The organism is Pseudomonas sp. MPDS, from assembly GCF_013283895.1.
In the GTDB taxonomy this organism is placed as follows: Bacteria; Pseudomonadota; Gammaproteobacteria; order Pseudomonadales; family Pseudomonadaceae; genus Aquipseudomonas; species Aquipseudomonas rhizophila.
Genome location: NZ_CP054128.1, coordinates 4,448,988 through 4,506,658 on the forward strand (window position 1 = coordinate 4,448,988; position 57,671 = coordinate 4,506,658).

Below are 57,671 nucleotides of genomic sequence, written 5' to 3' on the forward strand. Positions count from 1 at the left end.
CTGACTCAGGGCTTCCCCTGCGGCGCTACCGTTGGGCAGGGCCAGGGTCTTGCCCGACAGTTGCTCTACGCGGGTGTAGCGCCGCTGGCCCTTGGCTCCCACCAGAAGCAACGGCACGTCGGTGCGAATCGGATTGCTGGCGCTGACCGCAAGGCCAGCCAGGGGCTCGAGCAACTCGCCGGGCGCGACCAGATCGCCTTCTCCGCGTTGCAAGGCGCCCAGCAGTTGGTCCTTGGCCTTGGGAATGATTTTGAGGGTGATTTTCTGGTCATCCCGAGCGTGGCCGTTGAGGTATTGCTCGAAGGCACGTAAGCGATGATATTCGACGCCAATGGGTTGCCCCTTGACTTCGCCAGAGCTGTTGCGGCTCTGGTTGACCAAAACTTTCAGCACCCGGCTGCTGCGGATTTGCGCAAGGTCGCGCACCGTAGTCGGCGCTACCACCTGTACCGGGCCGGGCAGCCGCGCCTCGGCCGGCATCGGCAGCAACAGCGAACAACACAGCAGCAACAACACTTGGGGACGTGTCATCCACTCTCCGAAAGGATACCGCGGCCCGCAGCCTTGAAATATCGAAGCTGGGGTCGACAGAAACAGAGCACCTGGGGCGCTGAAAAGTGCGAAAGACTGGCACAGTGCTGGCGTTTATACCAACCCGACCGGTCTGGCGGCCTCAACAGACAACCTCAACTCGTTGTAGTTCTTGGCTTTTCTTATAAATCTACAGCTCTGATATGCTTTGCGGCCTTTGGGTCGAGGTAGCACCATGCAACTCATCGATATCGGCGTCAACCTGACCAACCCCAGTTTTGCCGACAAACACGAGGCCGTGCTTGAGCGCGCCTATGCGGCCGGTGTCTGCCAACTGGTCTTGACCGGTACCAGCGTCGACGGCAGCGAACAGGCGTTTGAGCTGTGCCAGCGCCTCGATGACACCGGGGAGCGGCTATTTTCCACCGCCGGTGTTCACCCCCATAGCGCCAGCGACTGGACCGCCGATAGCGCCAGGCACCTCAAAGACCTGCTGAAACAAGACCGCGTTCGCGCAGTGGGTGAATGCGGGCTGGATTTCAACCGGGACTTCTCCCCGCGCCCGCAGCAGGAAAAAGTCCTGGAAGAACACCTCGCCCTGGCGGTGGAGTTGCAATTGCCGGTCTTTCTTCACGAACGTGATGCCGATCAGCGACTGCTGGAAATCCTGCGGGATTTTCGCGACCAATTGCCCGCAGCGGTGGTGCACTGCTTTACCGGTGAAAAAAAGGCCCTGTTCAGCTATCTAGACCTGGACTTGCATATAGGCATCACAGGCTGGATCTGCGACGAGCGCCGGGGCACCCATTTGCATCCATTGGTACGGGAAATTCCTCGCACTCGCTTGATGCTTGAAAGCGATGCACCGTACCTGTTGCCTCGCACACTGCGCCCCAAACCCAAGAATGGTCGAAACGAACCGGCCTACCTGACGGAAACCTTGCGCGAAGTCGCCTTGCACCGGGGCGAAAGCCAGGAAGACCTCGCTGCCCATAGCACCGCCTGTGCCCGCGCGTTTTTTGGCTTGCCCACCCTCTCCTGACCCAATGAAAACCTGTAGGAGCGAGCTGCTCGCGATAGCAGTGGATCAGCTTTGCCCATAGGCCGACTGATACACCGCTATCGCGAGCTGGCTCGCTCCCACAGGGGATAGGCGTTGTCTGTTGACCCATATCAACACCCCGCACCTTGGATAGCGGCACAATAATGGCACCTTGCCAAAACTGTTTCCGCTATCAGAGAAGACCTTCCATGGGTGCCTGGCTTAGCAATATCTCACTGAAGTACAAATTCTGGGCGGTCAATGCGGTCGCCTTTGTCACGACCTTGCTGCTCGTACTCTACGCGGTGCAGCTCGAACAACAGGCGCGCAACCATGCGGCCCAGGCAAACGCCCAGGCCCAGGCACGCTTGCTCAGTGCCTGGCCTGCCGGGCAGCCATTGCCCAAGGCCGATCACCTGCTGGCATTCCAGCGCGGCCAGATTCCCACATTGAACGATCAATCATTGCCTTCAATAGCAGAGGCCAACGGCTGGGTAGCACTCTCGGCCAGCCCCCTGTTGGGCGACAACCCACTGCTGGGCGCCGAAGTAATCCGTGGCGGTGACGGCCAACAGTTGGCCGTGCTGGCCCAAGGCGCAAGCCTGAGCCAGGTGTTCAGGGAACGCTTCAGCCAATACGCCGTGGCGGTGTTCGTGTTGATGCTGGCCATGCTGGGCGCATCGCAGCTGCTAATCCGGTTTCTGCTCAGCCAGCTCAACACCCTGAAGGATGTGATGCTGCACGTGGAAAAAACCGGTGACCTGTCCGCCCGCGTCCCCTTGGCCTGCAAGGACGAAGTGGGCCAGATGGCGGCGGCGTTCAATGCCATGCAAGCCGGATATCAACGTGTGGTTGACACCGTTGCCAGCACTGCTCGGCAACTGGACAGCGGTGCAGCACGCCTGGCATCGAGCATGAACGATGTTCGCCACGGCATGCTCGGCCAGCAAAGCGAAACCGATCAGGCGGCGACGGCGATCAACGAGATGTCCGCTACGGTTTATCACATCGCCCAACATGCCGGCGCCACCCGCGACCTGTCGAAAAGCGCCGATACCTTGGCCGGCAATGGCCGCGAAGTAGTCAGCCGGGTGCAACAGTCGATCACCGGACTCTCCCGCGGCGTGCAGCAGACCGCCGAAATGATCCAGCGCCTGGCCGAGGACAGCCAGAAGATCAACAGCGTGGTCAGCGTGATCCACAGCATCGCCGAACAGACCAATCTACTGGCGCTCAACGCGGCCATTGAGGCGGCGCGAGCCGGGGAAATGGGTCGAGGGTTTGCAGTGGTGGCCGACGAAGTACGCAACCTGGCCAAGCGGGTACAGACCTCCACGGATGAAATCACCGCCATGGTGTCGGCCTTGCAGGCGGGAACCCGGGACGCGGTGGATTTCATGCAGGAAAGCTCCTACAAGGCCGACGATTGCGTGCAACAGGCCCGGGAAGCCGGTGAGGCTCTGGAGCAAATCACCGGGGCGGTGGCGCAGATGCGCGAGAGCAACACCCAGATCGCCGTGGCGGCCGAGCAGCAAAGCCAGGTTGCCGAGGAAATGAACCGGGCGGTCGTGAGTATTCGTGACGTGACTGAAAACACCGTGCGACAGACGGTGAACTCGGCCACCACCAGCCATGAGCTGGCGACGTTGGCCGGTGAGTTGAACAAGGCGATCGGGCAGCTCAGGCTCTAGGGCCCCGCTGCCAATTGACCTGGCCTGGGGGTTATCTGTGGGAGCAAGGCTTGCCCGCGATGAAGACAATATGGTCTCCCTGGGGAACGAGGCGCCTGCATCGCGGGCAAGCCTTGCTCCCACAACGGTGAAAGGCTATGGCCACCTATCACGTCGATAGCCAACCGCGATTCGTCGCGCTGCCCGGCCGGGCTTACGCTTGGGTTATTCGGTTTATCGAACTCAAGGATCAGCATCATGGGCAAACGTCACCCCCACTTCCCGGCCTGGCAATGGCGCACCTGCCTTGACCATCATGGTCACCCGAGCAATCCGGTGTTGCACCAGATTGCCGTGCCGCTGTTCATCGTCGCGTTTTTGCTGATGGTATCGGGGGTGTTCAGCCTCAGCCTGGCCAATGTCGCCATCGGCTCCCTCGGCATGATTGCCGCACTCGTGTTGCAGTGCCACGGTCATGAAGAGCCTTAGGCGAAAACTGTCACTGTCTGCCGGCTCAGGGCGATCAAGCGACCATCCGCGCTCCAGAACCTGGCGGCGACATGGCCATAGCCGTCCTGGGCATGCTCGATCTCGGCCAGGTATTTACACCAGTCCAGTGTCGTGAGTTCCAGCAGTGGCTGGACGAACTCAATGGTCCAGGTGAGCGTACTGCCCGGTGCCATTTGAGTGAGATGGGGTAGCAGCGCCGGAGGCCAGGCATCGACCAATGCCAGGATGTGCCCCTCGTTCAGCGGCTCCTCTTTGACATCACCACGCAGGCGCACCCAGCCCCCCATGCTGCGGGATTTGTTGCCCGTAAACGGCAGGCCACCAACACTCCAGCACAGCGCCAGGTGACGCATGAATTCCGGTGTAGCGCCCTTGATGTAGGGCAGCTCCTGGCATTGCTCCACGCTTTTGAACTCAGGCGCGGGGTCGGCCTGGACCGCCACCACGGAAGAGCGCGAGGCGCCGAAGCTGCCTTGTACCACGGTCACTACCTGACCGTTCTGTACCGCTCGCCCCAATACCTGGCTGACCGCCTTGCCTTCACGCAATACGTCGACTTCGAAACTGACGGGTACGTCGGCCTCTACCGGCCCGACGAAGGTGATCGCCAGCGAACGCACCGGGCGATCCGCAGGAACCCGCGCACGCATCGCTTCATATTGCAGCGCCGCCACCAGCCCGCCAAAACTGGCGCGTCCCTGACCCCATTCAGGCGCGATGATCACGCAGTCAGGCTGACGGCGCACGGCATCGATCAAATCGGAAAAGCGCATGACAACCTCGAAAACATGGGAAAAAGATGCAGGAATCTTAACCAGCCCAGACGGGTGGCACAGCGCTCATTCTGGCCAAAGAGACTGACAGATAGGCCGCGGCATCCCAACCCCGCCAATCTACTGTGGGAGCGAGCCTGCTCGCGATAGCGGTGAGTCAGCTTGAATAACTGGTGACTGACGCGGCGCTATCGCGAGCAGGCTCGCTCCCATAAGGGAATATCTGCAGGGCTCAGGATTTTTTGAAGCAACTGGCAACGAGTTTATCGAGCACTTTATCGGACTTGGCCTCGGCCTTTTCCATGGTGCTGAGCCAGACCGGCACGCAGGATTGCAAGTCACTTTCCTGCTTGGCCCTGGCCAGCCATTGCCAGCAATCGTGCCAGTCCCCCAAGGCGCCTTGGGCGGACTTGAGCCGTGGCATGGCCGCTTCGGGTAGGCGGTCAAGTTCGGGGTAGGCTTCGATGGCGTAGCGCACACGCTTGATCAGCAGCCGCAAACGGTGGCGATCATGGGCCGGATCGCCCAAGGCTTCGCCGAGTTTCTTCCATTGTTTGTCCAGGCGCTTTTCGATGCGCTTGCGCAGACCTTTAAGCAGGTCCTGACGTTGCGCCGCGCGAATGAAGCGCGGGAAAGCGTCAAGCACCATCAGCAATTGGGCCAGCTCCGGGCTGCCGGCAACGGCGGGATAAGCATCGGCCATTTGCACCTGGCGCTGCCGCGCGGCTTCGATCTTGCCGTGCTGCTCAAGGTAGGCGGCCAGCACTTCCCGGTCACGCAGGGGCGTGGTCAGCGCGCCGACCGCCGAAGCCGCCGTTTCCAGTTGCTCGACACCCGGCAAACCGCGCAACGGACGAAGCAAGCTGCGCAAACGGCGGACCGTGGTCCGCAGGTCATGCAGGGCTTCACTGTCGGTATGGGCATTGAGGCGGGCCTGACAGGCCAGCAGCCGGACTTCCAGGCCCAGTATCCGGGCCACCAGCCGATCAATCATGGGGACGTACTCCGTACGTAGCGTTGAGCGTCAAGCGGCAAGCTTCAAGTGAGGAGCAGAGTGCTCCCCTAACTTGTAGCTTGCCGCTGACAGCTTGTCGCTGCTATTAACGCCCTGCGCGGGATTCGCGGATGTAGAAACGGGCCTTCTCGGCCTTTTTGGTGCACCCCTCAAACGCTTCGAACTGCTGCTGGGTCTTGGCGCCGGTCAACAACGACAGGGCCTTGGAATAACTCACGGTGCCGGCAAAACCTTCGGCCTTGGCCAGGTCCAGTTCGCGCCAGGCACTGTCGAGCTGGCTGCCGCAGCTATCGCGGTAAGCGGTCTTGCCGGCACAACCGGCCAGGGCCAAAACCATCAAGGATGCCACCAGGGGCAGACAAATCCGGGCTTTCATCAATTACACCTCAAGTCAGGTCAACAGTCGTGCAAGTAAGACGGTCCAGCCCGCAAAAAGTGCCAATGCCCGACCGCGTAAATACAAGTGTGGGCGAGCATACGCAAATGCCGGCACGGCGTATCAAAAAACGACACCTGCGCCACAACGATTGAGCCCAGCCGTCGATAAGTGCATTGTTAAAGTCTGTTTTACGAGAGGCCGGGTCATGACAAAACGTGTCGCATTGGTACTGGGATCGGGTGGCGCCCGGGGCTACGCCCATATCGGGGTGATCGAAGAAATCGAACGACGTGGCTACGACATCGCTTGCATCGCCGGCTGCTCCATGGGTGCCGTGGTGGGCGGAATCTATGCTGCGGGCAAGCTCGACGATTACCGTAACTGGATTGAAAGCCTGGATTACCTGGATGTGCTGCGACTGGTGGACGTCAGCTTTCGCCTGGGGGCGATTCGCGGCGAGAAAGTCTTCGGGCAAATTCGCAAGATCGTCGGCGAACTCAATATCGAAGACCTGCGTATTCCCTACACTGCCGTGGCCACCGACCTGACCAATCAGCAGGAAATCTGGTTCCAGGAAGGTTGCCTGCATCAGGCAATGCGCGCCTCGGCGGCGATTCCCAGCCTGTTCACCCCCGTGATGCAAGGCAACCGCATGCTGGTGGATGGCGGCCTGCTCAATCCGTTACCCATCGTGCCGGTGGTGTCGAGCCATTGCGACCTGATCATCGCGGTCAACCTCAACGCCACCAACCAGAAACAGTACCGACTGCCGGTCATCCAGCGCCCGGCAGCGTTCAAGCGTCGCTTCGACACCCTCGTCAGTTCCCTGGGCTCGCGTCTACCGTTCCGTCGCAAGCAAGCCGAGCAGTTGCTGCTGCTGGAACAGGAGGCGCTAAAAGCCGAAGCCGCCGAGATCAATCCATGGCTGGAATCCGCCGAGCCCGAGGGCCAACAACCGGCCGCCGCGCCGGAATCCGAAGGTGCGCCAAAATCGGCGACCGGTTCGTTCATCATCGACAACGTTGGCCCGGCCTCGCTGCTGGATCTGATCAACCAGAGTTTCGAGGTGATGCAGACGTCCCTGGCCCAATACAAGATCGCCGGGTATCCACCGGATGTGCTGATCAACGTGCCTAAACGGGTGTGCCGGTTTTTCGAGTTCTACAAGGCGCCGGAGCTGATCGCCCTGGGGCGGGAGATTGCCAGCGATACGTTGGATCGCTATGAGAATGAGCAGAACTGATAGAGCGCTCGTGGCGGTGAGGGCCTCTTCGCGAGCAGGCTCGCTCCCACACTAGATCTGCGGATTCAAGAACATCACAACGCCTGTGGGAGCGAGCCTGCTCGCGATGACGGCAGCTCAGCCAACATCAAACTCAAAGTCCACCCTCCCCCAACAACCGATACCCAACCCCCGCCTCGGTCGCAATGAACCGGGGCCGGGTCGGGTCGTCAGCCAGTTTTTGCCGCAGATGACCGACCACGATCCGCAAGTAATGGGTGTCTTCGGTGTGGGTCGGGCCCCAAATGTCCTTGAGCAATTGCTGCTGGGTAATGACCCGCCCGGGATGGCGCGCCAATTGCGCCAGCACGGCGTATTCCTTGCGGGTCAGGGCCACTTCGGTGCCATCGAGCAGGACCCGGCGATAAGCCAGGTCCACCGTCAGCGGACCAAACGTCAGCGCCGCTTCCCGCGCCTCGCCTGCCGGGGCCTGACGCAACAAGGCACGAATGCGCGCCAGAAACTCCTGGATGCCGAACGGCTTGGTGACGTAATCATTGGCGCCGTTGTCCAGTGCCTCGACTTTCTGCGCTTCGCTGGCCCGCACCGAGAGCACCAGCACCGGCACCGTGGACCATTGGCGAAACTCGCGCAGTACCTGCTGGCCGTCCATGTCCGGCAGGCCCAGGTCGAGCACCAGCAGATCGGGCTTGTTCAGCGCCGCCTGGGCCAGGCCTTCGGCGCCGGTGCCGGCTTCGAGCACCTTGTAGCCTTGGGAAGTCAGGCTGATGCGCAGGAATTTGCGAATCTGCGGTTCGTCATCGATGACCAAAAGGGTCGCGGTCTGGCTCATGAGGTCCGTTCAATGCAATCAGGTGGAAAGAGAGTAACCCAGCGCCGCTCAGGCTTCATCGTCCAGGCCCGGTTGTGTCTGTAATGGCAGGTGCAGGGTGATGCAGGTACCGCGTCCGTCCAGGCCGGTGTCCACGCTGATCCGCCCGCCATGGGCACCGACCATGCCCTGACAGATCGCCAGCCCCAGCCCCGTGCCCTGCCCGCCGCGATCCCCGCGCGCAGCGGTATAGAACATGTCGAAGATTTTCTCGCGCTCTTCTTCAGGGATCCCGGGCCCCTCGTCGGCCACGGCGAAAAAAACTTCGCTGTCCGTCGCCCCTGCGCTGAGCAGCAATCGCCCGTGAGTCGGTGAAAATCGTGCGGCGTTCTCCAGCACGTTCACCAAGGCCTGTTCGATCAACGCCGCGTGAACATACAACAACGGCAACTCGGCCGGCACTTCGATGCCCACCGTCAACGGTGCCAGCACCGCCCGCAACCGGTTCAACGCGCTGCCGACGATATCGGCCGGCGACACCCAGTCCCGCGCCAGCTTCAGAGCCCCATGGCCGAGACGAGTCATGTCCAGCAAGTTCTGGATGTAGCGATCCAGGCGCTCAGCTTCATCACGGGTGCCTTCCAGCAGTTCGCGGCGATCGGCCAGCGGGATCGCCTCTCCCAACGCCAACAGGCTGTCGATACTACCGCGCATGGAGGTCAGCGGCGTGCGCAAATCGTGGGACACCGACGCCAACAACGCACTGCGCAGTTGCTCGGTTTCACCGTGCAGGCGCGCCGCTTCCAGATCCTGGGCCAGTTGCGCCCGAGCCAGGGCCTGCGCCAGCGGCTGACTGAGGGCCGCCAGCAGACGACGCCGCTGGCCGCTCAACGGCTTGCCTTCTTTCGGGCAAACGCCCAGCAACGCCAGCGGGCCCTCCTCTGTCGACAACGGCCACCACCACCAGCGCCCGGACGGCAGCGTCCCGGTGCCGGCGCCGGCCGGTTGGTCGTGTTGCCAGGCCCAATCGGCGGCCGCGCGCTCAGCTTCAGTGAAGGTCAATGGTTCAGCTGTCTCAACCTTCCAGCCGTCCTGGCCGTCACGGTTGAGCAGGCACAGTTGCAGGTCGTGCCAGCCGTTGAGGTGTTGCGCGGCGGCGCTGATCACCGCCTGGCGGTCGGTCGCGGCGGTGAGTTTGCGGGACAGATCAAGCAGCTCGCCGGTTTCCTGCTGGGTCTCGCGCAGCGCCTGCAACTGTCGTCGCTGGCGGGCCGCAAGGTTGCCGGTCAGGGCCGCCATGAGCAAGAAAAACACCAGGGTGAGTACATCTTCTTCACGCTGGATGGTGAAGGAAAAATTCGGTGGGATGAACAGAAAGTCATAGGCCAGGAACGACAGCGCCGCGCAGGCCAGCGCAGGGCCGAGGCTGCTGCGAACCGCCACCAGCAACACCGCCATCAGAAACACCAGGGAGATATTAGGCAAGGGAAGAAGCCCGGAGACCCCCCAAGCCAGCGCACTGGCCGCCGCCGTCGCCAACAGCGCCAGCACGTAGTCGAAACCAGCCAGGGCGGCGTTTGAACGCTCACGGGCCGCAGGGGGCTGTTCATCGCGATCCAGTACGTTGATTTCCAGCCCCCTGGCATCGCGCAGCAAACGCGAAGCCAAGCCACCACCGAACAGCCGCCGGCGCAGACGCCGCCTGGACTGTCCCACCAGCACCAGCGTGGCGCGACGTTCGGTGGCGTGCTGGATCAAGGTCCTGGCGACTTCACCGGCCCGTAGCAGCACCACTTCCCCACCCAGGCGTTCGGCCAATTGCTGGGCATTTTGCAGGCGCTGGCGCGATGGCTCGTCCCGCGTGCTGCCGTTGTCCACGTGTACCAGGCTCCAGGGAAGATGCCGACGCTGGGCGACGCGGCTGGCGTGGCGCACCAGACGTTCGGCCTGGGCATCACCGTCAACCCCCACCAACAATCGTCCCCGCACCGCCGGAGCCGCCTGGCCCAGTTGGCGATAGCCCTGGGCAAGATCGTTGTCCACCTGTGCAGCGGCAGTTTGCATGGCCAGCTCACGCAATGCGGTGAGGTTGGTCTGGCTGAAAAATGCATCGATCGCAGCGCGCGCCTGTTCCGGCACATAAACCTTGCCATCGCGCAGGCGCTCCAGCAGCTCGCGCGGTGGCAGGTCGATCAACAGCAGTTCATCGGCCTCCTGCAGGACCCAGTCGGGCAGCGTCTCGCGAACTTGCACGCCGGTGATACCGCGCACCTGATCGTTGAGACTTTCCAGGTGCTGGACATTGACGGTGGTGTAGACATCGATGCCGGCGGCCAGCAACTCCTGAATGTCTTGCCAGCGTTTGGCATGTCGGCTGCCGGGCGCGTTGCTGTGGGCCAGTTCGTCCACCAGCACCAAGGCCGGTCGAGCCGCGAGCAGACCATCAAGGTCCATTTCCTCGAGCATCACACCGCGATACTCCGAACGCACCAGCGGCTGCTGCACCAGACCACCGAGCAGCGCTTCAGTCTCACTGCGGCCGTGAGTCTCCACGACGCCGGCAACCACCCTGACACCTTGGCGCAGTTGCGTGTGGGCCGCCTGCAGCATGGCGTAGGTCTTGCCGACACCCGGCGACGCACCCAGGAAGACCTTGAGCCGGCCCCGGTCATTGCGGGGCAGCTTGGCTAACAGTGCATCGGCGCGGCCGGAGTCGCTCATGTGTTCGGGTTCTCTTTCAGATGTTGATCAAACGCCCTGTGGGAGCAAAGCTTTGCTCCCACAGGGGTCTACAGTTTTTCCAGCGCCAGGTTCAAGGCCAGCACATTCACCACCGGCGGCCCCACCAGCGGTTGCTCGATGTGAGCGTCGAGCAGTTGCTGCACGGACGATACCGGCAGATTGCGTGCGGCGGCGACACGCGCCAGTTGATAGGCAATCGCTGCCGGTGGCAAGTGGGGATCCAGTCCGCTGCCCGAGGTGGTCAGCAGCGCCAACGGCACTGGGCCTTGACCCGGCACTTGCAAGACCTGGGCGTCACCGATCACCCGTGCGGCCAGGGCCGGATTGCTCGGGGAAAAGTTGCTGGCGCCGCTGGCTACCGTGGCGAAAGCACCCGCCGATGGACGTGGATGGAACCAGGCATCGCCCTGGAAATCCTGGGCGATCAACAGAGAGCCGCGGACCTTGCCGTCGGCATCAACGATCAGGCTGCCGTTGGCCTGGGCGGGAAACGCGACTTGCGCCACGCCCGTAACCAGCAAGGGGTACGCAACGCCGGTGATCAGGGTCATCAGAAGCAATAGGCTCAAGGCCGGGCGTATCAGAGTGAACATCCAGAAATCCTCGAATTGAATGAAACAAGTACCTGTGGGAGCAATTGCTCCCACAAGGTGAAGGCGAGCGTTGGTTATCCGCTCAAACCAGCCCCAGCGCCGTCAGCAACATGTCAATCGCCTTGATCCCCACGAACGGCACCACGATCCCACCCAGGCCATAGATCAGCAGATTGCGCCGCAGCAGCGCAGCAGCGCTGGCGGCCTGCACCCGCACGCCACGCAACGCCAACGGGATCAGCACCACGATGATCAAGGCGTTGAACACAATGGCCGACAGAATCGCGCTTTGCGGGCTGCTCAGGTGCATCACGTTCAGCACACCCAGTTGTGGATAAATCGAGGCAAATAGCGCCGGCAGGATGGCGAAGTACTTGGCGATGTCGTTGGCGATGGAAAACGTCGTCAAGGCCCCACGGGTCACCAGCAGTTCTTTGCCGATTTGCACCACGTCCAGCAACTTGGTCGGATCGCTGTCCAGATCGACCATGTTGGCCGCCTCTCGCGCCGCCTGGGTGCCGTCGTTCATCGCCATGCCGACGTCAGCCTGGGCCAGGGCCGGCGCATCGTTGGCACCGTCACCACACATCGCCACCAGACGACCGTCATTCTGCTCATGACGGATGCGCGCCAGTTTTTTCTCCGGTGTGGCCTCGGCCAGCACGTCATCGACGCCGGCCTCGGCAGCAATGGCGGCGGCAGTCAGTGGGTTGTCGCCGGTGACCATCACCGTGCGAATCCCCAACTTGCGCAACTCGGCAAAGCGCTCGCGGATACCGGGCTTGACCACGTCCTTCAGATGAATCGCCCCCAGCAGCTTGCCGTCAACGCACACCAGCAAGGGGGTACCGCCGCTCTGGGCGATCTTGTCCACCTCCCGCGCCAGTGCAGGTGGCAGTTCGCTTTTCGACAGGCCGATAAAACTCAGCAACGAATCCACGGCCCCTTTGCGGTACACCCGGCCCTGATAGTCGACACCGGACAATCGGGTTTCAGCACTGAACGGCACAGCGGTCAGCAGTTCGGCGCCAGGCTCGGGTTGCGAATGCAAACCCCGCAGGTACTCGACGATGGACTTGCCCTCCGCCGTGTCGTCGGCCAACGAAGCGAATAACGCGCCTTCGGTCAGTTCCTTGACGCTCACGCCGGGCGCGGCGTGAACCGCGGCACAACGACGATTGCCGAAGGTGATGGTGCCGGTCTTGTCCAGCATCAGCACATGCACGTCCCCCGCCGCTTCCACGGCGCGGCCGGACTTGGCGATCACGTTCAGGCGTACCAGTCGATCCATCCCGGCGATGCCGATGGCCGACAACAGCCCGCCGATGGTGGTGGGAATCAACGTCACCAGCAGCGCCACCAGAAACACCAGCGGCAAATTACCGTTGGCGAAATGCGCGAACGGCTGCAGCGTCACCACCACCAGCAGGAAGATCAGCGTCAGGCCGATCAGCAGAATATCCAACGCCACTTCGTTGGGCGTCTTCTGCCGCTTGGCGCCTTCGACGAGGGCGATCATACGGTCCAGGGTGGATTCACCGGGGTTACTGGTGACGCGCATCAGCAGCCAGTCGGAGACCAGGCGCGTGTTGCCGGTGACGGCTGAACGGTCGCCGCCGGACTCGCGGATGACCGGGGCCGATTCGCCAGTAATCGCCGCCTCGTTCACTGCGGCGATGCCTTCGATCACTTCACCATCGCCAGGAATCATCTCCCCCGCCTCGACGCGTACCACGTCGCCTTTTCGCAGGCGGGTGGCGGCTATCACCTCAAAGCCGTTGGCCGTCTGGCGACGTGCGCTGAGGCCTTCGCTACCGGCCTTGAGACTGTCTGCCCGAGCCTTGCCACGACCTTCGGCCAGGGCTTCGGCAAAGTTGGCGAACAGCACCGTGAACCATAGCCACAGGGCAATTTGCGCGGCAACAAAAGTCGGCACGCTGCTGTCCGGAACGAAACACAACACCGTGGTGAGAATTGCGGTCAGCTCCACCACCAGCATCACCGGGGCGCGGTGCAACTGGCGCGGATCGAGCTTGACGAAAGCTTGCACCAGCGCTGGCCGCCACAAGGCCGAAATCGCGGTTTTCGGTTGCTCCGACGCCTTGGCGACGACGGTTTTGCTCATTGGCATATTCATCATCAGATCCTCAGAAACCCAGGCTCAGGTGTTCGGCAATCGGCCCCAGGGCCAGGGTCGGCAGGAAGGTCAGGCCGCCCACCAACAAAATGGTCACGGTGAGCAGGGTCACGAACAGCGGGCCGTGGGTCGGGAAGCTGTTCGGGCCGATAGGCGCGGTTTTCTTCAGCGCCAGGCTACCGGCCAAGGCCAGCACCGGCAGGATGTAGCCGAAACGACCGATCAACATGCCCAGGCCCAGCATCAGATTGTGAAAGGGTGTGTTGGCACCAAAACCGGCGAAGGCCGAACCGTTGTTCGCACCCGCCGAGGTGTAGGCATACAACAACTGGCTGAAACCATGGGCGCCAGGGTTGCTCACCGCTGCAGCAGGTCCGGGCAGGCTCGCAGCAATGGCCCCCAGCCCCAACACGCTCACCGGCATGACCAACAGGGTTATCACCAGCAGTTGCACTTCCCTGGCAGCGAGCTTTTTGCCCAGGTATTCCGGGGTACGGCCAATCATCAATCCAGCCAGGAACACCGCGATCAGCACGTTCAGCAGCATCCCGTAGAGCCCCGCGCCGACGCCGCCAAAAATGACTTCGCCAACCATCATGTTCACCAGCGAGACCATGCCGCTCAGAGGATTGAGGCTGTCATGCATGCCATTGACCGAGCCATTGGATGCCGCCGTGGTGGTGACGGACCACAGCACCGTGGCCGTGGTGCCAAAGCGCGCCTCCTTGCCTTCCAGTGGCGCGGTCTGCTCCACCGAAGCGTTATGCAGCGCCGGATTGGGTTGGGATTCGGCCCACAACGAGGTGGCGCCGCCGATCAGAAACAGTACTAGCATGCAGGCGATGATCGCCCGACTCTGGCGCAGGTCCTTGACGTAATGGCCGAAGGTGAACACCAGCGCGGCGGGAATCAGGATGATCGAGGCAACTTCGAACAGGTTGCTCCAGGCCGTCGGGTTTTCGAAGGGGTGTGCCGAATTGACGCCGAAGAAACCACCACCGTTGGTGCCCAGTTGCTTGATCGCGATCTGGCTCGCGGCCGGGCCCAATGGAATCACTTGATCCGCGCCTTGCATCGTCAACCCATGCACATAGTGCGCGAAGGTTTGCGGCACGCCCTGCCACACCAGGAACAGGGCCAGCAACAGGCACAGCGGTAACAGCCCGTAGAGGGTGGCGCGGGTCATGTCGACCCAGAAGTTACCCAGCGTTGCAGCGGATTTGCGCCCGATTCCGCGACACAGCGCCACCAGCACGGCCAGGCCGGTAGCAGCGCTGACAAAGTTCTGCACAGCCAGGCCAAGCATCTGGCTCAGGTAGCTCAACGACGCTTCACCGCTGTAGGACTGCCAATTGGTATTGGTGGTGAAACTCACCGCCGTATTGAATGCCTGGGTCCATTCCATACCCGGCACTTTTTCGGGGTTGAGTGGCAAATGCCCCTGTAACAACAGAATCGCGAACAACAGCGAAAAGCCGGCCAGGTTGAAAGCGAGCAAGGCCAGGGTGTACTTCTGCCAGCTCTGCTCAACGGTGTGATCGACGCCGGCCAAGCGATAGCAACCACGCTCCACCGGGCCAAGAACAGGTGAAAGCCAAGTGCGCTGGCCTTCCATCACCCGGTAGTAGAAACGCCCCAGAAACGGTGCAGGAATCAGCACCAGCGCAAAGAAGGCGAGGATCAGCCCGTAGTCATAACCGTGCATAGCCACTCCTAGTTCCGATCCGCGCGCAACAGCGCAATCAGTAGATAAATGAACAGCGCCGCTGCCAGCAGCAGCGACACCCCGTCCAGAAGGCTCATGGGATTTCTCCGTCGTACGGCGTCATGCCGTGTGTGGAATGATTGTCGGCAGGGAGGGCGTAAAGGAACGAGATCGAGAGAGGGGGCGAGGGATAAAGAATGTGTAAAAAAGGGGTTGGTGATTGGCTGGGTGGGCCTCATCGCGAGCAGGCTCGCTCCCACATTTGATCTGTTGTGAATAGAGAATTTGCCTCCACTGAAGATCCCCTGTGGGAGCGAGCCTGCTCGCGATGAGGCCCGCCCTGGCGCTGACGCTCCGAACTGGAGCACAAAATCGAGCCATCAGGCAGCGAACATCCCCGATACGACACAATTTCACCCATTACGACCACAACTGCCACACTGGCACGCCCACTGCACTGCCCCACCCCAGCGCTTTTGCTATGGATCGAGGGGGAGCCACCGATGAACACACAACTCAAACCCACCCTGGGCACCCTGCATTTATGGGGCATTGCCGTCGGGCTGGTGATCTCCGGCGAGTACTTCGGCTGGAGCTACGGCTGGGGCGTTGCCGGAACGCTGGGCTTTCTGGTGACATCATTCATGGTCGCGGCCATGTACACCTGCTTCATCTTCAGCTTCACCGAGCTGACCACCGCCATCCCCCACGCTGGCGGACCATTCGCCTACAGCCGCCGGGCCTTTGGAGAGAAAGGTGGGTTAATCGCCGGCCTGGCGACGCTGATCGAATTCGTCTTCGCCCCACCGGCCATCGCTCTGGCCATCGGTGCCTACCTGAACGTGCAATTCCCGGCCCTGGACCCGAAACACGCAGCGGTCGGTGCCTATATCGTGTTCATGGGCCTGAACATCCTCGGGGTGAAACTGGCGGCGACCTTCGAACTGATCGTCTGCGTGCTGGCGGTGGCCGAACTGCTGGTGTTCATGGGCGTAGTCGCCCCGGCGTTCAGCTTCAGTAGCTTCGCCTTGAACGGCTGGGCCGGTTCCGATGTGTTCGGCGCGCCGGCCATCGCCGGGATGTTCGCCGCAATCCCCTTCGCCATCTGGTTTTTCCTGGCCATCGAGGGAGCGGCCATGGCCGCCGAAGAAGCCAAGGACCCGAAACGCACAATTCCCAAGGCCTACATCAGCGGCATCCTGACCCTGGTGTTCCTGGCCATGGGCGTGATGTTCTTCGCCGGTGGCGTAGGCGACTGGCGCACCCTGTCCAACATCAACGACCCGCTGCCCCAAGCCATGAAAACCGTAGTCGGGGAGAGCTCCGGCTGGTTGCACATGCTGGTGTGGATCGGCCTGTTCGGCCTGGTGGCAAGCTTCCACGGCATCATCCTCGGCTACTCGCGCCAGTTCTTCGCCCTCGCCCGCGCCGGCTACCTGCCCGCCTCCCTGGCCAAACTCTCACGCTTCCAGACCCCGCACCGGGCCATCATCGCCGGCGGCCTGATCGGCATCGCGGCGATCTACAGCGACGGCATGATCAACCTCGGCGGCATGACCCTGACCGCCGCCATGATCACCATGGCGGTGTTCGGCGCGATCGTCATGTACATCATGAGCATGCTCAGCCTGTTCAAACTGCGTAAAACCGAACCCAACCTGGAACGCACCTTCCGCGCGCCGGGCTATCCGATCATCCCGGGTATCGCCCTGGTACTGGCAGTGGTGTGCCTGGTAGCGATGGCCTGGTTCAATGCCCTGATCGGGCTGATCTTCCTCGGTTTCATGGCGGTAGGCTTCCTGTACTTTGTGCTGACCGCACAACTGCGCGCCGATGCCCCGGCCGATGCGATGCTCACCGGGCTTTGAGGTGAACCCGGCACAACGGGCGTAATATGGAACCACTGCGAACAACCTTCGCTCATAAGTGGTAGGTGCGGTGGACAGGCGAAACGTTCGTCGTCCATCGCCCCCTCAAGGAGAACCCTATGCCCTGGTACGCCTGGTTAATTCTGATTGTTGCAATCGGCTCGATCGTGGGTGGCTTGATGATGCTGCGCGACACCGCCCACAAGGTCGAACTGACGGATGAACAACGCAAGCGTGTTGCCGAGCGCAATGCCGAGATGGATGCGAAGGAGGCCAAGGATCGTTGAGCCGCGACAGTGCTGATTGCATGACGCTTTGTGGCGAGGGAGCTTGCTCCCGCTGGGGCGCAAAGCGGCCCTGAATCTGCTGGCGCGGAGTGTCAGGCTAATCGGGTTTGGGCTATTGGGGCTGCTACGCAGCCCAGCGGGAGCAAGCTCCCTCGCCACAAAAAGCCAGCGCTTGCTACATCACTGCTCCCAATCAGCCTTGGCAATCTGCAAGCCATGCAGCCCCTTGTACGCCGCCCGCTCAGGCTGGCTCCAGCCCGCCAGCAATGAATCCTCCAATCGATAGATCTCCACCCCCAGCGGACGGCAGACACTGAGGGGATCCTGCGCATCCGGCCCCCACATCGCCAGCGACAGATCGCCGCCGGGGCAAGTGGACAAGGCACACAGCAAATCGATCTCGGCAAAGAACTCCAAATAATCGCCCTTCTTCGCCGGACAGGCCTTCATGAAGTACATGTCATCATGATTGAGCCCAGTACATTGGAAAATATTCAACACATCGTGCACATCGAACTCGGTCAGGCCATGGGGTAATACGGCACGGGTCAGGTTCGAGTGGCAATGATGGTGAAAATCCTCGCCGGTCAGCATCCTGTTCACGTACGGATCACAGCGCGTACCCAGCAGATCGTGCAACCGTCCACCGTGCTCGTCGATGCCATAATCGGCCAGACTGTCATCGGTAATGGTCACCAATGGGCGCAAAAATGGCAGGTTCGACCACAGCCGGTCATGGGTGCTGACATGAGCGCCCTGCAACTGGCGAGTGCGCGCAGCCCACAGGCGTTCCCGTGGATCGTGGGCATTCCACACGTTAAAGTCCCCCACCTGCGGGCCCACCGGAGTCGTAACGCGGAACACATGCCCGGCGGGTACGTGCCAAGCGCGGCCGGTACGGATGGGGACCTCGAACTGTTCGATCAGAGTGCGCTTGTCCTGCTGGGTTCGGATGCGGTCGTAGAAGGGTTTGTCCACTTGCAGGGCCGAGCCTTTGCTGACTTGGTAGGCGGCTGGGTAGTTTTTGTGCATGGGGTGGGTCCTTGATCTGAGGTGATTAGGGGAAGCAACTGCAAGAGCAGTTGTTCGGAATCACTGAGGTACAGGCTCATCACTTGGTGCGCCTTGCGCTTGTCGGCTTCGCGTTGTAGACCGAGACCAGATTGTTCTCTACCAGCGCCATACCTGGCAGCAGGCGACCGCCAATGATGTCGGCGTGCAGCTCCAGGATGATCTGGTCGGCGAGGGAGAGTGTGTTGGTCATGGGAGGGAGGCCTTGGACTGTTGAACAACCATATCCGCTCATAAACTCCAAATTCCAAGGAGATGGTTACCGGCTAATGCCGTGCTCCCGATTTTCATAGGGGCCGGTTACCATGATGCGTCCCAATGCCAGCGTTGAAAAGGTGTACCTCTACCCCATGCCTGACGTGCCGATATCCCGCTGACGATGATCAACAAGCTTTACAGCACCGGCCTTGATCAACATATCCCGTCAGACGTCCCGCTCTTTGGCGCTTGAACACGTCAGCAAGCACCATGACGGCACGGGTAGCTGCCTGGCTTGCGGCGGTAGTGCAAGAATGGCCGCCAGCTTGACTGGCTGCGAGTCGCCGCGAGGGGCGAATTCACTGGTAATAGCCGTAAAGATACGGTTTGAGTTGGCAGGATCGTAGAGGGGCGTCCTGTGCCTTTGTGAGTCGCCTTATCAAAGCCCAATTGCACAGGATTCAGCCCAGCGACAAAAGCCTCAATCACGCGAACGTGATGATCTTCAGATTCTAAATCCTCCCGAGAAACGGGATTAGGCTGGCCTGGTTTCGTGGTCCACCTTGGATATACGCCACAGCAAAATGTACCGTATCTTTCGATATGGGGCATTTTCTTGAATTGCTGCGCAAATGGCTAGGTTTCACACAGTGTGCCATGGCACATCCTTGTAGAAGACATGCTTGCCCTGGCTCAGGGTCTGAGTGGCCCCTTGACCTAGACGGGGGGCTTCGGCATGGTGGGGGCGTAGTAGTGGTCGCGCCATTGGTGATGTCAGGTTCTGCGCCGGAGATCACTAGATCCGCCGACCGCTGCGCCTGGGTGAACTGCTTCCGCGGGATCGCGCTTGAACCCACTAAAGTACGGATAGTTCGAGTTGTTCTTGTTCCAGCAGATGAACCGCCAAGGTTTCAGGCAGACGCCAGCGTAGTCATCGCCCCACCAAGGCTTGGCATTGCCATCGCTCCCTCGGTTGCGGACCACACAGGCCACCGCGACTTGGCCAGCGAAACCTTCGCCCTTAGCCTCTCCGTCAGAGTGCGCGCGAGGATGTCGCGATTCCTTTCGGTTGCGGCCATAACTTCTCCAGGCAGAAAATCCCGCTCGATGGCGGGTTGTGGTGTTGAGGGGCATTGATTTTCCGGTAGATGGGCACCGACCTGTTTTCATTTGATCGGGCAATAAACTAAACTCCGACCCTCAACTCACAAGGGCAAAAAAACCATGGATTTATCGTCAAAATCAATCCGCCTACGGCTAATCGAAGAGTCGGACGCTGAATTTGTTCTGAGGCTTAGGCTTGATGAGAACTACAACAAATATCTATCTTCAGTAGTTGCGGATATAGACGCTCAAAGAAGCTGGATTAGAAGCTACAAATTTGATGAAGCTGCCGGAAACCAATACTATTTTATCATTGAGAGGCTTGATGGCACTCGGTGTGGAACAGTCCGAATTTATGACATTCGAGAAAATTCGTTTAGCTGGGGAAGCTGGATTCTAAACGAGGATAAAACACGATACTCCGCAATAGAGAGTGCCTTTTTGATCTACGAATTCGGCTTTGATCACCTTGGCTTCGAAAAATGTCATTTCGATGTACGCAAAGAAAACACAAAGGTTATATCTTTCCACGAAAAAATGGGCGCATACCGAACTAGTGAAACAGATATGGATATACTCTTTGAAATAACCCCTAAAATAGTTAGAGCTTCAAAAAAACAACTACCCGCAAAACTGTTCGCTTAATTGCTCCAAGGCAAATAACAAATGAATTACACACTCGAATATTTCCGGACTGCCTCTGGACTTTATACAACGCCAAAGGCATTGCTGGCGCTCGCGCCCCATGAGAGCGACATCTCAAAGTGTGCGCTTTCGACAAAGTCATCTCTCTAGGCACCGCCCTGAAAATTCTTACTCATGACAAAAACCGTCATGTCACAGAGGCGTTTAAGAATCGGGACTCCATCATCGAGCGATCCCGAGTCAATGTGTATACTCGATCGACGTCTTGGCATTGATCGCAAGGGATCTCATGCATAGCAAACATACAGCGTACAGGCCGGACATAGACGGATTAAGGGCTATTGCGGTTTTATCGGTAGTAGCTTTTCATGCATTTCCGTCCTTCTTGAAGGGCGGTTTTATAGGTGTCGACATTTTCTTCGTTATATCTGGCTACCTGATTTCAAAAATACTTTTCACTGGGCTAGACAATGGCACCTTAAGTATCTTTGAATTCTACAGCAGGAGAATAAACAGAATTTACCCAGCTCTTATACTTGTGCTTATTTCGTGCCTAGCTTTTGGTTGGTTCGCCCTTCTAGCCGACGAATACGCTCAACTTGGAAAACATACGGCAGGAGGTGCTGGCTTCGTTTCAAACATAGTACTCTGGTATGAAAGCGGTTATTTTGACAACATATCAGAAACAAAACCGCTTCTGCATTTGTGGTCGCTTGGCATCGAGGAACAGTTTTACATAATTTGGCCTGTATTACTCCTTGCCCTTTGGAAGTCAAGATTTAACCGCCTGTCCGTGATATGCATATTGGCCACTACTTCTTTCTGCATAAGCATAAGCATTCGACAGATCGACCCATCTGCGGCTTTTTATTCGCCGCAGAGTAGATTCTGGGAATTACTAATTGGATCTTTTATCGCTTACCTCTCTATGTACCGATCTGACACTCTATTTAATATTTATAGCAGACTCGATGTCATCATATCAAAGCTCGTGTACCAGACCCATAACGACTCTAATGGAGGTGCGATAAAGGATGCACAATCTTTACTCGGCCTGGCGATGCTAGTAGCAGGCTTCCTTATAATCACAAAAGAACGGCTTTTTCCTGGATACTGGGCTATCCTTCCGACAATTGGATCGGCACTAATAATAAGTGCCGGGTCAAATGCAATCATCAACAAACATATCCTATCCAACAGGATCATGGTGTCGGTAGGTCTAATTAGCTTCCCACTATACTTATGGCACTGGCCAATATTGTCCTTTGCTCGGATTATTGAAACAGAGGTGCCTAAGGTAGAAATCAGGATAGCGGCGGTTGTCGCTTCCATTGTGCTAGCTTGGGCAACCTACAAATTCGTCGAGCGTCCTATCCGGTTTTTCTCAACCAGCGGTAAAAGGACCACAATCCTGTTCGTCATCATGCTTATCATTGGATCTTTTGGCTTCTACGTGTTTAAGCACGAGGGCATGCAGTCTCGACAAATTGTCGCGAATCTGAAACAGAAGTCCGAAGACCTTCGACACTACTCACTTACAAAATGCAAATCCACTGATCCGACAATGGCTGAAATGAGCTGGTGCAACCAGACTAAAGAAGGCGCGCCAATAGACTACATCTTGTGGGGAGATAGCCACGCAGAGCACATCATTCCTGGGCTGAAAAAAGAGACTTCGAAAAACTGGCTTGTGATCGGGCGGCATAGCTGCCCACCACTACGGGGAGTGAAAGTATGGCTTGCAAACATGCCGAAGGACGCCTGCGAAAAAGCAAACTACAAATCGCTGGAAATCATCAAGGAAAGCAATGTCCGCGTGGTCGCATTGGCTGCCTTGGGGCCATTGTACTTTTCGGACCACGGTTTCTCTCCAGAGCACGCCAGCATAAATGATAAGAACCCGGACTATCGACTTGTCCTTGGAGAGAAGAACGATGTCTCCAAAAAGCTAGAAACCTATAAAGCTGGTCTGGACGCTGCGATCTCTGAAATTACAAAGCAGGGAAAAAAGGTAGTTCTGATCAAAGATGTACCGGAATTTAAGGCTCATCCAAAGGCGTGTCTGTCCCGTCCGTTCAAGACGAACGTCGTGAGCTGTGATGTGGCTCGCCAGGAATACAACGATCGGACCAAGGTCTACGATCAGGTATTAGCGGAGGCAAAAGCCAAGAACCCTAATGTCTATATCTTCGACTCGACAAAGCCTTTCTGCGACTCTGTAAGGTGTGCGTCCGCCGACAAAGATCACATATTTTACCGTGACGGCCATCACCTTAGCGAAGCTGGTAGCCGCATCGTGTCAAAAAACTTGGCTGCTTTCATTAAGAGCAGCGTCAAGTAAATGGTTGGGGGTACTCTCGCGACCCCAACCATATCACACGGTGCCGGCAATCTCAGTCGGGGGCTCGAGTTGCCACTCAGGCTCGCGGAACGTATTCGATCAGTGCCCCCTACCTTCCACAAGACGAGGCGACGGCTCACCGTGACATCTCTGCTGAGCAGTGCCTGGGCAACAAGGCTTTGTACTCGTCTACCGACGAGGCGTGTGGCAAGTTGCTATAGTGCGTGGCCACGTATACGGCTCTTGGCTGTCGATCTTGGCTGTCTCGACCAAGCTATAAATCTGCGCGCTGACGGTGATGCCGTTTGGCATGTCACTGAACAGCCAAGCCTTACGCCCTATCACAAACGATTTTATTACACGCTCCGCCAGGTTGTTATCGATCAATAAAAAACCAGCCTCAACTTAGCGTTCTATTCGGCTCCAGCTGTCCGTCAGGTAATTAACCGCTTACCCAGCATACTTTGCCGTGTCACCTGAGACTGCATTTTATTCAGCCAGGTCTTCAACTGGACCAGAATCGGCAGGCTCTTTTCCTGCCGACCGATCATCGCTGCTCGTCGCTTATGTTTTCAGCTCACGCTCAATGCCATACAGCTTGTTGATCATCGTCAGGGCTATATCGGCGCGGCCGGTCTTGCCCTTTGGCTGCACTTTCTATGCTTCCATGTACTTGCGACGCGCATGGACCTTGCAGGCTAGGCGTTCCACACCTGGCTGCAGGCCAACGCGTTATAACCTGCCGTAAACATTGGTCATAAATAGCCGCGATAACTTTCCAGCAGGCGCAACGGCACTTCCCACGCACTACTGGAGGTGTAGTCGAACAGCACGACTTTTTGATCGGACGGTCCGCGGGGCTTGCCCCCAAATCCAAGACTGGCTGGCGTATCTCGATCCAGCTCTTTCAGCACCTGGACCCGGTTTTCATCGCAGTGGATGACTGGACTTTCCAGCAGCCGGTCATGCATCAAATTCAGCAGGGATTGCAAGTGTTCGCCGCGCCGGATAATCCAGCGCGCCAGGGTCTGGCGCGGTATATCGATGCCATGTCGACTCAACATCGTTTCGAAACGATGCAGCGGCAGGCCATCGACATACTTGGTGGTCAACAGCATCGCCGATACGCTCGGGCTGGCCATGCCCTTTTCGATCAACGTGGCGGGTTTGTCGGCGGTGAACGGGGCAACTTCACAACTCCGGCAACCGTAGACTTATCGGATATGTTTGATGACCCGGACCTGCATCGGCACAGATATCCAGCTATTCGCTAGCATCTTCACGGATCACATGGCCGGCCGGTTTTGGGTAAAGGTAAATTTTTTCAATCCGGGCATTAGGATGCACTATGGTGATGGGCTCCTGATGGAAATCGGGAGCACAGCATCCTGTTGTCAGCGATTCGCTTAGAATGTGGTGTTCATGGGTCGGATAGAATCATTTATTTATGCCAGCGGCAGGTACCTTGGTACATTTCCAAAACTCGTCCATGCAACCGCTAGGGGGTAAAAAGGCCAGTCAATTTGACCGGCCTCCTTCAATCACAAACTCAATTCACTTCCAGCTTGTCACGGTTCCTGTCGAGAATCGCTTTGCCAATCCCCTTGACCTCCAGCAACTCCTCTACCGAAGAGAACGGCCCATTACTCTCCCGGTACGCAACAATTGCTTCGGACTTACCCTTGCCTATCCCAGACAGCTCGCGCTGCAACGTTGCAGCATCCGCCGCGTTTAAATCCACCTTGGGACTCTGCATTTTGGCTGGTTGCTCCAATAACTGCGGCGTTACAACAGACTCGGATTTGAGCGCAGGGGCGGCGATAGCAGCAATCGAGACGCTGGTCAGAAGGGCAAAAATCAGAGAGTAGAAATTGCCTGTACGCATAAATGACGCTCCATGACATCGTTAAGAGAGAAGCAGCTTTTCCGAAGCTGCCTCTCAAACGTAGGCGATGACGCATCGATGTCAAAAATATGTACGTTACAGCTTGTGTAACAATCAGGGTTCGAGGCGGCGTTGCTGGTAGATCCAGTCGACAATCTCTCCGTCAGGCGCGTAACCACTGACGGTATCGCGAAGTAGCTGGCGAACCCTGGTGTAGTCATCGTGCTCAATGGCGGCCAGCAACTCGGCCAACTTGATCTTGAGCGCTTCCCAAGGCAGGTGATCCTCGTTGGCACTCATGATCATCGGATGCGGGGTCGCGACGACGTTGTCGCCAATCAGCAACTCCTCGTAAAGCTTCTCGCCTGGGCGCAGCCCGGTGAACTCGATTGAAATATCGCCGTGAGGGTTTTTTTCCGAACGGACGCTCAAGCCAGACAAATGAATCATCTTTTCCGCCAGCTCAATAATTTTTACCGGTTCTCCCATGTCCAGTACAAATACATCCCCTCCCAAGCCCATGGAACCGGCCTGAATCACCAATTGTGCGGCTTCGGGAATAGTCATGAAATAGCGAGTGATCTTGGGATGAGTAACAGTCAACGGCCCGCCGGACTTGATCTGTTTATGAAACAGGGGAATGACCGAACCGGACGAACCCAACACGTTACCGAACCGGACCATGGTAAATCGCGTCTTGTTTACGCGCGAGACGTTGCTCTTATCGCCGAACAACACAGGGGCTAGCTCACGGCTGAGGGCTTGCAAGGTCAGCTCCGCTAGCCGCTTGGTGCTGCCCATCACATTAGTCGGGCGCACCGCTTTATCCGTGGAGATCAGGACGAAGTTTGATACACCTGCCTGCAACGCGGCCTGTGCCGTACTCAACGTACCAATCACATTGTTCAGGACGCCTTCGGCGATGTTGTGCTCAACCATTGGGACATGCTTATAAGCGGCGGCGTGATAGACCGTATCGATATTCCAAGTCTTCATCACATCCAGCAGTTTATCCTGGTCTCGCACCGATCCAAGGATAGGCAGCAACCGAACCGACAACGATTCGCGAATCACCCGAGGCTCAAGTTCGGACAGAATGCTGTAGAGATTGAATTCGCTATGCTCATACAGCAGCAGCGTAGTCGGCTTCAGTGCCAGGATTTGCCGACAAAGCTCGGAACCGATTGAGCCGCCAGCCCCAGTAACCAAAACTGACTGACCAGTGATGCAATGCTCGAGCAGATCAGGTTGTGCAGGCACCGGATCGCGCCCGAGAAGGTCCGCGATGTCGACTTCCTGGATGTCATCGACCTTGACCCTACCGCTGGCCAGGTCCATGAACCCTGGGACGCTGCGCACATGCAGCGGAAAACCTTCAAGCAACGTCAAGATTTCCCGACGGCGCCCACGCGACGAGGAAGGCACCGCCAGTAGAATTTCCTGTGCGCCGGTTGTGTCGATCATTTTCTGGATATGCTTGGGCGCGTATACCTGTAGCCCAGCGATCACGCGGTCCGCGATGCTTTTGTCGTCATCAATGAATGCGACCGGTCGCATCACTCGCCCCATACGCAGTGCGGCAACGAGCTGGTTACCTGCGGCTCCGGCACCATAAATAGCAACCTTGGGCAGGCCGTCATCACGGTTGGTAAAGGGAACATGTTGGGCTGCGGTAAACCAGTCCCCCAGAAAGTACTGACGCATCATCAGACGCAAGCCGCCAATCATGATCAGACTCAACCACCAATAGTTGAAAATGATGGAGCGGGGCACCACTACTTTATGATTGCTATACCAATACACCACCAGGGCCAGCAGCAAGGCCGAAAGGCTAACCGCCTTGCAAATCGTAATCAACGCATCGTTACCAAAATAACGCATGACCGCGCGGTACATGCCAAAGCGGATGAAGATCGGAATAGCGATCAACGGAGCCGATGCGAAAAGCCAAAGGTGAGTTTCTATTGGGCTGGCCAATGCGTCGACGCCTAGGCGAACGACAAACGCCAGCCATAAAGCGACCCAGACGAGTAAAACGTCCGTCGCCAGTTGGATTGCGCGTTTGTGGCGTCTCGGCAATCCCAGCAAGGCTGTTCTAAATTTGCTCATAACCCCTTCATGCACCTTCGCTAGCTCCTTAAACAATATCCATTCCCCACTGTAGGCTACCTTGGGGCTCGCTCCTCGACAGAACCAGCACGAAAGAGCATCAGACTCGTCTTCTATTTATGAAGAGGCTTCTCTGCCCCTCTCATGAAACGCGACCGCTATCACCAATACATAACGATACGCCAGAACCAAAACCACCGCACCTCCTGTTCTTCTATCATACGCACGTCGCGCACTCTTGACCTCCGGAGCAAGGACCTGATTGACTGCGCGCCCCCTCAGAAAGCAAGGGTACTTCATACGCGTAAAATATGAATTTGACAGTATGCAGGCAGAACAATGCGCAGCCGTTGCATTTGATGCATTAAGAAACAATCGTAATGTTCATGTAATGACAGGCCTGAGCACGAGCGAATCAATGTCGTATATTCCGTCAGAAAGACATGAGAACACCCCTACGTTCAGGCAGCTCGTCTAACTGAATATTTCCGCCAAATCCAACATAAAAATAAAAACTGAATCATTAGTTACAATTGAAAAACCAGTAAAATTATCGTGCAAAACGGTAAAACATTTTTTTAATTGACATAGGAGAGCAGCGAACCACTGATCGAATTACATAATTAAGTACATACTCCAAAAAACTAATAAAACCGATACTTCGCTGAAACTTAAGAATTGCAAGCTCATGTTTAAGATACTCACGACCACGTCGAGTCATCATGTTGTTTCCCGCACGCATCTTTAGCAAGACCTCATCCATATTCTGCATGTGATACTTCTTCGTTAGCATCAACGACCAAAGCGCATAATCTTGTGCTTTGCGAAAAGGAGGGTAACCACCGACATCAAGAACAGCTTGTTTCTTAAACATGACTGTGGGATGACTAATAGGGCTCCGCATTCTTGCAAATCGGGATAATTCCGTATGAGCAAGAGGGAGCCGACGAATACCGAGGGAGTGTAGCATTAAGCTATCAAACTCTTCGACCATCGCCCCCAGTACATCAATTTCTGGATGACTCAACATAAATGCAACTTGCTTTTCAAATCGTTCTGGAACACAGACATCGTCAGTATCCATACGCGCGACTATTTCATGGCGACAATATCGCAATCCCTCATTAAGGGCGCATGCCAATCCAACATTTTCGTCAAGCTTGACACTAATTAATGGTAGTACGTTGCGAAACTTTTCAATGCTCTCGCTCAATTTTTCGGGGAGCGGGCCATCTTCGACGAGCACAATCTCGGAAGCTTGTAAGCTCTGGCTCAATAAGCTTTCAAGACAGGCTTCTAAGTAGTTCGACTGCTCCGAAGCATGAATAGACATCAGCACTGAAAAGCCAGTTGCCGACTGCATTTTACTTTTCTCACCTGACATCATTCAACTCCAGCTAGGTATTGACACCTATGTACGTTCGTTCAACGCCATCGGATTATTTCGAATCTACACGATGCTCAAACATCGCCGTAACTAATCTATATATCCTTACGACCTGCTAAATCCCTCTATCGGCGCCGCCCCAGCACCTGGGTCTAGGACAAAAAACTCACGCCAAACCGCTATCGAGTTTCCCGACCTTCCGCAGAATGCCATCCTTAATTCCTTTAAACACAAACCCCAAGCGCCTCCTTTTCTGATCGAATATTAGAAAAAAAACAAAAATTTTTAACGTCATGATCAATGAGTATTTTAGTTTCCAACGCCAAGGCACGTACCTTTTACCGAAAAGATATAAAAAATTTCTATATTGATAATAATGTCGAATAGGTGATGGCACTCCAATTTGAAAGCCTAAAAAATTCTTGTGTCCATCGCCGAGCATATGAGCGATCTCAAGGGAGGTATCGATAAAAACATTCAGTCCTGCTGCACGACTGCGCCAGCACCACTCCCAATCTACGAAATCGATAAATAGATCTTCATTTTTTCTACCTACACGCTCAAAGGCATAAAGTGGTATGAGGAAACCGGAGCTAAGGGTATATTCGACAGTAGTACAACCCGCTGCCCTTTTCCGCCCGTGGTATACATCGTTTGTATCTTTTTTTAATGCTACCGGTCCAATCCCCCCGACGATTTTGCGCCCCTCATCCAGCTGATCAAACCGCTGCAACAGAGAGCGCACATAGTTCTCCGGGAGCTTAGTATCTTGGTCCATTTCAATAAAAAAAGTACATCCTAGTTTTCTTGCAACCTCGACTCCCAAATTCTGAGCCTTGGCAATCCCCATATTTTCAGCCAATTGATTAAGATACACATTGGAAAATTTTTCAGACAACTCATTAACTTGTTGCTGAACCAATGTAACATCCGAGTTATCTGTGAGAACTACCAAATCGACTTGACCGCTATAGGAATGAAGGTTGGCTGCCAATTCATTCACCTCTGGATTATAAACAGTCAAGATTACAGCAACCCTTCGGCTCATAATAATTTCCCAGCCAAATGATAAAATACGGCACAGCTACGATTGTCCTGGCCTAGTAAACTTAAAAGCACTACCCTCACCTCAACAGTTAAAACTAGATACCTTTAATCTTCGAGCGCGCCCGCCTTGAATTTAACAGCAAGTCCTACTAGCGGTAGATAGGCTATAAAAGTCGCCAATAGCCCGTCTATACCACCTATTCCAACCCAGATTGCCATGGGCAATAACCAAAATAAATTGATGGCCCCTACCGACAATGTCACATTTAAATGAGAACCAAAGTGCCGTGAAGCGGACTGATAAGCATGACTACGGTGCGCCTCGTACACCTTATCTCCCCGCAGCAGTCGACGCAGCAAGGTGAATGTCGCATCGACTACGAATATGCCCAGTAAGATTATCCAACTCCACAGAAATTGCGGAGCAATCCATGCCGCCTGTAAAGAGAAAATGCCGAGGATAATCCCTAGGAAACCGCTTCCCGCATCTCCCATGAAAATGCGCGCGGGCGGAAAGTTCCAGAACAGAAAGCCTAATACTGCGCAGGAAAGCAACAAAGGGACGTATGCAGCCGAGGGTTCGCCAAACAAGATATAAAGTAGGCCCCCGCCAATACAGACACAAACGGCCTCGACACTAGCGAGACCGTCAATGCCATCCATAAAATTGTACAAGTTCAACATCCATACCATATAAATAACAGCTAATAAGTGCCCAATCCACCCCATGTTCAACTGAACACCGAAGAACGTCACAGGAGGTAGACCACCGAGCCAGAATAGAGCCCAAACCGCGGCCCCGAAATGACCAATCAAACGCCAACGGGCAGCAATATGGCCGTGATCATCAAGAAAACCCAGTGCGGCGATGGCTACCCCTGACCCCAGTAACGCCCATATTAGGGGCCAGGACGCGAGCTCCAAAAAGCCCAAGATAGGAGCGGCAATAAGAAAGCTCAACACAATTGCCACTCCACCACCTCGTGGAGTTGGTAATGAATGGGAACTTCGAGCATTTGGGATATCAATAACGCTATTAATTAGTGCGTAACGACGCAACATACCGGTGAGCACTAATGAAAAGCAAATGACAATCGGAAAAAGCCACCATGACAGCATTAGCAAAATTCCCTATCGAAAATAAAGCAGCAGAGTTTAATTAGCAAGCTTACGAAATTCCGCGAATTCACGTCCCGTGTGGACGAGTGCGGTCTCAGTACACAGTTTAGGCTTCCACCCAAGCTGGTTACGTGCCTTGCTGGAATCTATGAGTAACGAGTCACATAGCTGCGTATACATTGCTTGCTTACCAATCAAGAAGGCGCCCAATCGCATGAGTACGGTGGGCACGGGCAGCAACCGGACATCCTGGTGCAACCCAGTGCATAAATGTCGGACAATCTCCGGAGTGGAGACATCAGTGCCATCTGAGATCAAATAAAGTTCGTCAGCAGCGCCAGGGTGTTCGATGCACAAGGCGATAAAATCAACCAAATTCTCCAAAGCAATCATACTGCGCCTGTTATTAATACTTGCGAACGGTAACGGAATACCTGATGCAACAAGTTTTAAAAGGCGCTGAAAATTCCCTGGGGCGTGAGCCGCATACACCATCGGCGGCCGAATAATAACAAGCTCCACCGCCGTAGGTGCCAACAATTTGCGAAGCTCATCTTCAGCTTCGAGCTTAGACAAAGCATAAGCCGCTTGTGGTGATGGCACAGACATCTCGTCAAAAGCCCGCCCGCCGGATGATGTGCCATTAACGCCGATAGAGCTAATGAAGACAAATCGTTTCACCTCTGCCTTTACGGCGATGCGCGCAAGCTCAACGGTCAAATCCCGGTTAATGTCCCGAAATGCCGTAAGAGGGTCGGAATCCGCTTCATTTAGCACATGGGCACGGCCAGCCAGATGAACAATGCAATCAATACCGTGAAAATACTGAGTCGAAGAGGTCAACGCTTTGAGATCTGCGTGAATCACCTGACCCGGAAAATTGTCCATCAGAGCCGCACGAGTGACAGCGGTAACAGAGAAAGCGCGCTCAATTAACGTACTGACCAATTCACGTCCGATAAAACCGCCACTGCCGGTTACCATTACCGAAGTCACTCTTCCCCCTCGCAGCGCTGCACAAAATTCAAACATTTATATTTCAAGATCTGCCTACCTCATCCCTAACGAGGATATCGTGCGGTCGAGACGCCTCATTCTTTCCGAGGTATAAGCATCCCTATCAATTTGATCACAAAAAACAGGAATATAACATCTAGCATGTAGGCGAAGCCTATCGGTGGTTCTAGCAGAATAGGCAATGTTCTCAACCAGAGCGTCGCAACCAACGCACAGTAAAAAATATTCTGTTGTGCGTTTCGGCCTAGCGAATTTATTATCGCCAACAAAAATGCCGTAAAGATCACCCAAACAAAGGCGAACTCTATCCCAAAGTATTTATATGCAAACAAATCGAAATGACTGGTCGGCCCACCGGCAATCTCTCGCCCCGGATTGTAGTACAGCAAAATCTGACGCCCTACGTTAAAGTCGTTCACCGGATACCCGAGTATTCCACTGAGACGAGTAACCCCAACAATAGGCGAAACAAAGCGTATCAACGCGTTATCGGTATATAATTTATCAACTACATCATTGGGCAACCCCAAGTAATATTTATCGGCATTACCAATAATTCGGAAAACCAGTCGCTCAACTACCACTGGACTACCAGTCATATACATGGCATCAGCCTCTGTATCAACATTATTACTACGGAGATTAAACATCAGCACCAGAAGTGCAAAAAAAATGGCTGCCAACGAAACAACTGCGAAATAAACAACTTTGAATTTAGGTTTTGAAAAATAAATACTAATCGCAACAAAACAAGCGTACAACGCTTCAAGAAAGGCAAATTTCGAGCCATTGACAATCGAACTAACGAAAATCAAAGACGCCAAAAAAAACAATAACAAAGCGTTCCTTACCGAGACACCATTGAGTCTCCACCCCCGCACTAACAAAATAGAAAGGTAGGCAAAAATAAAAAGTCGAAATGCATCAGCAATACGAACATACAATCCAAAACCTCTATTCTGCTCAAATCTGTTAGATTCAGCAAATAGCCCAGCTCCCACAAAAGTCAGAATAACCAACAAAAGACACAAATACAAAAAAAGGATCAAGTAGAATTCATAGCGCCCCCTCCCCCTCGGCACTGTCAATGCTACAATCAAGCGTCTAATACCATACGACGAAAAGCGACTAAACAAAACGAAAGAGACAACAAATAAAAAAGCACAAGAAAAAACAAACCAAAACAACAAATCCGATACATATCCCAAAAAATACAACCCAATGACAACACCATAAGCACTACCAAATGTGAAGGTCCAATAAAAATGAATAGGATCTAAATAGCCCGCCAGCGCCTTCAAACGAACCGTAAAGTAGAGCGCAAAACACGTTAAGAGAATCGAAGGTATAAATACATGTAGATTGGAAAAAAACAGATCAAAAAATTCAGAGGAGGTCATTTTTTTAGCAACTTTAGAAACGCGAGATTCACCATGATAAAAGGCACTTTAAACAACACTTTTAAAGGTAAAAATGAAATTATTTTCAATATTCCTTTGAGATTACCATATCGTAATCCCAGCAAAATATAGTACCCTCCCTTACTCGCGAGCACAAAATCTTTCAAGTGGGCGGGCGCAAGGGCTTCGATAGCTTGCGAGTACATATAGAACTGCTTTGCAATATTTTTATACGTATTGTTTCCATGATGTCTATATTTCGCGACGATAACATCCGGAAGAAAAAGGAAGTCCTTGCCCACCACAGGAAACATACTAAATAACTTGACAAATGTAGGGTAATCATCCCATATTAATTTTGGATCCCAACCGCCAATCGCCCTTAATGCAGCAGTTCTAAAAAGCGTCGACTGAATTAGTACTGGCGAAGGAAAGTCTGTAAACATTTCCGTATTCCTACTTTCGATGTCCAAACTGAAGAACCTATTATGCCGCTCCGTATAAACCTTACTCAGAGCACCACTTTCCTCAAAAAAATTCAACGCTCCACCAATGCAAAACTGCGCCCGCGGTTCGGCACCTAACGCGTCGATACAACGCGATACTCCGAGTGGATCTGGAACATCATCAGATGCCACTAAATAAATATACTCAGTGGTAGTTCGATCAAGCCCAATAATAAGCGATGAAACCAACCCCGAGTTACTTTTCTCAATTAACTCAACATTCAACTCAGGATATAACGCCAGCACCTCTCTTGCCCTTTCAACGGTTTTATCTGTAGACCCATCATCGACCACAATAACTTTCAGGCCCGGGATTTTTATCTGACAAATGGAAGAAAGGCACTGACCTATATAGTCTTCATGATTATAGGAAGGAACCAGAATCGTCAACATATCATCATCCACGCATTACTGGAGCAGCTGATTCTGCTGCCAATTTCTTAAATATTAGCAAATAAACAACCACCCAATAAATAAAATAATTAATTGCATAGGCCAACACGACCCCCTGAACATCAAACCATTGGGTTAAAACCAGAGACAGCCCATAGAACATTGCAGCAAAAATCACTTCGGTCACCATGAAAGGCTTAAACATGGCTTTACTCAACATCAGATAAGATATAATCCAACTACCGATACGTAAAATATCACCTACTAGCTGCCAAGCGAAAAGATCGCGCATTGGATAAAATTCAGCACTGAATAAAACATGTATAACAATGTCACGAAGGAGATATACCGTAACCGCCCCTACAACGACAATAGGGAGGATGACCTTGTACCCTTGTAATATTTCTTCTTTGATATCTTTAGCCAGAGACAATTCCGCCAAGCGTGGTAAATAATAAATGCCTAACGTGGTCGTTACTAACATAAGATATGCACTACTCAGCCTCCACATTGCTTCCCAATAACCAGCTGATTCCCACCCCAGCGTATCCCCCAGGTGATTTCGGATAAATATGTGGCTAAGAGGTACACAAGCTGCAGAAGTGAGTGCCATCGCCGTATATTTCGCCAAGTTTCTAGCGATGCCTTTATCGATTCCTCCAAGTAAATACCTAAATTTGAACCATGGCGCTTTTAGCAAAAGAGCACAAGTCACAAAGAAGCTCAGTGATTGATAGATTGCAAGCGCGACAAGTGCGCCATAGAGCCCCAGAGTGATAGACATTACGCTAGTAACAATGAGAGCAAAAAGGCTTCCCGCTATGTTAGCTAATACATAACGACCTATCTCTTTCTTCCCGTTTAGGATCGCCAGCACCAAAGTGTTAAAAACAAAAAAAATCAATGTTGCAGCGAACCAGAGAAACACCCCACCATACACCTCATCTTTTAGAAACCACTTCGCCAACGACTGGTTCAACAGTGCAATCAAAACACCCGTCAATATCGAACCAATAAATGCGATGCTACCAGCTGTACGCCAAACTTTATGTTGCCTATCATGATCGTCATGATACTCTGCGGTGTACTTGACAACGCCAGTATTAATCGCACCACTTGCAAAAGTAGTGATCATTTGAACGGCATTTTGAAACTGTCCCAAAGCAGCATAACCTGCTGGGCCAACATAAATCGCGAGAATTTTGTTGATACCTAGCAAGGTCAACATCTTGATAATTACAGCAACACCATTGAGCAAACTGGTTCTTATCAGTGTCATACTAATGAGCTACCACGAAAGCTGTTACATGCAGCAACAACCTGATAGGCCTGCTCACGGCTTATTGTTGGGCCAATTGGCAAACTCAGTACTTCCCTGTGTATACGCTCGGTCAAGGGAAAAGACAGATGATTCAGGTAACAATAGGCCTGTTGCTGATGAGGTGGAATTGGGTAGTGAACTAAGGTTTGCACCCCCTCCCTCAAAAGATGGGCTTGCAATGCATCACGCATCTCAGAACGAACCACGAACAGATGCCAAACATGAGCATCCAGCGTCAGGGCCGAAACACTAGTAGACAATGGTAGATAGATGAGTGGATTATTAATACCTTTCATATAGATATCAGCGATTTCTTTACGATGAGCAGTGCTTGCATCCAAATACTTGAGTTTGACGCTTAACATTGCAGCTTGAATTTCGTCAAGGCGACTATTGACGCCCCTATACAAGTTCTTATATTTCTCATGTGAGCCGTAGTTGCGTAGCGCCCTAAGGGTTTGCTCCAATTCACCATCGTTAGTCGTAATGGCTCCTGCATCGCCAAGCGCCCCCAAGTTTTTACCTGGATAGAAACTGAAAGCGGATGCATGGCCCCAACTACCAGCCCTTCGCGCGTTGACACTCGCGCCATGAGCTTGTGCAGAATCTTCCAAGATTAAAAGATCGTGACGCTCGGCGATCTTGAGTAGTTTTGGCATATCAGCAAGCTGCCCGTATAAATGTACGGGCATTAAGGCACGAGTCTTAGCGGTAATAGCGGCCTCGACATTATCGGGGCACAAATTGAAAGAATGCGAGTCGGGTTCAACCAATACAGGAATAAGTCGGTTTTCTGTAATAGCCAAAACAGTTGCAATATAGGTATTGGCTGGAACGATGACTTCATCCCCTTCTTTTAACTTGCCAAGTTCCTTCCAAGCGCGAAGCGTTAAAATCAATGCATCAAGGCCGTTAGCTACTCCGATACAGTGTTTTGCCCCACAATAATAAGCAAAATCTTTTTCAAACTGCGTTAATTCGTTTCCACCAATGTACCAACCAGAATCGATTACTCGCGCGCAGGCTTCAACCAGATCATTTCTGTACTGGGTATTTACTTCTTGCAAGCTTAGAAAATTAATCATGTGCTTCTCTATGAAACTTGAGTATGGTTGGAATCAAAAACCCACAAACACGTAGCTAAACGAACAGCCAGGAACGAAACGAATCAGCATAACCAGCGGCCTACACCATAATAATAAATAGTCATCGAGCATTCCAGCCATGGCTTATCGTAATGCCGGGAAGCAACACGCCCCCCTCCAATAGAAGCACCTTTTTAACAATCGTTTTAGATACTCTATCAAGTAGTGCTTTGCTCGCGGTGCTTTGTCATCAGTGAATGTATCATTGGGTCCGATGAAGAAACTGCCCTTCAGCCGAACACCCTCATAGATACAGATGCAATTTTTTATAATAAAATAATTGTCAACCTGCACATCATATCCAACAAAACAACGAGAACAAATATTAGTATTTTGACCAATTTGCGCGTCCTTTAGAACAACGCAAAATTGACAATTTTTTGTTCTAGCACCTAAGCAGCTAGAATGAATATCAGCCAGAGGGCGTATAAATACATTATTCGGTAATTTTTCGCCTTCAGTATCATTCACTGCAAAACTCCTCTAGGCCCTAGCCCCCCTAGGACTGACCTCCAACAAAAGCTCCAAGAGAGCCTACTCAAGAGCTACTGACATAGATTATCTGCCAACTCGCTTCAGAAACTCTTGGTAGTCCCGTATGTAGTCACATTCATCATAGTGTTCACTTGCAAGAACCAATAGAACACAGTCGCTGCTAAAATCATGCATTTCTCGCCAGACCATACTCTCGATCAGCAAACCCTTGGTTGGATTGTCCATCCAAGCTTCTTCACGGGTATGACCATCATCCATTACCATTCTAAACTTACCAGCTACACAAATGGCAATTTGCTTCAGGTTCTGATGCGCATGAAAGCCTCTACTGACGCCTTCGGCAGTGCGATAAATATAGTACACGCGCTTGACATCAAACGGAATGGCTTTCTCTAACCCGATTTCAAGGGCTACAAGGTCACCGCGCTCATCACCTAAACTTTGAAAATCAATCCACTTAATCAGGCTCAATTGCCCTCCCAAAGACTCACAGACAACAACGGCGCGTCTTGATCTTTTTGATTAACTATCAATATTTCCAGTTCCGGCCAAACAATACTCAATTCGGGATCACTCCAGCAGACGGCCGCCTCACAATCCCTCACATAATAGTCAGTAGTTTTATACTGAAAATGAGTATTATCTTCCAACGCAACAAAGCCATGGGCGAAACCCTCTGGAATCCAGAGCATCCTACGATTATCAGCGCTCAAGAGCACACCTACATGCTGCTTAAAAGTAGGAGAATTTTCACGAATGTCAACGGCCACATCAAAAACCGCACCATGTGTTACCCTTACAAGCTTCCCTTGAGCATGTGGTGCGCGCTGATAATGTAGACCGCGCAATACACCTTTCATTGAGCATGACTGATTATCCTGTACAAAACGACGAGGCTGCGGTAGGCCCAACTTACTGAGTTCGCTATGGAAACGCCCCTCGTTGAAACTTTCCATGAACCACCCTCGCTCATCATTGAAAACCTGAGGCTCAATTAGAACGACATCTGGAATATCTGTCTGTACCAACTTCATTATTTCGTCCCTTTGAACAAGTCAAATAGATACTGTCCATAGGCTGTTTTCTTTAGCAATTCCGCCTGTACTTCAACCTGTTGCTTGGTCAGCCATCCATTATTAAAGGCAATCTCTTCTAAACACGCAACCTTCAACCCTTGACGCTGTTCAATTGTATGAACGAAATGGCCAGCCTCCAGCAGGGATTCATGTGTTCCAGTGTCCAGCCAGGCAAAGCCGCGTCCGAGCATTTCAACATTGAGATTCTGACGCTCAAGATAGATCCGATTGATATCGGTAATCTCAAGTTCACCACGTGCTGATGGCTTGATAGATTTGGCAACCTCTACCACGCTATTGTCATAAAAATACAGACCGGTCACTGCATAGTTTGATTTAGGGTTGACTGGTTTTTCTTCGATGCTGATTGCACGCCCATCAACATCAAACTCCACAACCCCAAATCGTTCTGGATCAGATACGTGATAGCCGAAGACGGTTGCACCTTCATTACGCGCCTTGGCCGAGCGCAGCTTGTCCGAAAAATGCTGGCCGTAGAAAATGTTATCACCAAGAATCAAACAGCAGCTATCAGTACCGATGAATGCTTCACCAATTAGAAACGCCTGAGCTAAGCCATCTGGTGACGCTTGCTCTGCGTAACTCAGTTCGATTCCAAACTGACTACCATCTCCCAATAACTTTTGAAAGTTTGGTAAATCTTCTGGTGTTGAAATAATCAAAACCTCACGAATTCCAGCCAGCATCAGTACTGACAGTGGATAATAGATCATTGGCTTGTCATAGATAGGCAACAGCTGTTTCGAAACACCCAGCGTAATCGGATGCAAACGCGTACCGGATCCACCCGCCAGAACAATACCTTTACGATTCATTAGACAAACCTTGTGCTTCCATCATCATTCGTGATAAACCCGATTGCCATGTGGGTAAATGGACACCAAAAGTATCGCGTAGCTTGCTACAGTCAAGGAGGGAATTGAGCGGGCGTTTTGCCGGCGCCACATAGTTGCTACTCGATATCGCTTCAAGCTCCTTAACCTTCAACTCGACACCATATGATCTAAGCATATTGAATACAAACTCTGCGTAACCATACCAAGACACCCTACCCGCAGCCGTTAAATGATAAAGACCACTGATGCCAGCACCTGAAATAGCGCTGCGTAAGGCATGAGCAGTCACGTCCGCGATTAGCGCGGCAGATGTCGGCGATCCCACTTGATCATCAATCACTTTCAGTAGTTCACGCTCAGCAGCTAGGCGTATCATTGTTTTCGCAAAGTTGTTACCCCGCGATGAATATACCCAACTAGTTCGGAAAATCAGATGCTTGCAACCACTACGTTCAATTGTCTTCTCCCCTTCCAGTTTCGTGTGTCCGTAGACATTCAACGGCGCGGCAACCGCACTTTCTTGCCATGGCTTCGCTCCACCACCATCGAAGACATAATCAGTGGAGTAATGAACCATCCAGCTGCCTTGCTCTGCCACGACAGCCGCAATGCACTCGGGCGCTAGAGTATTGATCCGCCGAGCCTCCTCTGGATCGGACTCCGCCTTGTCCACTGCGGTATATGCAGCAGCATTGACCACGACATCAGGCCTAATCAAACGGAGTGTTTGCCTTATGCCGTCAAGATCCCGAAGGTCTCCCACGAGCCCATCAGCCCCGGCTCTACCGAGTGCGATCACCTGCCCAAGTGGCTCTAGAGAGCGCTGGAGCTCCCAACCAACTTGGCCGTTTTTACCAAGCAGCAGGATCTTCACGGACGCACAGTCCTCTCACTGTAATTCTTATCTAACCACTGTTGATAACTGCCACTTTTGACATGAGCAACCCACTCAGGATTATTTAAGTACCATTCAACGGTCTTCCGAATACCTGACTCAAATGTTTCATTTGGTACCCAGCCAAGTGTTTTTTGAATTTTCCGAGCGTCGATTGCATAGCGCAGATCATGGCCTGGACGGTCCTTCACATGGGTAATCAGCTCCCGATAAGATTCCCCAGGCAAACCTGCGTTATTCATCGCAGTAACAGCCATTTCATTATCAACAGAGGCATCGCTGTGCAAAGGTCGAAGCTCATCCAGCAACGTACAAAGTGCTTGTACAACCTCAATGTTCTGTTTCTCATTGTGGCCACCAATATTGTAGGTCTCACCAACTTCACCCTTCGTAAGCACTGTATATAATGCGCACGCGTGGTCATCGACATACAACCAGTCTCGCACCTGATCACCCTTGCCATAGATTGGTAGTGGTTTACCCTCCAGCGCGTTGAGAATCGTCAGAGGAATAAGCTTCTCAGGGAAGTGGTAGGGACCATAATTATTAGAGCAATTGGTGATAATTGTCGGCATACCATAGGTACGCCGCCAAGCACGGACCAGATGGTCTGAACTAGCCTTGCTAGCAGAGTACGGAGAACTCGGAGCATAAGGCGTCTGCTCAGTGAACAATTCATCGGGGCCTTCCAGATCACCATACACTTCGTCAGTGGAGATATGATGGAAACGGAACGCAGCTTTTTTAACCTCGTCCATTTCTGACCAGTACCGACGGGCAGCCTCGAGAAGAATATAGGTTCCCACGATATTGGTTTCGATAAACGCAGCAGGCCCCTCAATAGAGCGATCAACATGGGACTCCGCAGCCAAGTGCATTACCCCGTCGGGCTGATGAACTCGAAAAACCCGATCTAGTTCAGCGGCATCGCAGATATCCACCCTCTCAAAGGAGTAGCGCTCATTGTCACTGACGCCCGAGAGCGATTCGAGGTTGCCTGCATATGTCAATTTGTCTATGTTAACGACATGACACGATGTGTGTTCAAGTATATACCGGACGACTGCAGACCCGATAAAGCCAGCACCGCCTGTAACCAGAATTTTTTTAATAGCCATAGTATTTTTTATACCAACTGACAAAACTATCTATACCACTCTCAATAGAAACTGAAGGTTTGAATCCGGTATCATTTATTAAATCATCAATATCTGCAAATGTTACAGGCACATCTCCAGGCTGCATGGGCAAAGAATTCTCTACCGCTTTTTTACCACATGATTTTTCAAGCGCATCAATAAAGCGCCTCAGTGTTACAGGATTATTATTGCCAATATTGTATACCTTATAAGGTGCATGAGCATTTGTTTCCGGGACATATTGTGGCGCCGGCACCGTGCCCAACACTTTAATAACGCCATTTACGATATCGTCAATATAAGTAAAATCACGCTTCATCTCACCATGATTATATACATCTATTGGGTCACCCGCTAAAATAGCCTTGGTAAACTTATAATAGGCCATATCAGGACGCCCAAACGGCCCGTATACAGTAAAGAAACGCAAACCCGTAGTGGGGAGGCCGAAGAGATGGCTATACGTATGGGCCATCAGCTCATTTGCTTTCTTAGTTGCTGCGTACAAACTAATTGGATAATCCACGCAATCTGAGGTACTAAATGGCTGCGTTGGATTCATTCCATATACAGAGCTTGAAGAAGCATAAACAAGATGCTTCACACCGCTTCGATAACATCCTTCCAGGACATTTAGAAACCCGACGACGTTAGCATCAACATATGCGTGGGGATTTTCAATTGAATAACGGACACCGGCTTGCGCAGCAAGATTCACAACAACATCAAACTGAGTTGAGTCGAACAAAGCAGACATCGCCATCCTGTCGGACAAATCCAATATCTCGAAGGTATAAGAATCCTTTATTCCACGCAACGCAATAAAATGAGCAAGCTCTTGAAGACGAGCCTCCTTCAAGGCCGGATCATAGTAGTCATTTAGATTATCAATTGCTGTGACCGCGTGCCCGTTTTTCAACAAAGCCTTTGTCAGATGAAATCCGATAAAACCTGCACCTCCCGTCACTAGAACTTTCATTGTGGACGACCAATGGAGTAATAGATAAAACCCTTCTTAGCCATGCTTACCGGACTAAAAATATTTCGCCCATCAAAAATAACTGGCTGTTTTAATGACGCTTTGATCACCACAAAATCCGGAACCCGAAAATTCTGCCACTCGGTTACAATTATCAAGGCAGTGGCTCCTTGTAGAGCTGCCTCTTTGTTTGGACACAACGTGAGGTCATCCCGCTCACCATATATTCGGCGTGTTTCTTCCATGGCCTCAGGGTCAAATGCCTGGACCTTGGCGCCAACCTGCCATAATGCCTCCAATAAAACTCGACTTGGCGCTTCTCGCATGTCATCAGTATTAGGCTTGAAGCTCAATCCCCACACAGCAAAAATTTCGCCGCTCAGATCGCCCTCAAAATGCTGTTCTATTTTCTTGAACAGTACCGCTTTCTGTTCTTCATTGCGCGCTTCTACAGCCTTAAGAACCTTGCTCTCGACCCCGATGTCATCCGCAGTGCGAATCAAGGCCTGAACATCTTTCGGGAAGCAAGAACCGCCGTACCCGCAACCGGGGTAAATAAAGTGATAGCCAATACGAGGGTCGGAGCCTATGCCTTGACGCACCATTTCGATATCAGCCCCCAACTTTTCAGCGAGGTTCGCCATTTCATTCATGAAGCTAATTTTCGTCGCCAGCATGCAATTCGCTGCATATTTGGTGAGCTCCGCGCTGCGCACGTCCATGATGATGATCTTTTCATGGTTCCGGTTGAAAGGGGCGAACAACTCACGCAGCACCTCCTCAGTTTTGGAACTTCCCGTACCAATAACAATGCGATCAGGACGCATACAGTCGGCCACCGCAGAGCCTTCCTTAAGGAATTCAGGATTAGATGCCACGTCAAAACTCAAGTCCTGACGACCCCGAGCCAAAAGCACCTCATTGATACGCGCCGTCACCAGATCAGCTGTACCCACGGGTACGGTGGACTTGTCGACGATGATTTGCGGACACTCCATGTGCTGACCTATGGACTCCGCAACAGCTAAGACGTACCTGAGATCTGCAGAACCATCTTCATCTGGCGGCGTCCCAACCGCGATGAACTGGACCTCACCGTGCCGAATAGCCTTAGCAGCATCGGTAGTGAAATTAAGTCGACCCGCAGCTTGATTTTCCTTGACCAGTAGCTCCAGACCAGGCTCGTAGATCGGAATGCAACCTTGCTTCAGACGCTCTACTTTGCAGGCATCGATATCAACACACACTACGTCATGACCCACTTCTGCCAGCACGGCGCCTTGCACCAGACCAACATAACCGATACCAAAAACCGTAATTTTCATGAAACTTCCTTTTCAGCGCCAATCTTGAATGGCCAGAATTTGACAGCCATCACTCCAGCGTCATCAGCATCAAACGCTCGGTTATTCAGTTACTCGACTAACCACTGACGCATCACGCAACCGATGCGGGCGCTTTCGCAAATCTCGCCATTATGATGAAAACACATCAAGTCACCAAGGACCAGAAAACGGCATCGTCACCCATACTCGCCGAAGAATCAGACATCACAATGCCCCTAGCTTTCAGCAGCATACATGGTGAGTAATGCGGGAACACGGACACACCTGAGGATCACAGGACGCGTTTACCGAGTTTTCAACGCTCACAACCGGAGTATTTATTATTAAGTATACCCCTTGAAAGCCACTCTAATCGCAACCAAACGCGCTCGCAGGCCTTTCACTCCCTCGTTACGGACTCCCGCGCGTGCGCCGCACTCACGACAGTATCGACCGGCTCTCATAGAGCTACACAGCGCCTGTCTTCCACGCCTCCTGCCAGGACTGCAACTCTTCCCAGGGAGGAACGACTGAAATAGCCATCATTTTTTGATGTTCCCTATGCTAAAGCTCAACAATCATGAATCGATCAAAAACAGCCCCATCCCACCTGAATCAACGATTCACTACTCTGATCGTGCGCTTTCAGAGTATCGGACCCGCATTGCAGGCGCATCTCGTCCACACCACATCATTCATTTTCGCGACCACCAGCTCGACATCGCAAACAAATGCCCTGCCGCTAAGAATAGTTCTCGCTAGGTCACACAAGCGCCCTTCTTACAGCTAAACCGCTTGATCACGTAAAAGATACTCAACCTTGGCTCCCACCTGTGCTTTTGAGTATTCCACCTAACTCCACTCCAGCAAAACTCACCATTCCGGCGCGCAACACATAAAAAATCACCGGACCAGCAGCTCGGAACCGATAGCTAGAATGCTTATTGACACACCAAAAAGCCTGTCTGCATTGGGAATAGCATCCAATGCGGACAGGCTCAAAATAAAAACCGAACAGGAAGCACTTACGCCTTTGACTGACAACTACCAGTCATGACTCATGCTGATGGAGTGGCATTCAGCCACGACTGACTTGCCCACCTTGCGACTCCTCCCGACTGCGGGTCAATAAAGACCGGATCAAAGCGGTAATCCCGCCCAATAACAACCCAGCCAAGACACCCAACGCCAGGATCAAGCCCTTTTTAGGTTTTATCGGACTCTCCGGCACTTCAACACTACCATCCTGCCGATAAACCGAAATCCTTTCAGGGTCAACATTCAACTTACGATATAAACCGTACTGCATCTGCAGCGGCCGTAAATCAGTGATGAATGCATCATCAGAAGACCTGGACTCCAGCGCATTGATTTCCGCCGCCAATGCTTTGCTACCCCGCTGGTAATCCATTTTATCGCCGGTCTCTACCGTGATATCCACCGCTGCAGAAGAGTTGATTATCGGCGAGGTCAAACCGATCGCTTCAGCGATCTTCAACGCCTCCCTCAACTGCTGAATCCGGTCCTCGCGAACTCGCTGGGCAGTCTCGCGCAAGCTCACAATTTGCTGCTCGAGGTTACGCGCATTTACCGACGCCTCGGTGCTCACGTTCTTGACCAGCTCCGACTCAGCAGCTTCACTGGCGTGCTGGACGTAGATCTTTGCCCACTCGGTGGCCCGAACAGGGTCCCCACCTTGAACGGCCACCGAAAAGCGATCTGGCGTATCTTTTCCCGGCCCTTTAATCACCAGTTCCCGGGAAAAGCGCGCATACAAACGGTCGAGCGCGCCCTGTCGCTGAGACTCATCGAGGGAGGGAAGATAAATCTCATTGAAGAACTTCTGACGCAGGGACTCGCCTTGAAGGTTCCTGGCAAAAACGTCATAAACATACTTGATCGAATAAGGTTCCAGATCTGTGCTTTTCCCACGACCAAAATTCAGCTCGGCTATATCATTCTGCGTTGGCGGCATGATGAAAAGCTTGGACTCATAGACCGGCTTACTGAGAAACGCATACGCAGCCGCACCTACCGTGACTAAAAGAGTCACACCAATGATCAGCCATTTTTGGGACCAAAGCCCCTGAGCAAGGGCGATAAGGTCAATCTCATCAGAGCGATGGGTTTCGACTTGATTATTTTGCATCTGAGGCCTCGTGTCCTTTTTTTGACATAGCGCCCGCACACAAACTGGACGCGCTAAAAGGCAGAACGAGCAGACCCTCGGCGGATACCGCAGTAAACTGAGTTAAATTAAATACGATCAAAACGCACCCAAAAGCCAGGAAAAAGTTGCAGACAGTGATCCTTTACACAAAGACTTCCGGGCTCACACATCCATTATTTAAACCGTCGGCGCAGGCCCATGAACCATGCGAATAACGGGCCCAACATCATACCAGCGAGAAACGCCAACAGCACGAAAACCGAAACAGGAACCTGCGGCGTCGACCAGCCCAAGAACAACAATGCGACAGAGTGGGTATTTTCAAGCACAAACAGAACGATGACTGCAGCCACTAGCAACGCGAGCAAGACGAGGGCAAAACGTTTAAAGCGATGCATGAATTTCCCCTTGCATAAACGCCTCCTTACAGGTCATCCCCCTCCTCCTCATTGACGCGATCCCTGAGTTCCTTGCCCGGCTTGAAATGCGGAACAAATTTACCGTCCAGGCTCACGGATTGGCCGGTTTTGGGATTGCGACCGACACGCGGCGCACGGTAATGGAGAGAGAAGCTGCCGAAGCCACGGATCTCGATGCGGTCTCCGGTCGCCAGGCACTGGGACATTTGCTCAAGCATGGTCTTGATGGCCAGCTCCACATCTTTAGATGAGAGTAGCCCTTGATGGGTGACAATTCGTTCGATCAACTCCGACTTCGTCATATTTTTCCCTTCTTTTTCAAGCAGCTAGGAAAATCGCTTGAAAAGGTTTTAGCATGACCGGAAGAATTTGAACAGCCCAAGTCTTGACATATCTTCATCCTGTCGTATTTGCCCCGCTTCTGCACAAGCCTTGCACTTGAGCGCATTCAACGACAAATGACCAACATCGTGCGGGTCAGGTAGCCTGCCGGATTGAAGCCGAATGGATACTGATCTTCATCCTTGGCATCATCGGAGCGAGTGATGACTTTGTACCCTGCGCCCTTGCACTCCTTCGCAGCGCGCTTGTGGCATTTTTCCCAGCCCGATCCCAGGCCGGAACAATCGACCTCGATGCCACTGACGCCACGCACCGCATGGGTCTTGGCACTTGTGGTGCAACCTGCCAAGGCCAATACCGCGAATACCAGGATGAGCCTGTTCATTCGTCTCCTTAAATAGCCAGCACCCGACTGGGTGGTGTCTGACCTGACGCTATCGCGAGCAGGCTCCCCCCCACATTGGCCCGGGGAGACCAGGGCATCCACAGTCTAACCTTGAACAGGTGATTGATCTGCTTAAAGAAAGAGACAGTTAGGTTGCAGGATTGGTTTCACTGCCGAGTCAGACAGAGGAGCCAACTTACAAACAGGCCAGTTTTCCCGAATCACGCCCACAAAAAAGGGCGACCGAAGTCGCCCTTTTTTATGGTCTGACAGAACTCAGTTCTGCTTTTCCATCTGTGCACGCAGCAGGTCGCCCAGAGTGGTAGGACCAGCAGCAATGTCAGAGGTAGCTGGCTTGTCGCGCAGGCTCTGGATTGCTTCTTTCTCTTCAGCATCGTCTTTCGACTTGATGGAGAGCTGGATTACGCGGCTCTTGCGGTCAACGCTGATGATCTTGGCTTCTACTTCTTCGCCTTCTTTCAGAACGTTGCGCGCGTCTTCAACGCGGTCACGGCTGATTTCGGAGGCTTTCAGAGTCGCTTCGATATCGTCGGCCAGGGTGATGATGGCGCCTTTAGCGTCAACTTCTTTCACGATGCCCTTAACGATTGCGCCTTTATCGTTCTCTTGAACGTACTCGGAGAACGGATCGCTTTCCAGTTGCTTGATGCCCAGGGAGATGCGCTCGCGCTCTGGGTCAACCGACAGGATAACGGTGTCCAGCTCGTCGCCCTTCTTGAAGCGGCGCACGGCTTCTTCGCCCACTTCGTTCCAGGAGATGTCGGACAGGTGAACCAGACCGTCGATGCCACCGTCCAGACCAATGAAGATACCGAAATCGGTGATCGACTTGATGGTGCCGGAGATTTTATCGCCCTTGTTGAACTGGCCAGAGAAATCTTCCCATGGGTTAGATTTGCACTGCTTGATGCCCAGGGAGATACGACGACGCTCTTCGTCGATGTCCAGAACCATAACTTCCACTTCGTCGCCGACTTGTACGACTTTCGAAGGGTGGATGTTCTTGTTGGTCCAGTCCATTTCGGAAACGTGTACCAGACCTTCAACGCCTTCTTCCAGCTCAGCGAAGCAGCCGTAGTCGGTGAGGTTGGTAACACGAGCGGTGACGCGGGTGCTTTCTGGGTAACGGGCTTTGATAGCAACCCATGGATCTTCACCCAGTTGCTTGAGGCCCAGGGAAACACGATTGCGCTCGCGATCGTACTTCAGAACCTTGACATCGATCTCGTCGCCAACGTTGACGATTTCCGAAGGATGCTTGATACGCTTCCAGGCCATGTCGGTGATGTGCAGCAGGCCATCGACGCCACCCAGATCGACGAATGCGCCGTAATCGGTGAGGTTCTTGACGATACCCTTGACCTGCTGGCCTTCCTGCAGCGATTCCAGCAGAGCTTCACGCTCGGCGGAGTTCTCGGCTTCCAGGACACTGCGACGGGAAACGACAACGTTGTTGCGCTTCTGGTCCAGCTTGATGACCTTGAATTCCAGCTCTTTGCCTTCCAGGTGCGTGGTGTCGCGCACTGGACGGACGTCAACCAGGGAACCTGGCAGGAACGCACGGATGCCGTTAACGTCGACAGTGAAGCCGCCTTTAACCTTACCGTTGATAACGCCCTTGACCACTTCCTCAGCTGCGAAAGCCGCTTCCAGAACGATCCAGCATTCAGCGCGCTTGGCTTTTTCACGGGACAGCTTGGTTTCACCGAAGCCATCTTCAACCGAGTCCAGCGCAACGTGAACTTCGTCACCGACGTTGATGTTCAGTTCGCCAGCGTCGTTGTAGAACTGCTCAAGCGGGATGAGTGCTTCAGACTTCAGACCAGCGTGAACGGTTACCCAGCGAGCTTGGTAATCGATATCAACGATAACACCGGTGATGATGGAGCCTGCCTGAAGGTTCAGGGTTTTCAGGCTTTCTTCAAAGAGTTCCGCAAAGCTTTCGCTCATTTTAATTCCTGTTGATTAGGGCGAAGAATACGCCCGCCTCCACACCCCAGACGGTGTGGGTTAGTTTCATATAAAAGAAGCACCGCAGGACTATGACTGGTCCCCTGCGGAGCTTCCTGGTCACCCGGCGATATCGCGGATGGCGATTTCGCTCATGATGCGTTGCAACACCTGATCGATGGACAACTCCGTGGAATCCAGCTGTATCGCGTCAGCCGCCGGCTTGAGCGGGGCTACTGCGCGCTGGGTGTCACGCTCGTCGCGTGCACGGATCTCATCTAGCAGACTCGACAGACTAACATCCTCGCCTTTGCCCTTCAACTGCAAATATCGGCGACGAGCCCTCTCCTCGGCACTGGCGGTGAGGAAAATCTTCAGCGGGGCATCGGGAAACACCACGGTCCCCATGTCGCGCCCATCGGCCACCAATCCGGGCGGCTCCTGGAAAGCGCGCTGGCGCTGTAGCAACGCCTCGCGCACCGCCGGCAGCGCGGCGACCTGGGAGGCCCCGGCCCCGACGCTTTCGGTACGAATGACATTGCTGACTTCGTCACCCTCCAGAATGATGCGCTGCAGCTGACCGTCGGTCGCCGCGATGAACTGCACGTCCAGATGCGCAGCCAGGGCCTTGAGCAGCTCTTCGTTGGTCAGATCGACGCCATGATTGGCCGCGGCGAACGCCAGCAGACGATACAAGGCGCCCGAATCAAGCAGGTTCCAGCCCAATTGTTTGGCCAGTATTCCGGCGATGGTGCCCTTGCCCGAACCGCTTGGGCCATCGATGGTGATAACCGGTGCCTTGATGTTCACGACTGTGCCTCTTGTGCTACTCGAATACCGACCTGGGCACACAGCGCCAGGAAGTTCGGGAACGACGTCGCGACGTTGGCGCAATCATGGATGCGGATCGGCGCACTGGCGCGCAAAGACGCAACACTGAAGGCCATGGCGATACGGTGATCACCGTGACCATGGACTTCGCCACCGCCGATCTGGCCGCCGTCGATAATGATGCCGTCCGGCGTCGGCTGGCATTTCACGCCCAACGCGATCAGGCCGTCAGCCATCACCTGGATACGATCCGACTCCTTGACCCGAAGTTCTTCAGCGCCGGTCAGCACGGTGCGCCCTTCGGCACAGGCCGCCGCCACGAACAACACCGGGAATTCGTCGATGGCCAGTGGCACCAGCGCTTCGGGAATCTCGATACCCTTGAGTTTAGCTGCTCGTACGCGCAGGTCTGCAACCGGCTCGCCGCCCACTTCACGCTGGTTTTCCAGGGTGATGTCAGCGCCCATCAGGCGCAGGATGTCGATCACACCGGTACGGGTCGGGTTGATGCCCACATGCTCAAGCACCAGCTCGGAGCCTTCGGCAATCGAGGCGGCCACAAGGAAGAACGCCGAGGACGAGATATCGCCCGGCACCTCAATGTGGGTCGCGGTCAGTTTGCTGCCGGACTCGACGGAGGCCGTGGCACCGTTGACCGTGACCGGGTAGCCGAAGCCGCGCAGCATGCGCTCGGTGTGGTCGCGGGTCGGGGCCGGCTCGGTGACAGTGGTCTTGCCTTCGGCATAGAGACCGGCCAACAGCAGGCAGGATTTCACCTGGGCGCTGGCCATCGGCATGGTGTAGGTCAGGCCCTTGAGCTTGTTGCCACCGCGAATGGTCATTGGCGGACGACCTTCGGCCGCCGTCTCGATCACCGCACCCATTTCCCGCAGGGGGTTGGCCACGCGATTCATCGGCCGCTTGGACAGCGAAGCGTCACCGGTCAGGGTGCTGTCGAAGTCCTGGGCGGCCAGCAGTCCGGACAGCAGGCGCATCGACGTGCCGGAGTTGCCCAGGTAGATCGGCCCCGGAGCCGGCTTGAGGCCGTGCAGGCCGACACCATGAATGGTCACGCGACCGTGATGCGGGCCTTCGATGACCACGCCCATGTCGCGGAACGCTTGCAGCGTCGCCAGGGCGTCTTCACCTTCGAGAAAGCCTTCCACTTCGGTCACGCCTTCAGCCAGGGAGCCGAGCATGATCGAACGATGGGAAATCGATTTATCGCCCGGTACACGAATACGCCCACTCAGGGAGCCACCAGGTTGTGCCAGGAAAATCAGATCGTTGGAGTTCATAGCGTCCACATAGGCCCGACGGGCCAGGATTTTACTGAAATGCTCGCGGGCCACCCTGGCGCGTGTGAAAACGCCCAGCAATTGGTGCCCGTCCCCTGCATCGACCGCGTCGCGCAAGGCGTCGAGGTCGCTGCGAAATGTATCGAGTGTGCGCAGGACAGCTTCGCGGTTGGCGAGGAAGATGTCGTGCCACATGACCGGGTCGCTACCGGCGATTCTCGTGAAATCGCGGAAACCGCCGGCAGCGTAACGGAAGATCTCAAGATTTTCATTGCGTTTGGCCAATGAATCCACCAGACCGAACGCCAACAGGTGTGGCAAATGGCTGGTGGCGGCCAATACTTCATCGTGGCGCTCGACCTGCATGTGCTCGACGTCCGCACCCAGCTCGCGCCACAGGCGATCCACCACTGCCAGCGCAGCCGGATCGGTCTGGTCCAGTGGCGTCAATATTACTTTGTGACGACGAAACAGTTCGGCGTTGGAGGCTTCCACCCCGCTCTGCTCGGAACCGGCAATCGGATGACCGGGCACAAAGCGCGCCGGCATCCCGCCGAAGGCTTCGGTGGCCGCCCGCACGACATTGCCCTTGGCACTGCCGACGTCCGTGAGAATCGCCTGCCCCAGGTCCATGGTCGCCAGGCGTGCCAGCAGCTTCTCCATGGCCAGGATCGGCACGGCCAACTGGATCACGTCCGCACCCTGGCAAGCAATCGCCAGGTCGTCCTCGCAGCGATCCACCACTCCCAGTTCCACCGCCAGCCGACGCGACTGCGGGTCCAGATCGACACCCACCACTTCACGACACAGACCGCTTTCGCGCAGGCCTTTGGCGAAAGAGCCGCCGATCAATCCCAGACCGACCACCACCAGGCGACCGATCATAGGTGCAGCAGATTGCAGTGAAGTGACATCAACCACGAGCCAGAACCTTGCTCAACGCCTCGAGAAAGCGGCTGTTTTCCGCTGGCAGGCCAATGGTGACGCGCAGGTGGTTCGGCATGCCGTAGTTGGCCACCGGACGCACGATCACACCCTCGCGCAGCAAGCCCTGGAACACCGGGGCAGCGACACGGCCCAGGTCGACGCAGATGAAGTTGCCTTTCGATGGAATCCAGCTCAGGCCCAACTCACGGAACCCGGCTTCCAACTGCTGCATGCCAGCCTCGTTCAGGCGGCGACTTTCGGCCAGGTAGGCGTCGTCCCCGAGCGCAGCACAGGCAGCGGCCAGGGCAAAGCTGTTGACGTTGAACGGCTGACGCACGCGGTTGAGCACATCGGCCACCACGGCGGTGGACAGGCCGTAACCAACCCGCAGCGATGCCAGGCCATAGGCCTTGGAGAACGTGCGCGAGACCAGCAGGTTCGGGTAGGCGGCGAGAAAATCCAGGCCATCGGGCAAATCGCTGCCTTCGGCGTATTCGATGTAGGCCTCATCCAGCACCACCAGCACGTGCTCGGGCACGTCCTGCAGGAAGTCGTCCAACGCCTGGGCATCGAACCAGGTGCCGGTCGGGTTGTTTGGGTTGGCGATGAAGACGACCCGCGTGTTGGCGTCAATGGCCGCCAGCATGGCGGGCAGGTCGTGCCCCCAATCCTTGGCCGGCACCACATGGGCGTCGGCGCCGACAGCCTGGGTGGCGATCGGGTAGACCGCAAACGCATGCTCGCTGAACACGGCGTTGAGGCCCGGCGCCAGATAGGCACGCGCCACCAGCTCGAGAATGTCATTGGAACCGTTGCCCAGGGTGACCTGGCTCAACTCCACGCCACAGCGCTCGGCCAGCAGGCTTTTGAGGGCGAAACCGTTACCGTCGGGATAACGAGTCAGCTCGGCCAGCTCGTCCCGGATCGCCTCCAGCGCCTTGGGGCTCGCCCCCAAAGGGTTTTCGTTGCTTGCCAGCTTGACGATGCTGGCCGGGTCCAGATCAAGCTCACGGGCCAATTCGTCCACCGGCTTGCCTGGAACGTAAGGCGAGAGTTGTTGCACGCCTGGCTGAGCCAGAGCGAGGAAGTTGCCACTCATTAGCTATCCGCCCTTAAAGAACTGCTTTGGGGTAGGAACCCAGCACCTTGAGTGCCACTGCTTCCTGACTGATTTTTTCCAGCACACCTTTTACCAGTGGATCGCGGTGGTGGCCGACAAAATCGATGAAAAACACGTAGGTCCATTTACCGCTGCGCGACGGACGGGTCTCGATCCGTGTCAGATCGATGCCATTGTCATGGAACGGCACCAGCAGCTCATGGAGCGCGCCGGGCTTGTTGCTCATGGAGACGATGATCGACGTCTTGTCGTCGCCGGTCGGCGGCACTTCCTGGCTGCCAATCATCAGGAATCGCGTGGAGTTGTCCGGGCGATCCTCGATTTTTTCCGCCAGGCGGGTCAGGCCGTAGAGGCCGGCCGCCATGTCGCCGGCAATCGCCGCCGAGTTCCATTCACCCTTGACCCGCTTGGCCGCCTCGGCGTTGCTGGAGACCGCCACGCGCTCGACATTCGGGTAGTGGGCATCCAGCCACTTGCGGCACTGGGCCAGTGACTGGGCGTGGGAGTAGATCCGGCTGATACTGTCGGTCTTGGTGTTCTCCCCCACCAGCAGGTGATGGTGGATGCGTAGCTCAACTTCGCCGCAGATCACCATGTCGTGCTCAAGGAAACTGTCCAGCGTGTGGTTGACCGCGCCTTCGGTGGAGTTTTCCACCGGCACCACGCCGAAGTTCACCGCGCCCGCCGCCACTTCACGGAAGACTTCGTCGATGGCCGCCATCGGCTTGCTGATCACGGCGTGGCCGAAATGCTTCATGGCGGCCGCCTGGGTGAAGGTGCCTTCAGGACCCAGGTAAGCGACTTTCAGAGGCTGCTCGAGGGCCAGGCACGAAGACATGATCTCGCGGAACAACCGCGCCATTTCTTCGTTGCCCAGAGGCCCCTTGTTGCGCTCCATGACACGCTTGAGTACCTGCGCTTCACGCTCCGGGCGATAGAACACCGGCACTTCGCCTTCGGCCAGGGAGGCCATTTTCACCCGCGCCACTTCCTGGGCGCAGCGCGCGCGCTCGCTGATCAGCTCCAGGACCTTTTCGTCCAGGGCATCGATGCGCAGGCGCAGCGCCTTGAGTTCTTGCTCAGACATCAACCATGTTCCTTCTCGAACTCTGCCATGTAGGAAATCAACGCATTGACCGCGTTGATATCGACGGCGTTGTAGATGGAAGCGCGCATGCCGCCGACCGAACGGTGACCCTTGAGGTTCAGCAGCCCGCGCTCGTCAGCACCGGCCAGGAACGGCTTATCGAGACGATCGTCGGCCAGGCGGAACGGTACGTTCATCCACGAACGATCAGTCTTGTTGATCGGATTGCTGTAGAGGCCGCTGGCGTCAATGAAGTCATAGAGCGTGCGCTGCTTCACTTCGTTGAGCTTGCCGATGGCCTCGACACCGCCCTGTTCTTTCAACCACTCGAATACCAGGCCGGACAGGTACCAGGCCAGGGTCGGCGGGGTGTTGTACATCGAGCCGTTGTCGGCGGCGACCTTGTAGTTGAGCATGGTCGGGCACAAGGAACGGGCGCGTCCCAGCAGGTCTTCGCGAATGATGCTGACCAGGATGCCGCTGGGACCGATGTTCTTCTGGGCGCCGGCGTAGATCATGCCGAAACGGGAGATGTCCACAGGGCGCGACAGGATGTCCGAAGACATGTCAGCCACCAATGGCACGTCGCCGGTTTCCGGAATCCAGTTGAATTCCAGGCCGCCGATGGTTTCGTTCGGCGCGTAATGAACGTAGGCCGCATCCTTGGACAGGTTCCACTCGTTCTGGCCGGGAATGGCGAAATAGTCGTAGGGCTTGGCCGTGGCCGCGACATTGACGTGGCCGTAGCGCGAGGCCTCTTCGATGGCTTTCTGCGACCAGATCCCGGTGTCGATGTAGTCGGCCTTGCCGCTTTCGGGCAGCAGGTTCAGCGGGATCTGGGCAAACTGCTGGCTGGCGCCGCCCTGCAGGAACAGCACCTTGTAGTTGGAGGGGATGCTCAGCAGATCACGCAAGTCCTGCTCGGCCTTGGTGGCAATGGACACGAACTCATCGCTGCGATGGCTCATTTCCATGACGGACAGGCCCTTGCCATGCCAGTCGAGAAGTTCACCTTGGGCACGCTTCAGGACCGCTTCAGGAAGCGCCGCCGGGCCGGCACAGAAGTTATAGGCTCTCTTGCTCACATCCAATCTCGCTCTGATCTGGTGGTCACATCAATCTTCAATCAACACATGACCCAAATGTGGGAGCGAGCCTGCTCGCGATAGCGATGTAACAGTCAGCATCCATGTTGAATGTCAGTCCGTTATCGCGAGCAGGCTCGCTCCCACAGTTGCGCGTCATGTGCAGTGTCGCAAATTTTCAAACGGGACAAACAACAAGGGGGCGAATCTTCATCCGCCCCCTGCATGTCCGCTTAGTTCTGCGGTTCTTCTTCGTCTGCGGCAGCGTCGAGCGGTTGGTCGCCGGTCATGTCGTCAACGTCGGTAGCAAGAGTGCCGTCGAACGCCACGCCCTCCTCGCCTTCCAGCTCCTCGCCTTCGACTTCCGATGGCTCCTGCACCCGCTCAAGCCCGACCAGCGTTTCGTCGCTGGCCAGCTTGATCAGCGTCACACCCTGGGTGTTACGACCCAGGCTCGACACTTCGGCCACCCGCGTGCGCACCAAGGTGCCCTGGTCGGAGATCAACATGATCTCCTCGCCATCGAGCACCTGGACAGCGCCGACCAGACGACCGTTACGGTCGTTGCTGACCATAGCGATCACGCCCTGGCCGCCACGCTTGTACTCAGGGAATTCGCTGATGGCCGTGCGCTTGCCGTAACCACGCGCCGAAGCGGTGAGGATCTGGCTGCCTTCTTCGGGGATCAGCATGGAAATCAGCTTCTGGCCTTCCGGCAGGCGCATGCCGCGCACACCGCGGGCGGTACGGCCCATGGCGCGAACGTCGGATTCCTTGAAACGGGTAACCTTGCCGCCGTCGGAGAACAGCATGACCTCACGCTCACCGTCGGTGATGGCAGCGGAAATCAGCACGTCGCCCTCGTCCAACTCCAGGGCGATCAGGCCGACACTGCGCTGACGACTGAAGGATTCCAGCGGAGTCTTCTTCACGGTGCCCTTGGCGGTGGCCATGAAGATGTAGTGACCTTCGGTGTATTCCTCCACCGGCAGCATGGTAGTGATGTACTCATCGCTATCGAGCGGCAGCAGGTTGACCAGCGGACGACCACGGGCGGCACGGGACGCTTCGGGGATTTCGTAGGTCTTGAGCCAGTACACCTTGCCCTTGCTGGAGAACAGCAACAGCGTGGTGTGGCTGTTGGCAACCAGCAGGTGAGCGATGTAGTCCTCGTCCTTGACGCCTGTGGCCGACTTGCCTTTGCCGCCGCGACGCTGGGCCTGGTAGGCGGCCAACGGCTGGGTCTTGGCGTAGCCGCCGTGGGAAATGGTCACCACGCGCTCTTCTTCCGGGATCATGTCACCCAGGGTCAGGTCCAGGCGCGCATCGAGAATCTCGGTGCGGCGCACGTCGCCGTATTCGGCGCGGATCACTTCCAATTCTTCGCGGATCACTTCCATCAGGCGCGTGGCGCTGTTGAGGATGCGGATCAGCTCGCCGATCTGGTTGAGGATTTCCTGGTATTCAGCCAGCAGCTTCTCGTGTTCCAGGCCGGTCAGGCGGTGCAGACGCAGTTCCAGGATGGCTTGCGCCTGTTCCGGGGACAGGAAGTACTTGCCGTCGCGCAGGCCGTATTGCGGGTCGAGATTTTCCGGACGGCACGAGTCGGCGCCGGCACGCTCGACCATCGCCACTACCGCGGTGGATTCCCAAGGCGTGCTGATCAGCGCTTCCTTGGCTTCCGACGGCGTTGGCGAGGCCTTGATCAGGGCGATGACCGGGTCGATGTTCGACAGGGCAACGGCCTGGCCTTCGAGGATATGACCACGCTCACGGGCCTTGCGCAGCTCGAACACGGTGCGGCGAGTGACCACTTCGCGACGGTGACGCACGAAGGCTTCCAGCAGATCCTTGAGGTTCAGGATCCGCGGACGGCCGTCGATCAGCGCCACGATGTTGATGCCGAACACCGCTTGCAGCTGGGTCTGGGCATAGAGGTTGTTGAGGATCACCTCGGGCACTTCGCCGCGACGCAGTTCGATCACGACGCGCATGCCGTCCTTGTCGGACTCGTCCCGCAGCTCGGTGATGCCTTCAAGCTTCTTCTCTTTCACCAGCTCGGCGATCTTCTCGATCAGACGGGCCTTGTTCAGCTGGTATGGGAGTTCGGTGATGACGATCTGCTGGCGACCACCGACCTTGTCGATGTCTTCGATGGTCGAGCGGGCGCGCATGTAAATGCGGCCGCGACCGGTGCGGTAGGCTTCGATGATGCCGGCGCGACCGTTGATGATCGCAGCGGTCGGGAAGTCAGGACCAGGGATGTACTGCATCAACTCATCGACCGTCAGCTCGGGATTGTCGATGAGGGCCAGGCAACCGTCGATGACTTCACCGAGGTTGTGCGGCGGGATGTTGGTCGCCATGCCCACGGCGATACCGCTGGAGCCGTTGACCAGCAGGTTCGGGATACGGGTCGGCATGACCGCCGGGATCATTTCGGTGCCGTCGTAGTTCGGCACCCAGTCCACGGTTTCCTTATGCAGGTCGGCCAGCAGTTCGTGGGCCAGCTTGGTCATGCGCACTTCGGTGTATCGCATGGCCGCGGCGTTGTCGCCGTCCACGGAACCAAAGTTGCCCTGGCCGTCTACCAGCAAGTAGCGCAGGGAGAATGGCTGGGCCATCCGGACGATGGTGTCGTACACGGCGGTGTCACCGTGGGGGTGATACTTACCGATCACATCACCGACGACACGGGCTGATTTCTTGTACGGCTTGTTGAAGTCGTTGCCCAGCTCGCTCATCGCGAACAGCACGCGCCGGTGCACGGGCTTCAAGCCATCGCGCGCATCCGGCAGCGCCCGCCCGACGATTACGCTCATTGCGTAGTCGAGGTAGGACTGTTTCAGCTCGTCTTCGATATTGACCGGGAGGATTTCTTTGGCCAGTTCGCCCATGAGAAGCCTGATTCCTTTTTCTGGTGAAACCTCGTCACATCCAGATGGGACGAACGAAGCTCGCCGCTGCAGAACAAGTGCCATGCAGCGACTTACGACAAATCAACGAGTTATGCCATGGATCTGCGCAGTAAAGGCCACCTCGTGAGGCAGCCCTGGAAACCGCCGGATGTTATCACAAGAGCCGCCACGCACCTATCCCCCTGATGCGCATGGAGCATAGTTAGTTGACCGGTGACAGGCTGATATGGGACGAGAGGGGCTTAGAGGCTTGCCGAAAGCAGATTTGAGGTTCAATTCAGGCTCATTTGCTGACTTTCAGGGCCTCATCGCGAGCCAGGCTCGCTCCCACGGGGGATCTGTGTATGCCGAAGATTCC

48 protein-coding genes and 2 pseudogenes (1 of these 50 only partly in view) are annotated in these 57,671 nt (G+C 54.8%); 8 read left to right on the forward strand and 42 right to left on the reverse strand.

Going from position 1 to position 57,671, the window contains the following annotated elements; all coding sequences use genetic code 11:
* Window positions 1-531, reverse strand: partial view of a transglycosylase SLT domain-containing protein gene (locus HQ912_RS19515; protein ID WP_047226344.1) — the 5' portion only. 891 nt of this gene lie to the left of the window's left edge; 531 of the gene's 1,422 nt are visible here — the first part of the coding sequence; it begins with the start codon at window positions 529-531; its stop codon lies off the left edge, out of view.
* 235 nt (window positions 532-766) lie between these two features.
* On the opposite strand from HQ912_RS19515, the gene HQ912_RS19520 reads away from it, so the two are divergent.
* The 3 genes and pseudogenes from HQ912_RS19520 to HQ912_RS19530 all read left to right on the forward strand — a co-directional run.
* Complete coding sequence (locus HQ912_RS19520; protein WP_076385724.1) at window positions 767-1,573, forward strand: TatD family hydrolase; 807 nt, start codon at window positions 767-769, stop codon at window positions 1,571-1,573.
* Window positions 1,574-1,782: 209 nt separating this feature from the next.
* Window positions 1,783-3,264, forward strand: coding sequence for a methyl-accepting chemotaxis protein (locus HQ912_RS19525; RefSeq protein ID WP_173407178.1), 1,482 nt, complete (start codon window positions 1,783-1,785; stop codon window positions 3,262-3,264).
* A 237-nt stretch (window positions 3,265-3,501) separates the two neighbouring features.
* Window positions 3,502-3,720, forward strand: a pseudogene (locus HQ912_RS19530) (terminase); the annotation flags it as partial.
* Between the two features lie 8 nt (window positions 3,721-3,728).
* Here HQ912_RS19530 and HQ912_RS19535 read toward each other — a convergent pair.
* The 3 genes from HQ912_RS19535 to HQ912_RS19545 form a co-directional block, all read right to left on the reverse strand.
* Window positions 3,729-4,526: an acyl-CoA thioesterase gene (locus tag HQ912_RS19535; RefSeq protein WP_107322168.1), complete on the reverse strand. Its 798-nt coding sequence runs from the start codon at window positions 4,524-4,526 to the stop codon at window positions 3,729-3,731.
* A gap of 232 nt (window positions 4,527-4,758) precedes the next feature.
* On the reverse strand, window positions 4,759-5,520 hold the full coding sequence (locus HQ912_RS19540) for a CHAD domain-containing protein (RefSeq protein WP_047226340.1): 762 nt from the start codon (window positions 5,518-5,520) through the stop codon (window positions 4,759-4,761).
* A gap of 106 nt (window positions 5,521-5,626) precedes the next feature.
* Window positions 5,627-5,917, reverse strand: a complete 291-nt coding sequence (locus HQ912_RS19545; protein ID WP_039588883.1) for a hypothetical protein — start codon at window positions 5,915-5,917, stop codon at window positions 5,627-5,629.
* Between the two features lie 208 nt (window positions 5,918-6,125).
* Here HQ912_RS19545 and HQ912_RS19550 point away from each other — a divergent pair, with 208 nt between their 5' ends.
* Window positions 6,126-7,163 (forward strand): patatin-like phospholipase family protein, encoded by a 1,038-nt coding sequence (locus HQ912_RS19550; RefSeq protein WP_047226339.1) that lies wholly within the window; start codon window positions 6,126-6,128, stop codon window positions 7,161-7,163.
* A gap of 133 nt (window positions 7,164-7,296) precedes the next feature.
* On the opposite strand, the gene HQ912_RS19555 is transcribed toward HQ912_RS19550, so the two are convergent.
* The 6 genes from HQ912_RS19555 to kdpF form a co-directional block, all read right to left on the reverse strand.
* Window positions 7,297-7,995: a response regulator gene (locus HQ912_RS19555; RefSeq protein WP_047226338.1), complete on the reverse strand. Its 699-nt coding sequence runs from the start codon at window positions 7,993-7,995 to the stop codon at window positions 7,297-7,299.
* 48 nt (window positions 7,996-8,043) lie between these two features.
* Entirely contained in the window at window positions 8,044-10,695 is a 2,652-nt protein-coding gene (locus HQ912_RS19560; RefSeq protein ID WP_076385734.1) for a sensor histidine kinase, read from the reverse strand.
* 68 nt (window positions 10,696-10,763) lie between these two features.
* Entirely contained in the window at window positions 10,764-11,309 is a 546-nt protein-coding gene (gene kdpC, locus HQ912_RS19565; protein WP_173407179.1) for a potassium-transporting ATPase subunit KdpC, read from the reverse strand.
* 82 nt (window positions 11,310-11,391) lie between these two features.
* Window positions 11,392-13,446 carry a potassium-transporting ATPase subunit KdpB gene (gene kdpB / locus HQ912_RS19570; protein WP_173407180.1) on the reverse strand — a complete coding sequence of 685 codons (2,055 nt, stop codon included), beginning with the start codon at window positions 13,444-13,446 and terminating at the stop codon, window positions 11,392-11,394.
* Between the two features lie 10 nt (window positions 13,447-13,456).
* Window positions 13,457-15,151, reverse strand: coding sequence for a potassium-transporting ATPase subunit KdpA (gene kdpA / locus HQ912_RS19575; RefSeq protein WP_047226334.1), 1,695 nt, complete (start codon window positions 15,149-15,151; stop codon window positions 13,457-13,459).
* Between the two features lie 8 nt (window positions 15,152-15,159).
* Window positions 15,160-15,249, reverse strand: coding sequence for a K(+)-transporting ATPase subunit F (gene kdpF, locus HQ912_RS19580; protein ID WP_047226333.1), 90 nt, complete (start codon window positions 15,247-15,249; stop codon window positions 15,160-15,162).
* A 405-nt stretch (window positions 15,250-15,654) separates the two neighbouring features.
* Between kdpF and eat the strand changes: the two genes are divergently transcribed.
* Both eat and HQ912_RS19590 read left to right on the forward strand, forming a co-directional pair.
* Window positions 15,655-17,019 carry an ethanolamine permease gene (gene eat, locus HQ912_RS19585; RefSeq protein WP_076385740.1) on the forward strand — a complete coding sequence of 455 codons (1,365 nt, stop codon included), beginning with the start codon at window positions 15,655-15,657 and terminating at the stop codon, window positions 17,017-17,019.
* Between the two features lie 119 nt (window positions 17,020-17,138).
* Complete coding sequence (locus HQ912_RS19590) at window positions 17,139-17,306, forward strand: DUF2897 family protein (protein WP_014337248.1); 168 nt, start codon at window positions 17,139-17,141, stop codon at window positions 17,304-17,306.
* A 180-nt stretch (window positions 17,307-17,486) separates the two neighbouring features.
* On the opposite strand, the gene HQ912_RS19595 is transcribed toward HQ912_RS19590, so the two are convergent.
* Both HQ912_RS19595 and HQ912_RS19600 read right to left on the reverse strand, forming a co-directional pair.
* Window positions 17,487-18,338 (reverse strand): urea carboxylase-associated family protein, encoded by an 852-nt coding sequence (locus tag HQ912_RS19595; protein WP_173407181.1) that lies wholly within the window; start codon window positions 18,336-18,338, stop codon window positions 17,487-17,489.
* A gap of 91 nt (window positions 18,339-18,429) precedes the next feature.
* Window positions 18,430-18,570: pseudogene (locus HQ912_RS19600) on the reverse strand (GntR family transcriptional regulator); the annotation flags it as partial.
* 1,229 nt (window positions 18,571-19,799) lie between these two features.
* On the opposite strand from HQ912_RS19600, the gene HQ912_RS19615 reads away from it, so the two are divergent.
* Together HQ912_RS19615 and HQ912_RS19620 are read left to right on the forward strand one after the other, a co-directional pair.
* Window positions 19,800-20,324 carry a GNAT family N-acetyltransferase gene (locus HQ912_RS19615; protein WP_173407182.1) on the forward strand — a complete coding sequence of 175 codons (525 nt, stop codon included), beginning with the start codon at window positions 19,800-19,802 and terminating at the stop codon, window positions 20,322-20,324.
* A 265-nt stretch (window positions 20,325-20,589) separates the two neighbouring features.
* Window positions 20,590-22,665 (forward strand): acyltransferase family protein, encoded by a 2,076-nt coding sequence (locus HQ912_RS19620; protein WP_173407183.1) that lies wholly within the window; start codon window positions 20,590-20,592, stop codon window positions 22,663-22,665.
* A gap of 189 nt (window positions 22,666-22,854) precedes the next feature.
* Here the strand turns inward: HQ912_RS19620 and HQ912_RS28160 are convergent, their stop codons facing one another.
* From HQ912_RS28160 to gyrA, 30 genes are all read right to left on the reverse strand, one after another.
* Window positions 22,855-23,052 (reverse strand): transposase, encoded by a 198-nt coding sequence (locus HQ912_RS28160; RefSeq protein ID WP_409936832.1) that lies wholly within the window; start codon window positions 23,050-23,052, stop codon window positions 22,855-22,857.
* A 368-nt stretch (window positions 23,053-23,420) separates the two neighbouring features.
* A complete protein-coding gene (locus tag HQ912_RS28165) occupies window positions 23,421-23,807 on the reverse strand; it encodes a transposase (RefSeq protein WP_409936833.1) in 387 nt (128 codons plus the stop codon).
* Window positions 23,808-24,214: 407 nt separating this feature from the next.
* Window positions 24,215-24,550, reverse strand: coding sequence for a ComEA family DNA-binding protein (locus HQ912_RS19630; RefSeq protein WP_173407184.1), 336 nt, complete (start codon window positions 24,548-24,550; stop codon window positions 24,215-24,217).
* Window positions 24,551-24,664: 114 nt separating this feature from the next.
* A complete protein-coding gene (locus tag HQ912_RS19635; RefSeq protein WP_173407185.1) occupies window positions 24,665-26,659 on the reverse strand; it encodes a polysaccharide biosynthesis protein in 1,995 nt (664 codons plus the stop codon).
* 550 nt (window positions 26,660-27,209) lie between these two features.
* Window positions 27,210-28,043, reverse strand: coding sequence for a glycosyltransferase (locus tag HQ912_RS19640; protein WP_260990047.1), 834 nt, complete (start codon window positions 28,041-28,043; stop codon window positions 27,210-27,212).
* Between the two features lie 169 nt (window positions 28,044-28,212).
* Window positions 28,213-29,094, reverse strand: a complete 882-nt coding sequence (locus HQ912_RS19645) for a glycosyltransferase family 2 protein (protein ID WP_173407186.1) — start codon at window positions 29,092-29,094, stop codon at window positions 28,213-28,215.
* Window positions 29,095-29,198: 104 nt separating this feature from the next.
* On the reverse strand, window positions 29,199-30,212 hold the full coding sequence (locus HQ912_RS19650; protein WP_173407187.1) for a glycosyltransferase family 4 protein: 1,014 nt from the start codon (window positions 30,210-30,212) through the stop codon (window positions 29,199-29,201).
* Window positions 30,213-30,248: 36 nt separating this feature from the next.
* Entirely contained in the window at window positions 30,249-31,244 is a 996-nt protein-coding gene (locus tag HQ912_RS19655; protein WP_173407188.1) for an NAD-dependent epimerase/dehydratase family protein, read from the reverse strand.
* A 59-nt stretch (window positions 31,245-31,303) separates the two neighbouring features.
* Entirely contained in the window at window positions 31,304-32,629 is a 1,326-nt protein-coding gene (locus HQ912_RS19660) for a hypothetical protein (RefSeq protein ID WP_173407189.1), read from the reverse strand.
* Window positions 32,626-33,528: a glycosyltransferase family 2 protein gene (locus tag HQ912_RS19665; protein ID WP_173407190.1), complete on the reverse strand. Its 903-nt coding sequence runs from the start codon at window positions 33,526-33,528 to the stop codon at window positions 32,626-32,628. The genes HQ912_RS19660 and HQ912_RS19665 overlap by 4 nt, the downstream gene beginning before the upstream one ends.
* Window positions 33,529-33,532: 4 nt before the next feature.
* Window positions 33,533-34,807, reverse strand: a complete 1,275-nt coding sequence (locus HQ912_RS19670; protein WP_173407191.1) for an O-antigen translocase — start codon at window positions 34,805-34,807, stop codon at window positions 33,533-33,535.
* The gene (locus HQ912_RS19675; protein WP_173407192.1) at window positions 34,804-35,934 is read right to left on the reverse strand and encodes a DegT/DnrJ/EryC1/StrS aminotransferase family protein; all 1,131 of its coding nucleotides are present in this window, start codon (window positions 35,932-35,934) and stop codon (window positions 34,804-34,806) included. Before HQ912_RS19675 ends, HQ912_RS19670 begins: the two co-directional genes overlap by 4 nt.
* Before the next feature lie 618 nt (window positions 35,935-36,552).
* Window positions 36,553-36,960, reverse strand: a complete 408-nt coding sequence (locus tag HQ912_RS19680) for an FdtA/QdtA family cupin domain-containing protein (protein WP_173407193.1) — start codon at window positions 36,958-36,960, stop codon at window positions 36,553-36,555.
* Entirely contained in the window at window positions 36,957-37,523 is a 567-nt protein-coding gene (rfbC, locus tag HQ912_RS19685) for a dTDP-4-dehydrorhamnose 3,5-epimerase (protein ID WP_173407194.1), read from the reverse strand. The genes HQ912_RS19680 and rfbC overlap by 4 nt, the downstream gene beginning before the upstream one ends.
* Window positions 37,523-38,401 (reverse strand): glucose-1-phosphate thymidylyltransferase RfbA, encoded by an 879-nt coding sequence (gene rfbA, locus HQ912_RS19690; RefSeq protein ID WP_173407195.1) that lies wholly within the window; start codon window positions 38,399-38,401, stop codon window positions 37,523-37,525. The genes rfbC and rfbA overlap by 1 nt, the downstream gene beginning before the upstream one ends.
* The gene (gene rfbD, locus HQ912_RS19695) at window positions 38,391-39,296 is read right to left on the reverse strand and encodes a dTDP-4-dehydrorhamnose reductase (RefSeq protein WP_173407196.1); all 906 of its coding nucleotides are present in this window, start codon (window positions 39,294-39,296) and stop codon (window positions 38,391-38,393) included. Before rfbD ends, rfbA begins: the two co-directional genes overlap by 11 nt.
* Window positions 39,293-40,435, reverse strand: coding sequence for a dTDP-glucose 4,6-dehydratase (gene rfbB / locus HQ912_RS19700; RefSeq protein ID WP_173407197.1), 1,143 nt, complete (start codon window positions 40,433-40,435; stop codon window positions 39,293-39,295). The genes rfbD and rfbB overlap by 4 nt, the downstream gene beginning before the upstream one ends.
* The gene (locus HQ912_RS19705) at window positions 40,425-41,435 is read right to left on the reverse strand and encodes an NAD-dependent epimerase (RefSeq protein WP_173407198.1); all 1,011 of its coding nucleotides are present in this window, start codon (window positions 41,433-41,435) and stop codon (window positions 40,425-40,427) included. Before HQ912_RS19705 ends, rfbB begins: the two co-directional genes overlap by 11 nt.
* Complete coding sequence (locus HQ912_RS19710; RefSeq protein ID WP_173407199.1) at window positions 41,432-42,760, reverse strand: UDP-glucose dehydrogenase family protein; 1,329 nt, start codon at window positions 42,758-42,760, stop codon at window positions 41,432-41,434. Before HQ912_RS19710 ends, HQ912_RS19705 begins: the two co-directional genes overlap by 4 nt.
* Window positions 42,761-43,838: 1,078 nt before the next feature.
* Window positions 43,839-44,909 (reverse strand): LPS O-antigen chain length determinant protein WzzB, encoded by a 1,071-nt coding sequence (locus HQ912_RS19715; RefSeq protein WP_173407200.1) that lies wholly within the window; start codon window positions 44,907-44,909, stop codon window positions 43,839-43,841.
* A 194-nt stretch (window positions 44,910-45,103) separates the two neighbouring features.
* Window positions 45,104-45,328, reverse strand: a complete 225-nt coding sequence (locus HQ912_RS19720) for a LapA family protein (RefSeq protein ID WP_160891928.1) — start codon at window positions 45,326-45,328, stop codon at window positions 45,104-45,106.
* A gap of 26 nt (window positions 45,329-45,354) precedes the next feature.
* Window positions 45,355-45,651 carry an integration host factor subunit beta gene (ihfB, locus tag HQ912_RS19725; protein WP_047226313.1) on the reverse strand — a complete coding sequence of 99 codons (297 nt, stop codon included), beginning with the start codon at window positions 45,649-45,651 and terminating at the stop codon, window positions 45,355-45,357.
* Window positions 45,652-45,797: 146 nt separating this feature from the next.
* A complete protein-coding gene (locus tag HQ912_RS19730; protein WP_076385780.1) occupies window positions 45,798-46,076 on the reverse strand; it encodes a hypothetical protein in 279 nt (92 codons plus the stop codon).
* A gap of 276 nt (window positions 46,077-46,352) precedes the next feature.
* Entirely contained in the window at window positions 46,353-48,047 is a 1,695-nt protein-coding gene (rpsA, locus tag HQ912_RS19735; protein ID WP_014337228.1) for a 30S ribosomal protein S1, read from the reverse strand.
* A 120-nt stretch (window positions 48,048-48,167) separates the two neighbouring features.
* Window positions 48,168-48,857 carry a (d)CMP kinase gene (gene cmk / locus HQ912_RS19740; RefSeq protein WP_047226311.1) on the reverse strand — a complete coding sequence of 230 codons (690 nt, stop codon included), beginning with the start codon at window positions 48,855-48,857 and terminating at the stop codon, window positions 48,168-48,170.
* The gene (locus HQ912_RS19745) at window positions 48,854-51,061 is read right to left on the reverse strand and encodes a bifunctional prephenate dehydrogenase/3-phosphoshikimate 1-carboxyvinyltransferase (RefSeq protein ID WP_047226310.1); all 2,208 of its coding nucleotides are present in this window, start codon (window positions 51,059-51,061) and stop codon (window positions 48,854-48,856) included. Before HQ912_RS19745 ends, cmk begins: the two co-directional genes overlap by 4 nt.
* 28 nt (window positions 51,062-51,089) lie before the next feature.
* The gene (gene hisC / locus HQ912_RS19750; protein WP_107322147.1) at window positions 51,090-52,202 is read right to left on the reverse strand and encodes a histidinol-phosphate transaminase; all 1,113 of its coding nucleotides are present in this window, start codon (window positions 52,200-52,202) and stop codon (window positions 51,090-51,092) included.
* Window positions 52,203-52,215: 13 nt separating this feature from the next.
* The gene (pheA, locus tag HQ912_RS19755) at window positions 52,216-53,310 is read right to left on the reverse strand and encodes a prephenate dehydratase (RefSeq protein WP_003199233.1); all 1,095 of its coding nucleotides are present in this window, start codon (window positions 53,308-53,310) and stop codon (window positions 52,216-52,218) included.
* Window positions 53,310-54,395 (reverse strand): 3-phosphoserine/phosphohydroxythreonine transaminase, encoded by a 1,086-nt coding sequence (gene serC / locus HQ912_RS19760; protein WP_047226308.1) that lies wholly within the window; start codon window positions 54,393-54,395, stop codon window positions 53,310-53,312. The genes pheA and serC overlap by 1 nt, the downstream gene beginning before the upstream one ends.
* 233 nt (window positions 54,396-54,628) lie before the next feature.
* On the reverse strand, window positions 54,629-57,292 hold the full coding sequence (gene gyrA, locus HQ912_RS19765) for a DNA gyrase subunit A (RefSeq protein WP_173407201.1): 2,664 nt from the start codon (window positions 57,290-57,292) through the stop codon (window positions 54,629-54,631).
* Window positions 57,293-57,671: the final 379 nt, after the last annotated feature.

What these genes read in the sequence shown, in the direction of transcription:
- HQ912_RS19520 (WP_076385724.1), top strand. Translation starts at nt 767, where the DNA reads ATGCAACTCATCGATATCGGCGTCAACCTGACCAACCCCAGTTTTGCC.
- HQ912_RS19525 (WP_173407178.1), top strand. Translation starts at nt 1,783, where the DNA reads ATGGGTGCCTGGCTTAGCAATATCTCACTGAAGTACAAATTCTGGGCG.
- HQ912_RS19535 (WP_107322168.1), bottom strand. Translation starts at nt 4,526, where the DNA reads ATGCGCTTTTCCGATTTGATCGATGCCGTGCGCCGTCAGCCTGACTGC.
- HQ912_RS19540 (WP_047226340.1), bottom strand. Translation starts at nt 5,520, where the DNA reads ATGATTGATCGGCTGGTGGCCCGGATACTGGGCCTGGAAGTCCGGCTG.
- HQ912_RS19545 (WP_039588883.1), bottom strand. Translation starts at nt 5,917, where the DNA reads ATGAAAGCCCGGATTTGTCTGCCCCTGGTGGCATCCTTGATGGTTTTG.
- HQ912_RS19550 (WP_047226339.1), top strand. Translation starts at nt 6,126, where the DNA reads ATGACAAAACGTGTCGCATTGGTACTGGGATCGGGTGGCGCCCGGGGC.
- HQ912_RS19555 (WP_047226338.1), bottom strand. Translation starts at nt 7,995, where the DNA reads ATGAGCCAGACCGCGACCCTTTTGGTCATCGATGACGAACCGCAGATT.
- HQ912_RS19560 (WP_076385734.1), bottom strand. Translation starts at nt 10,695, where the DNA reads ATGAGCGACTCCGGCCGCGCCGATGCACTGTTAGCCAAGCTGCCCCGC.
- kdpC (WP_173407179.1), bottom strand. Translation starts at nt 11,309, where the DNA reads ATGTTCACTCTGATACGCCCGGCCTTGAGCCTATTGCTTCTGATGACC.
- kdpB (WP_173407180.1), bottom strand. Translation starts at nt 13,446, where the DNA reads ATGAATATGCCAATGAGCAAAACCGTCGTCGCCAAGGCGTCGGAGCAA.
- kdpA (WP_047226334.1), bottom strand. Translation starts at nt 15,151, where the DNA reads ATGCACGGTTATGACTACGGGCTGATCCTCGCCTTCTTTGCGCTGGTG.
- kdpF (WP_047226333.1), bottom strand. Translation starts at nt 15,249, where the DNA reads ATGAGCCTTCTGGACGGGGTGTCGCTGCTGCTGGCAGCGGCGCTGTTC.
- eat (WP_076385740.1), top strand. Translation starts at nt 15,655, where the DNA reads ATGAACACACAACTCAAACCCACCCTGGGCACCCTGCATTTATGGGGC.
- HQ912_RS19590 (WP_014337248.1), top strand. Translation starts at nt 17,139, where the DNA reads ATGCCCTGGTACGCCTGGTTAATTCTGATTGTTGCAATCGGCTCGATC.
- HQ912_RS19595 (WP_173407181.1), bottom strand. Translation starts at nt 18,338, where the DNA reads ATGCACAAAAACTACCCAGCCGCCTACCAAGTCAGCAAAGGCTCGGCC.
- HQ912_RS19615 (WP_173407182.1), top strand. Translation starts at nt 19,800, where the DNA reads ATGGATTTATCGTCAAAATCAATCCGCCTACGGCTAATCGAAGAGTCG.
- HQ912_RS28165 (WP_409936833.1), bottom strand. Translation starts at nt 23,807, where the DNA reads ATGGCCAGCCCGAGCGTATCGGCGATGCTGTTGACCACCAAGTATGTC.
- HQ912_RS19630 (WP_173407184.1), bottom strand. Translation starts at nt 24,550, where the DNA reads ATGCGTACAGGCAATTTCTACTCTCTGATTTTTGCCCTTCTGACCAGC.
- HQ912_RS19635 (WP_173407185.1), bottom strand. Translation starts at nt 26,659, where the DNA reads ATGAGCAAATTTAGAACAGCCTTGCTGGGATTGCCGAGACGCCACAAA.
- HQ912_RS19640 (WP_260990047.1), bottom strand. Translation starts at nt 28,043, where the DNA reads ATGTCAGGTGAGAAAAGTAAAATGCAGTCGGCAACTGGCTTTTCAGTG.
- HQ912_RS19645 (WP_173407186.1), bottom strand. Translation starts at nt 29,094, where the DNA reads ATGAGCCGAAGGGTTGCTGTAATCTTGACTGTTTATAATCCAGAGGTG.
- HQ912_RS19650 (WP_173407187.1), bottom strand. Translation starts at nt 30,212, where the DNA reads ATGCTGTCATGGTGGCTTTTTCCGATTGTCATTTGCTTTTCATTAGTG.
- HQ912_RS19655 (WP_173407188.1), bottom strand. Translation starts at nt 31,244, where the DNA reads ATGTTTGAATTTTGTGCAGCGCTGCGAGGGGGAAGAGTGACTTCGGTA.
- HQ912_RS19660 (WP_173407189.1), bottom strand. Translation starts at nt 32,629, where the DNA reads ATGACCTCCTCTGAATTTTTTGATCTGTTTTTTTCCAATCTACATGTA.
- HQ912_RS19665 (WP_173407190.1), bottom strand. Translation starts at nt 33,528, where the DNA reads ATGTTGACGATTCTGGTTCCTTCCTATAATCATGAAGACTATATAGGT.
- HQ912_RS19670 (WP_173407191.1), bottom strand. Translation starts at nt 34,807, where the DNA reads ATGACACTGATAAGAACCAGTTTGCTCAATGGTGTTGCTGTAATTATC.
- HQ912_RS19675 (WP_173407192.1), bottom strand. Translation starts at nt 35,934, where the DNA reads ATGATTAATTTTCTAAGCTTGCAAGAAGTAAATACCCAGTACAGAAAT.
- rfbC (WP_173407194.1), bottom strand. Translation starts at nt 37,523, where the DNA reads ATGAAGTTGGTACAGACAGATATTCCAGATGTCGTTCTAATTGAGCCT.
- rfbA (WP_173407195.1), bottom strand. Translation starts at nt 38,401, where the DNA reads ATGAATCGTAAAGGTATTGTTCTGGCGGGTGGATCCGGTACGCGTTTG.
- rfbB (WP_173407197.1), bottom strand. Translation starts at nt 40,435, where the DNA reads ATGGCTATTAAAAAAATTCTGGTTACAGGCGGTGCTGGCTTTATCGGG.
- HQ912_RS19705 (WP_173407198.1), bottom strand. Translation starts at nt 41,435, where the DNA reads ATGAAAGTTCTAGTGACGGGAGGTGCAGGTTTTATCGGATTTCATCTG.
- HQ912_RS19710 (WP_173407199.1), bottom strand. Translation starts at nt 42,760, where the DNA reads ATGAAAATTACGGTTTTTGGTATCGGTTATGTTGGTCTGGTGCAAGGC.
- HQ912_RS19715 (WP_173407200.1), bottom strand. Translation starts at nt 44,909, where the DNA reads ATGCAAAATAATCAAGTCGAAACCCATCGCTCTGATGAGATTGACCTT.
- HQ912_RS19720 (WP_160891928.1), bottom strand. Translation starts at nt 45,328, where the DNA reads ATGCATCGCTTTAAACGTTTTGCCCTCGTCTTGCTCGCGTTGCTAGTG.
- ihfB (WP_047226313.1), bottom strand. Translation starts at nt 45,651, where the DNA reads ATGACGAAGTCGGAGTTGATCGAACGAATTGTCACCCATCAAGGGCTA.
- HQ912_RS19730 (WP_076385780.1), bottom strand. Translation starts at nt 46,076, where the DNA reads ATGAACAGGCTCATCCTGGTATTCGCGGTATTGGCCTTGGCAGGTTGC.
- rpsA (WP_014337228.1), bottom strand. Translation starts at nt 48,047, where the DNA reads ATGAGCGAAAGCTTTGCGGAACTCTTTGAAGAAAGCCTGAAAACCCTG.
- HQ912_RS19745 (WP_047226310.1), bottom strand. Translation starts at nt 51,061, where the DNA reads ATGATCGGTCGCCTGGTGGTGGTCGGTCTGGGATTGATCGGCGGCTCT.
- hisC (WP_107322147.1), bottom strand. Translation starts at nt 52,202, where the DNA reads ATGAGTGGCAACTTCCTCGCTCTGGCTCAGCCAGGCGTGCAACAACTC.
- pheA (WP_003199233.1), bottom strand. Translation starts at nt 53,310, where the DNA reads ATGTCTGAGCAAGAACTCAAGGCGCTGCGCCTGCGCATCGATGCCCTG.
- gyrA (WP_173407201.1), bottom strand. Translation starts at nt 57,292, where the DNA reads ATGGGCGAACTGGCCAAAGAAATCCTCCCGGTCAATATCGAAGACGAG.